This is a genomic window from Elusimicrobiota bacterium (assembly GCA_016706425.1).
In the GTDB taxonomy this organism is placed as follows: Bacteria; Elusimicrobiota; Elusimicrobia; order FEN-1173; family FEN-1173; genus JADJJR01.
Genome location: JADJJR010000001.1, coordinates 1553741 through 1611411, shown reverse-complemented (window position 1 = coordinate 1611411; position 57671 = coordinate 1553741). Strand labels below are relative to the sequence as shown.

The 57671-nt window shown below is 65.0% G+C and carries 54 protein-coding genes and 2 tRNA genes (2 of these 56 running past the window's edge); 33 read left to right on the top strand and 23 right to left on the bottom strand.

Annotated features, from left to right (window positions below):
* From IPI56_06665 to rfbA, 24 genes are all read left to right on the top strand, one after another.
* Positions 1 to 601, top strand: the 3' portion of a protein-coding gene (locus tag IPI56_06665; GenBank protein ID MBK7545410.1) for a VIT1/CCC1 transporter family protein. It extends 362 nt beyond the left edge of the window; the window shows 601 of its 963 coding nt (coding positions 363-963); the start codon falls outside the window, past its left edge; its stop codon occupies positions 599 to 601.
* Positions 598 to 2208 carry a tetratricopeptide repeat protein gene (locus tag IPI56_06660; GenBank protein MBK7545409.1) on the top strand — a complete coding sequence of 537 codons (1611 nt, stop codon included), beginning with the start codon at positions 598 to 600 and terminating at the stop codon, positions 2206 to 2208. Before IPI56_06665 ends, IPI56_06660 begins: the two co-directional genes overlap by 4 nt.
* Positions 2169 to 3107, top strand: a complete 939-nt coding sequence (locus IPI56_06655; protein ID MBK7545408.1) for a CCA tRNA nucleotidyltransferase — start codon at positions 2169 to 2171, stop codon at positions 3105 to 3107. The genes IPI56_06660 and IPI56_06655 overlap by 40 nt, the downstream gene beginning before the upstream one ends.
* Positions 3104 to 3508: a hemerythrin family protein gene (locus IPI56_06650; protein ID MBK7545407.1), complete on the top strand. Its 405-nt coding sequence runs from the start codon at positions 3104 to 3106 to the stop codon at positions 3506 to 3508. The genes IPI56_06655 and IPI56_06650 overlap by 4 nt, the downstream gene beginning before the upstream one ends.
* Before the next feature lie 31 nt (positions 3509 to 3539).
* Entirely contained in the window at positions 3540 to 4535 is a 996-nt protein-coding gene (gene trpS, locus IPI56_06645; GenBank protein MBK7545406.1) for a tryptophan--tRNA ligase, read from the top strand.
* A gap of 55 nt (positions 4536 to 4590) precedes the next feature.
* Complete coding sequence (locus tag IPI56_06640; protein MBK7545405.1) at positions 4591 to 5394, top strand: segregation/condensation protein A; 804 nt, start codon at positions 4591 to 4593, stop codon at positions 5392 to 5394.
* A 3-nt stretch (positions 5395 to 5397) separates the two neighbouring features.
* Positions 5398 to 6015: an SMC-Scp complex subunit ScpB gene (gene scpB, locus IPI56_06635; protein ID MBK7545404.1), complete on the top strand. Its 618-nt coding sequence runs from the start codon at positions 5398 to 5400 to the stop codon at positions 6013 to 6015.
* Positions 6008 to 7006 (top strand): galactose-1-phosphate uridylyltransferase, encoded by a 999-nt coding sequence (gene galT / locus IPI56_06630; protein MBK7545403.1) that lies wholly within the window; start codon positions 6008 to 6010, stop codon positions 7004 to 7006. The genes scpB and galT overlap by 8 nt, the downstream gene beginning before the upstream one ends.
* 7 nt (positions 7007 to 7013) lie before the next feature.
* On the top strand, positions 7014 to 8486 hold the full coding sequence (glgA, locus tag IPI56_06625) for a glycogen synthase GlgA (GenBank protein MBK7545402.1): 1473 nt from the start codon (positions 7014 to 7016) through the stop codon (positions 8484 to 8486).
* On the top strand, positions 8483 to 10063 hold the full coding sequence (locus IPI56_06620; GenBank protein ID MBK7545401.1) for a hypothetical protein: 1581 nt from the start codon (positions 8483 to 8485) through the stop codon (positions 10061 to 10063). Before glgA ends, IPI56_06620 begins: the two co-directional genes overlap by 4 nt.
* Positions 10045 to 11064, top strand: a complete 1020-nt coding sequence (locus IPI56_06615; protein ID MBK7545400.1) for a polysaccharide pyruvyl transferase family protein — start codon at positions 10045 to 10047, stop codon at positions 11062 to 11064. Before IPI56_06620 ends, IPI56_06615 begins: the two co-directional genes overlap by 19 nt.
* A gap of 31 nt (positions 11065 to 11095) precedes the next feature.
* Positions 11096 to 11869, top strand: a complete 774-nt coding sequence (locus tag IPI56_06610; GenBank protein ID MBK7545399.1) for a hypothetical protein — start codon at positions 11096 to 11098, stop codon at positions 11867 to 11869.
* Positions 11866 to 12990 (top strand): peptidoglycan DD-metalloendopeptidase family protein, encoded by a 1125-nt coding sequence (locus tag IPI56_06605; protein ID MBK7545398.1) that lies wholly within the window; start codon positions 11866 to 11868, stop codon positions 12988 to 12990. Before IPI56_06610 ends, IPI56_06605 begins: the two co-directional genes overlap by 4 nt.
* A gap of 10 nt (positions 12991 to 13000) precedes the next feature.
* Complete coding sequence (locus tag IPI56_06600; protein ID MBK7545397.1) at positions 13001 to 14257, top strand: S41 family peptidase; 1257 nt, start codon at positions 13001 to 13003, stop codon at positions 14255 to 14257.
* The gene (locus IPI56_06595; GenBank protein ID MBK7545396.1) at positions 14254 to 14739 is read left to right on the top strand and encodes a hypothetical protein; all 486 of its coding nucleotides are present in this window, start codon (positions 14254 to 14256) and stop codon (positions 14737 to 14739) included. Before IPI56_06600 ends, IPI56_06595 begins: the two co-directional genes overlap by 4 nt.
* Positions 14740 to 14754: 15 nt before the next feature.
* Complete coding sequence (gene tsaD / locus IPI56_06590) at positions 14755 to 15804, top strand: tRNA (adenosine(37)-N6)-threonylcarbamoyltransferase complex transferase subunit TsaD (protein MBK7545395.1); 1050 nt, start codon at positions 14755 to 14757, stop codon at positions 15802 to 15804.
* 53 nt (positions 15805 to 15857) lie between these two features.
* Positions 15858 to 16823, top strand: coding sequence for a tRNA dihydrouridine synthase DusB (dusB, locus tag IPI56_06585; protein MBK7545394.1), 966 nt, complete (start codon positions 15858 to 15860; stop codon positions 16821 to 16823).
* A 43-nt stretch (positions 16824 to 16866) separates the two neighbouring features.
* On the top strand, positions 16867 to 17718 hold the full coding sequence (locus IPI56_06580; protein MBK7545393.1) for a methyltransferase domain-containing protein: 852 nt from the start codon (positions 16867 to 16869) through the stop codon (positions 17716 to 17718).
* A 79-nt stretch (positions 17719 to 17797) separates the two neighbouring features.
* Positions 17798 to 19258, top strand: coding sequence for a phosphoglucomutase/phosphomannomutase family protein (locus tag IPI56_06575; protein ID MBK7545392.1), 1461 nt, complete (start codon positions 17798 to 17800; stop codon positions 19256 to 19258).
* Between the two features lie 27 nt (positions 19259 to 19285).
* On the top strand, positions 19286 to 20632 hold the full coding sequence (gene eno / locus IPI56_06570; GenBank protein MBK7545391.1) for a phosphopyruvate hydratase: 1347 nt from the start codon (positions 19286 to 19288) through the stop codon (positions 20630 to 20632).
* A 6-nt stretch (positions 20633 to 20638) separates the two neighbouring features.
* Positions 20639 to 20938 carry a septum formation initiator family protein gene (locus IPI56_06565; GenBank protein MBK7545390.1) on the top strand — a complete coding sequence of 100 codons (300 nt, stop codon included), beginning with the start codon at positions 20639 to 20641 and terminating at the stop codon, positions 20936 to 20938.
* Positions 20939 to 20940: 2 nt separating this feature from the next.
* Positions 20941 to 21102 carry a hypothetical protein gene (locus tag IPI56_06560; GenBank protein MBK7545389.1) on the top strand — a complete coding sequence of 54 codons (162 nt, stop codon included), beginning with the start codon at positions 20941 to 20943 and terminating at the stop codon, positions 21100 to 21102.
* Positions 21102 to 22580, top strand: coding sequence for a DUF4301 family protein (locus IPI56_06555; GenBank protein MBK7545388.1), 1479 nt, complete (start codon positions 21102 to 21104; stop codon positions 22578 to 22580). Before IPI56_06560 ends, IPI56_06555 begins: the two co-directional genes overlap by 1 nt.
* A 16-nt stretch (positions 22581 to 22596) precedes the next feature.
* Positions 22597 to 23472: a glucose-1-phosphate thymidylyltransferase RfbA gene (gene rfbA / locus IPI56_06550; GenBank protein ID MBK7545387.1), complete on the top strand. Its 876-nt coding sequence runs from the start codon at positions 22597 to 22599 to the stop codon at positions 23470 to 23472.
* Between the two features lie 18 nt (positions 23473 to 23490).
* On the opposite strand, the gene IPI56_06545 is transcribed toward rfbA, so the two are convergent.
* The 3 genes from IPI56_06545 to IPI56_06535 all read right to left on the bottom strand — a co-directional run bounded on the left by IPI56_06545 (position 23491) and on the right by IPI56_06535 (position 25352).
* Positions 23491 to 23676: a hypothetical protein gene (locus IPI56_06545; protein MBK7545386.1), complete on the bottom strand. Its 186-nt coding sequence runs from the start codon at positions 23674 to 23676 to the stop codon at positions 23491 to 23493.
* 422 nt (positions 23677 to 24098) lie between these two features.
* Positions 24099 to 24608 (bottom strand): hypothetical protein, encoded by a 510-nt coding sequence (locus IPI56_06540; GenBank protein ID MBK7545385.1) that lies wholly within the window; start codon positions 24606 to 24608, stop codon positions 24099 to 24101.
* 165 nt (positions 24609 to 24773) lie between these two features.
* The gene (locus IPI56_06535; GenBank protein ID MBK7545384.1) at positions 24774 to 25352 is read right to left on the bottom strand and encodes a hypothetical protein; all 579 of its coding nucleotides are present in this window, start codon (positions 25350 to 25352) and stop codon (positions 24774 to 24776) included.
* Between the two features lie 145 nt (positions 25353 to 25497).
* Here IPI56_06535 and IPI56_06530 point away from each other — a divergent pair, with 145 nt between their 5' ends.
* From IPI56_06530 to IPI56_06515, 4 genes are all read left to right on the top strand, one after another.
* Positions 25498 to 26544 (top strand): zinc-binding dehydrogenase, encoded by a 1047-nt coding sequence (locus IPI56_06530; GenBank protein MBK7545383.1) that lies wholly within the window; start codon positions 25498 to 25500, stop codon positions 26542 to 26544.
* Between the two features lie 77 nt (positions 26545 to 26621).
* On the top strand, positions 26622 to 33020 hold the full coding sequence (locus IPI56_06525; protein MBK7545382.1) for an alpha-2-macroglobulin family protein: 6399 nt from the start codon (positions 26622 to 26624) through the stop codon (positions 33018 to 33020).
* Positions 32995 to 35334, top strand: a complete 2340-nt coding sequence (pbpC, locus tag IPI56_06520) for a penicillin-binding protein 1C (GenBank protein MBK7545381.1) — start codon at positions 32995 to 32997, stop codon at positions 35332 to 35334. Before IPI56_06525 ends, pbpC begins: the two co-directional genes overlap by 26 nt.
* On the top strand, positions 35331 to 36473 hold the full coding sequence (locus tag IPI56_06515; protein MBK7545380.1) for a SpoIID/LytB domain-containing protein: 1143 nt from the start codon (positions 35331 to 35333) through the stop codon (positions 36471 to 36473). The genes pbpC and IPI56_06515 overlap by 4 nt, the downstream gene beginning before the upstream one ends.
* Here the strand turns inward: IPI56_06515 and IPI56_06510 are convergent.
* Entirely contained in the window at positions 36404 to 37180 is a 777-nt protein-coding gene (locus IPI56_06510; protein ID MBK7545379.1) for a zinc-dependent peptidase, read from the bottom strand. The two genes, IPI56_06515 and IPI56_06510, sit on opposite strands and share 70 nt — an antisense overlap.
* A gap of 95 nt (positions 37181 to 37275) precedes the next feature.
* Between IPI56_06510 and IPI56_06505 the strand changes: the two genes are divergently transcribed.
* The 4 genes from IPI56_06505 (at position 37276) to lexA (ending at position 41997) form a co-directional block, all read left to right on the top strand.
* The gene (locus IPI56_06505; GenBank protein MBK7545378.1) at positions 37276 to 37815 is read left to right on the top strand and encodes a hypothetical protein; all 540 of its coding nucleotides are present in this window, start codon (positions 37276 to 37278) and stop codon (positions 37813 to 37815) included.
* A complete protein-coding gene (locus IPI56_06500) occupies positions 37815 to 38075 on the top strand; it encodes a hypothetical protein (GenBank protein ID MBK7545377.1) in 261 nt (86 codons plus the stop codon). The genes IPI56_06505 and IPI56_06500 overlap by 1 nt, the downstream gene beginning before the upstream one ends.
* Positions 38050 to 40455 (top strand): hypothetical protein, encoded by a 2406-nt coding sequence (locus tag IPI56_06495; GenBank protein ID MBK7545376.1) that lies wholly within the window; start codon positions 38050 to 38052, stop codon positions 40453 to 40455. The genes IPI56_06500 and IPI56_06495 overlap by 26 nt, the downstream gene beginning before the upstream one ends.
* Positions 40456 to 41403: 948 nt before the next feature.
* Positions 41404 to 41997 (top strand): repressor LexA, encoded by a 594-nt coding sequence (gene lexA / locus IPI56_06490; protein ID MBK7545375.1) that lies wholly within the window; start codon positions 41404 to 41406, stop codon positions 41995 to 41997.
* Between the two features lie 3 nt (positions 41998 to 42000).
* Here the strand turns inward: lexA and IPI56_06485 are convergent, their stop codons facing one another.
* Genes IPI56_06485 through nth form a run of 3 tightly spaced genes read right to left on the bottom strand, consistent with a single transcriptional unit; the run spans position 42001 to position 43608 of the window.
* Complete coding sequence (locus IPI56_06485) at positions 42001 to 42525, bottom strand: NUDIX hydrolase (GenBank protein ID MBK7545374.1); 525 nt, start codon at positions 42523 to 42525, stop codon at positions 42001 to 42003.
* A gap of 55 nt (positions 42526 to 42580) precedes the next feature.
* Positions 42581 to 42970 (bottom strand): DUF309 domain-containing protein, encoded by a 390-nt coding sequence (locus IPI56_06480; protein MBK7545373.1) that lies wholly within the window; start codon positions 42968 to 42970, stop codon positions 42581 to 42583.
* Positions 42970 to 43608 (bottom strand): endonuclease III, encoded by a 639-nt coding sequence (nth, locus tag IPI56_06475; protein ID MBK7545372.1) that lies wholly within the window; start codon positions 43606 to 43608, stop codon positions 42970 to 42972. Before nth ends, IPI56_06480 begins: the two co-directional genes overlap by 1 nt.
* Positions 43609 to 43651: 43 nt before the next feature.
* On the opposite strand from nth, the gene IPI56_06470 reads away from it, so the two are divergent.
* On the top strand, positions 43652 to 44206 hold the full coding sequence (locus tag IPI56_06470; GenBank protein ID MBK7545371.1) for a cob(I)yrinic acid a,c-diamide adenosyltransferase: 555 nt from the start codon (positions 43652 to 43654) through the stop codon (positions 44204 to 44206).
* A 6-nt stretch (positions 44207 to 44212) separates the two neighbouring features.
* On the opposite strand, the gene IPI56_06465 is transcribed toward IPI56_06470, so the two are convergent.
* From IPI56_06465 to pgl, 16 genes are all read right to left on the bottom strand, one after another.
* On the bottom strand, positions 44213 to 45052 hold the full coding sequence (locus IPI56_06465) for a transglutaminase family protein (protein MBK7545370.1): 840 nt from the start codon (positions 45050 to 45052) through the stop codon (positions 44213 to 44215).
* Positions 45049 to 45729: an HAD family phosphatase gene (locus tag IPI56_06460; protein ID MBK7545369.1), complete on the bottom strand. Its 681-nt coding sequence runs from the start codon at positions 45727 to 45729 to the stop codon at positions 45049 to 45051. Before IPI56_06460 ends, IPI56_06465 begins: the two co-directional genes overlap by 4 nt.
* Positions 45722 to 47098: an FAD-dependent oxidoreductase gene (locus IPI56_06455; protein MBK7545368.1), complete on the bottom strand. Its 1377-nt coding sequence runs from the start codon at positions 47096 to 47098 to the stop codon at positions 45722 to 45724. Before IPI56_06455 ends, IPI56_06460 begins: the two co-directional genes overlap by 8 nt.
* A gap of 66 nt (positions 47099 to 47164) precedes the next feature.
* A complete protein-coding gene (locus IPI56_06450; protein MBK7545367.1) occupies positions 47165 to 47767 on the bottom strand; it encodes a peroxiredoxin in 603 nt (200 codons plus the stop codon).
* Positions 47768 to 47791: 24 nt separating this feature from the next.
* Entirely contained in the window at positions 47792 to 49546 is a 1755-nt protein-coding gene (locus IPI56_06445) for a threonine--tRNA ligase (GenBank protein ID MBK7545366.1), read from the bottom strand.
* A gap of 373 nt (positions 49547 to 49919) precedes the next feature.
* A tRNA-Val gene (locus IPI56_06440) sits at positions 49920 to 49993 on the bottom strand.
* Between the two features lie 22 nt (positions 49994 to 50015).
* Complete coding sequence (gene queF, locus IPI56_06435; protein ID MBK7545365.1) at positions 50016 to 50411, bottom strand: NADPH-dependent 7-cyano-7-deazaguanine reductase QueF; 396 nt, start codon at positions 50409 to 50411, stop codon at positions 50016 to 50018.
* Positions 50412 to 50440: 29 nt separating this feature from the next.
* Positions 50441 to 50517: transfer RNA gene (locus tag IPI56_06430), tRNA-Cys, on the bottom strand.
* Between the two features lie 59 nt (positions 50518 to 50576).
* Positions 50577 to 52412 (bottom strand): chromosomal replication initiator protein DnaA, encoded by a 1836-nt coding sequence (gene dnaA, locus IPI56_06425; GenBank protein MBK7545364.1) that lies wholly within the window; start codon positions 52410 to 52412, stop codon positions 50577 to 50579.
* A 34-nt stretch (positions 52413 to 52446) separates the two neighbouring features.
* On the bottom strand, positions 52447 to 54075 hold the full coding sequence (locus IPI56_06420) for a hypothetical protein (protein ID MBK7545363.1): 1629 nt from the start codon (positions 54073 to 54075) through the stop codon (positions 52447 to 52449).
* A gap of 41 nt (positions 54076 to 54116) precedes the next feature.
* On the bottom strand, positions 54117 to 55199 hold the full coding sequence (locus IPI56_06415; protein MBK7545362.1) for a PilT/PilU family type 4a pilus ATPase: 1083 nt from the start codon (positions 55197 to 55199) through the stop codon (positions 54117 to 54119).
* 150 nt (positions 55200 to 55349) lie between these two features.
* Positions 55350 to 55898, bottom strand: a complete 549-nt coding sequence (locus IPI56_06410) for a hypothetical protein (GenBank protein ID MBK7545361.1) — start codon at positions 55896 to 55898, stop codon at positions 55350 to 55352.
* The gene (locus tag IPI56_06405) at positions 55895 to 56302 is read right to left on the bottom strand and encodes a tetratricopeptide repeat protein (GenBank protein ID MBK7545360.1); all 408 of its coding nucleotides are present in this window, start codon (positions 56300 to 56302) and stop codon (positions 55895 to 55897) included. The genes IPI56_06410 and IPI56_06405 overlap by 4 nt, the downstream gene beginning before the upstream one ends.
* The gene (gene rpiB, locus IPI56_06400; protein ID MBK7545359.1) at positions 56299 to 56748 is read right to left on the bottom strand and encodes a ribose 5-phosphate isomerase B; all 450 of its coding nucleotides are present in this window, start codon (positions 56746 to 56748) and stop codon (positions 56299 to 56301) included. The genes IPI56_06405 and rpiB overlap by 4 nt, the downstream gene beginning before the upstream one ends.
* A complete protein-coding gene (locus tag IPI56_06395; protein MBK7545358.1) occupies positions 56745 to 57518 on the bottom strand; it encodes a triose-phosphate isomerase in 774 nt (257 codons plus the stop codon). Before IPI56_06395 ends, rpiB begins: the two co-directional genes overlap by 4 nt.
* Before the next feature lie 32 nt (positions 57519 to 57550).
* Positions 57551 to 57671 carry the final stretch of a 6-phosphogluconolactonase gene (gene pgl / locus IPI56_06390; protein MBK7545357.1) on the bottom strand. It continues 593 nt past the right edge of the window, so 121 of the gene's 714 nt are visible here — the last part of the coding sequence; the start codon falls outside the window, past its right edge; it ends in the stop codon at positions 57551 to 57553.

Below are 57671 nucleotides of genomic sequence, written 5' to 3'. Positions count from 1 at the left end.
GCAGGGCATCCTCCGCGATGAATTCGAGCACGAAGACGAAATCGTCTCGGCCTACACGGCCCGAAAGTTGAACCCGGAGCGGGTTCGGGGCATATTTCTCGGGTTCAACGACGGGTTGGTCGAAATCCTGGGCGCGGTGAGCGGTTTCTACGCCGCGCTGCGGGCCCCGGGGGCGGTGGTCGGGGCCAGCGTTGCCGTGGCGGTCGCCGGCGCGCTGTCCATGGCGGCGGGCGCCTACGCCGCCACCAGCTCGGAGCGGGAAATCCGGTTCGTCCAGAAGGGGAAAGCCCGCTTTTTGGGAAAGGATCACACCGCCGAAGACCCCGGGTCGGCCGGCGCCGCCGGGGCGATCGTGGGGGTGAGTTATTTCGTCGGTGCGACCGTCCCCGTGTTGCCCGTCCTTCTGGGGGCCAAGGGGCCGGCGGTTTCGATCGCGGCGGGCGCCGTCGCCGCGATCGTTGTGTCCTCGGTCCTCGCGTTTCTGTCGGGGATGGCCGTCCGTCGTCGCATCGCCTTGAATCTGTTCATCATCGCTTTGTCCGTGACCGTCACCGGCGCCATCGGCGCCCTGGTCCGGCGGGTGTTCGGCCTCGGATTGTGAAACGGTTTTTTGTTTTGGCCTCCTTGTTTGCGGGCGCGGCGTCCGTCCGGTCGGCTCCCTCGTTGGCCGACTGGGCCGATCCCGCCGCCGCCCTGGCCCGGTCGACGGTTCCCCTCTCCCTGGCCGAATCGTTTTTGGACGCCCAGGCGTTTTTGCCCGTGGCCGCCCACCGGGAGGCCCTCGTCGCCGCGGGCAAAACCGAAGGGGCGAACCGATTGCGCGTGTTGGAGGAAATTTACGCCGGCAACAACGTCGGCGCCCTTCAGGCCCTCGAACTCGTTGAAAAAAAAGACGCCTGGCTGCAGACGCGGCGCGCCCTGGTGGAGGGGCTCGTGGAGCGGGGACGCGCCTTCACGGAAATCCCCGACGATCGTTTCGTTTTTCGCACGCCCGAAGCCGACGCGTTCCTCGTTTCCTATGCCCGCCCGGCTTTGGACGGCGCCCACGGACGGGTGGAGGATTTTTTCGGGTCCACCCCGAGCGCTCCGGTGATCATCGAGATCTTGCCTTCGGTCGAGGCCTACGCCTGGGCCTCGGGAATCCCCAAAGAAAAAATATTGCGCACCGGCGCGGTCGCCACCGTCCGCTTCAACCGCGTGATGGCGCTTTCACCGTCCGTGCCGGCCCTGGGTTACCGATGGATCGATGCCCTGGTCCACGAGTACGCCCATTGGCACATCCGGCGGGTGTCGGGCGGGTTGTGTCCCGCCTGGTTGAGCGAAGGGGTGGCGCGTTACCTGGAAATCGCTTGGCGACGTCCGGAGGGATTTCGGCACACGCCCCACGCGAAGGCCTTGCTCACCCGGGCCGCGTTGGATGACGGTTTGATCCCGTTCTCCCGCATGGAAGGGTCGTTCCTGGGTTTGGAAAACGCCGAACGAACGGATCTTGCTTTTGCCCAGACATCGGACGCCGTCGCTTTCCTGGTCAAAGAATTCGGCGTGGAGAAAGTCGCGACCCTGCTGGCGTCTTTTCATCAACAACCCCGGGCCGAGGTTTTTTCCCACACGCTGGGCCTGGGGGAGGCCGAACTGGAGAAAGCCTGGCGGGATTCGCTGGCCGATCTGACTGAAAAACCGACGGACAACGCCCGGGGGGCCTTGGGCCCCGTGTGGGTCATCGGGGATTTCGATGAGGCGACCCTGGTCGGATCCGCTGCCCTCGAGGCCCTGCGCGCGGGGGACCGCTTGTTGAAGCAAAGCGGGGCCGCCGCCGCCGCGCAATACAAGAAAGTTGTCGAAGCGTCCCCCGATAACGGCGTCGCCCTGACCCGGCTGGCCCGCGCCCATTTGCGCTCGGAGCGCCCCGAGGCGGCCGAGGAATTGCTCAAGCGCGCCATCGAAAAAAATCCGGACTACGCCGAACCTCTCGTCGTTTTGGGGGAAATTTATTACGAGGACGGCCGCTACGAAGAGGGCCAGGACGTTCTTCAGCAGGCCCTGGAAATTCGGCCCTTTTACGCGGCCGTCCACGGGACGCTGGGCCGCATCGCGCTCGACGTCGGGAACTTCGCGGCCGCTCGTTCGTCGTTGCGGTTGGCCGTTCGGTTCGATCCGACGAACGAAGAGTGGCGGCGGGCCTTGAGCGGCATGCCCAAGAACCGGTGATGGACGCCGCGGCCCTCTGGCCCCGCGTTCCCGCCCTCTGGCGCGACCGTCTGCGTCGGTTGGGAGACCAGGCCGGCGATCGCCCCTCCGCCGTCGTCGGCGGATGGGTCCGCGATCTGATCCTGGGCCGCGCCTCGAAGGATTGGGACGTGGTGGTCGAAGGCGACACGGGGCCGGTGGTCCGGGCGTTGGCCACGGTGGAGGGCGCGCGCCTCAAAAGCCACGCGGCGTTCGGGACCCACACCCTCACCTACCCCGATGGAACGACTTTGGACGTGGCCACGGCGCGGACCGAGATTTACGCGTCCCCGGGGGCCCTGCCCCGCGTTCGTCCGGCGACTCTCTCGGAGGACGCGCGCCGCCGGGACTTCACCGTGAACACGCTTTATTTGCGGCTGCCGGTCGATTCGGGCGACCTGTGGGACCCCCTGGGGGGTTTGGTGGATTTGGAACGCGGTTGGATCCGCGCCCTTCATCCGCGCAGTTTTATCGATGACCCCACGCGCGTCTTTCGGGCGGCGCGTTACGCCGGCCGGTTCGGTTGGACCGTCGAACCGGCGACCCGGGCGTTGATCGAACAAGCGGGGAACGACGACCGGGTCGGCGCGATCAGTCCGGTCCGACGCCGCAACGAATTGTTTCATTTGCTTCGCGAGAAGGACCCCGCGCCCGCTTTGCGCTTGCTATGGGACTGGGGATTTTGGAAATATTGGGACCCGTCCTGGGCGTGGCCGGTGGATTTCCCCGTTTGCGGCCCGGAGACGATCGATCCGCTGCCGGAGCGGTTGGCCGCCTTGTTGTCCCGGCGACCGGGGGCGGCGGAGGCCTGGCTGAAACGTCACGACACGCCGGGCGCGCTTCAGAGAATAACCCTCTCGTTATTGAAAGGAACACCATGAACGATGTGAACGATCTGGCCTACCCCGCGCCCGCGGCGACGGGCGATCCCCGGATTGACCGGGAGCATCAGGAATTGATGGCGTGTTTTCACGAATTTGAACGCGTTCGGCGTGACGGGGATGGCCACGACGGCGCCGTGAAGGCCCTGCATTTTTTGCTCCACCACGTTTTGACTCATTTTCAGTCCGAGGAGGAGCGGATGGAATCGGCGGGTTATCCGGACTTGCCCGCGCATCGGGCGGAACACGCAAGCTTGGTAACCGATGTGCGCGGCATGGTCTCGCTGTTCCATGAAAACTTCGTTTCGGCCGAGGTCGTCGGTCGTTTCCTTTCGGAACGCGTTCTCCGGCACCTTAAAGCCCGCGATCGGAGGTTCGCCGAGTGGATGCAAACGCGTTAAATCCCGGCCCATTCCCTCAAAAGGTTTTCCTATGAGCCACCTCATTCCCGTACTTTCCGGCATGCGCCCCACGGGCAAATTGCACCTCGGCAACTATTGGGGCGCGTTGGTCCCGTGGATACAAATTCAAAACGGGGGACTACACCGGTGTTTTTTTATGGTCGCCGACCTGCACGCCCTCACGACCGGTTACGAAGACACAAGCGGCATCGCCGCCAGCACCGAGGACATGGTGCTGGACTGGTTGGCCGCCGGCCTGGACCCCGAGAAGTCCGTGATTTTCGTTCAATCCCGGGTGACGGAGCACTCGGAATTGGCCCTCTTGCTTTCCATGATCACGCCGCTGGGCTGGTTGGAGCGTATCCCCACCTATAAAGAGCAGTTGCGGGAAATCACCGGGCGGGAAATCACCACCCACGGATTTTTGGGGTACCCGGTGCTCCAGGCCGCCGACATCCTGCTTTACAAGGCCCAGGCCGTCCCCGTGGGCGAGGACCAGCTGTCCCATCTGGAACTCACCCAGGAAATCGCCCGACGGTTCAACCGCCTCTACGGCGCGGTGTTCCCCGAGCCCAAGGCCATCCTCGGCAAAGCCCCCAAGGTGCCCGGGTTGGACGGACGCAAAATGTCCAAGTCCTACGGCAACGCGGTCGAATTGAGCGACGCCCCCGATGTTTTGTGGAAAAAAATCCAACAGATGTACACCGATCCCCGGAAAACCAAGGCGGACAGCCCCGGCCATCCCGAGGGGTGCGTTGTGTTCGCCCTTCACAAGATCTATAATCCCGACGCGACGGCCCGGGAGCAAGAATGCCGGGACGGCCGCATCGGTTGCGTGGCCTGTAAAAAACATTTGCTCACCTTGCTGGAACCGCTTCAGGCCATTCAAGAACGCCGGGCCGCGCTGGCCCGGAAGCCCGGGTTGGTGCGGGACGTGCTGGAGGAAGGTTCCCGGCGCGCCCGCGCGGTGGCCCAGGCCACCCTCGCCGAAGCCCAGGCCGCCATGGGCCTGCGCCCGCGGTCGTAATCGTCACCAAAGGAGCGACCATCGCACACCGCGACGAGTCCGTCGCCGCGCCGCCATGACCATGTTCACCGCCCACGAAGTCAAGTTGGAGGTCTTTGAGGGTCCCCTCGACCTGCTTTTGTACCTCATCAAGAAGAACGACCTCAACATCCGCGACATCCCCATTTCCCGCATCACCGCCGATTACCTGGCCATTGTCGAGGTGTTGAAGGATTTGAACCTGAACGCCGCCGGGGAATTCCTCGTGACGGCCGCGACCCTCATGCAAATCAAGGCCCGGGCGCTCCTGCCCGCGCCCTCCAGCGAGGCCGAGGAGGAAATGGACCCGCGGGCCAACCTCGTTGAACGCCTTTTGGAATACCAGCGTTACAAAGAAGCCGCCAAGCATTTGGAACAAAAGTTGCAGTCGCACAAAGACGTCCACTACCGGGGCGCCCCGCTGTTGGCCGACGGGGACTACACCATGGAAGCGTCCCTGTTTGATTTGCTCGACGCCTTCCGCGAGGTGTTGGAGAATCTCAAGCCGCGCGTTCGGGAAATCGATTCGGAAGACGTCCCCCTCGAGGTCAAAATCAAGGACATCCTCGGTTATTTGGCCGACCGCCCCTACGCGACCTTCAAGGAAATTCTGACGCGTGAACGGACCCGGCGCGCGTTGATTTCGACTTTTTTGGCGGTGTTGGAATTGATCCGCCTGCGCCAGATTGTGGCGCGGCAGATGGAATCGTTCGGCGACATCCGGGTGTACCGGGCGGAAGCCTTGCCCCGGGAATTGACCGTCGAGTACGCGACCGCCGAGGCCGAACCGACGCCCGCGGCGCCCCTGCCGGACGAACCACCGCCCCCCACGGAGGGATGATTCATGGAACGTGACGAACGCCGCAAGGTGTTGGAATTGTTGCTTTGGATGACCGATCGGCCGCTCAAGCCGGCCGAGTTGCTCCGCGTGTTGGGCGACGACGCCCCCCTGGAAATGGAACTGCGGGACGATCTGGCCCAGCTCGGCCGGGAGCTCGATGAGCGCCAATCCCCGATGCAAGTGGTGGAAATCGCCCAGGGGTACCAATTGGCGTCGCGGCCCGCCTTCAGCCAATGGGTCCGGCGGCTTTACAAGGAAAAAACCGCGTTGCGGCTGTCGCCCTCCGCGCTCGAGACCCTGTCGATCATCGCCTACAAGCAACCCCTCACCCGGGGGGAAATCGAGGACATTCGCGGCGTCGACGTGACGGGCGTCGTCGAGACCCTGCTGGAGCGAAAACTCATTAAAATCGTGGGACGCAAGGAGGCCCTGGGGCGCCCGCTCCTTTACGGCACCACGACGGATTTTATGCGGCAGTTCGGGCTGAGGTCGTTGGACGAGCTGCCCCGCTTGGACGAATTGATCCCCTCGGAAGAGGCCGCCCCCGCGGCTCCCCCGGTGGACGCCGCGCCCGCGGCCGTGAACGCCGCGGGCGACAACCCGGAGGCCCCCCATGCCTGAGCTTCGCCGCGATCCAATCATCGGTCGTTGGGTCATCATTTCGACGGAGCGCTCCCGCCGGCCCGGGGGAGCGCCGTCCCCCCGGGAAACCCAGGGTTCGGTGCCCTGCCCCTTTTGCGCCGGCAACGAGGACAAGACGCCCGCGGAGATCATGGCGTTCGCGCCCAAGGGACGTCCCGCCAATGCCCCCGGCTGGTGGGTGCGGGTCGTGCCCAACAAATACCCGGCCCTGCAAATCGAAGGCGACCTCCACCGCACGGGCGAGGACTTGTTCGATAAAATGGACGGGCTGGGCGCTCACGAGGTCATTATCGAGACGGAAGACCACTCCCGCCGCCTGGAGGATCTGGACGAATCCCGGGTTCGGGACGTTCTGTGGGCTTACCGGGATCGCATTTTGGATTTAAAAAAAGACCCGCGGTTCGAATACATCCTTGTGTTTAAAAACAACGGCAGCGCCGCCGGCGCGAGCCTGGCCCACGCCCATTCCCAATTGATCGCCACCCCCATGGTGCCGATCCGCGTCAAACAGGAACTGCGCGGCGCCGAGGAGTATTTCGAGCAAAAAGGCCGGTGCATCTACTGCGACATTCTTCGCGCGGAGACCGAAAAGAAAGAACGCATCGTGGAAATGAACGAAGATTTCGTCGTGCTTGCACCGTTCGCGAGCCGGTTTCCCTTTGAAACCTGGATCCTGCCCCGCCACCACGGGTCCGATTACGCGTCGTTGAGCGAGGAAAAGTATCTGTCCCTCGCGCGGATCCTCAAAAGCGTGTTGGGGCGAATGAACGGGGTGTTGGACAACCCCGCCTACAATTTCGTCATCCACTCCGAGCCCCTCAAAAGTCACGGGGTTGCCCACTACCATTGGCACATTGAGCTCATGCCCAAGATCGTGCACACCGCGGGCTTTGAGTGGGGCGCGGGGTTTTACATCAACCCCACGCCCCCGGAACAGGCCGCCCTGTACTTGAGGGAAGCCAAACCCTGATCCGTCCATGAAAATCCTCTTCGCGGCCAGCGAAGCGGTTCCCTTCATAAAAACCGGCGGGTTGGGCGACGTGGTCGGCGCCCTCGCGGAGGCGTTGAAACGCCAACGCCACGACGTGCGCGTGGTCCTGCCGAAATACCGGGACATCCGGCAAACGCCCCACCCGTTGACGCCCCTGCCGTTCACCCTGCGCGTTCCCCTCGGGGGGACGGAAATCCCCGTGCGGGTCTGGGAAACCCGGTTCGGGCCCCGCGTGCCGGCCTACCTGATCGACAGCCCGCTCCATTTCGAACGCGACGGCGTTTACTGCGACGCCGAAGGCCGGGATTTCGCCGACAACGATGTGCGCTACATCGTTTTTTCGCGGGCGGTGCTTGAATTGTGCAAAGCCGTCGGGTTTCGCCCGGACGTGTTGCACACCCACGATTGGCAGAGCGGATTGGTGCCCGCGCTTTTGGCCGACGCTTACCGCCAAGACGCCTTTTTCATTCCCACGGCCTCGGTGTTCAGTATCCATAATTTGGCCTACCAGGGGGTGTTCCCCAAGGAAACCCTGGGGTTGGCCGGTTTGAGTTGGGATTCTTTCACCAAAGAGAAACTGGAATTTTACGATCGCATCAATTTCCTCAAAGCGGGGGTCGCCTTTTCCCAAATTATCACCACCGTCAGCCCCACGTACGCGCGGGAAGTTCAATCCGAAGAGTTCGGCCGCGGCGTGGACGGTTTTTTACGCCTTCGGACGGACCGCTTTTTCGGGGTCCTGAACGGATTGGACACCCGCGTTTGGAACCCCGCCCGGGACCCGCACTTGGCCAAGCGGTATTCGGCCAAAAGCCTGGGGGGGCGCGCGGCCTGCAAAGAGGACCTTCAAAAGTTCGCCGGTCTCAGCGTCGATCCGCGGGCTCCGATTTTTGGAATGGTGTCCCGCCTGGACCCCCAAAAAGGGTTCGATATTGTTTTGGACATTCTTAGCGAATTTATTGAAAACGGGTGCCAGGCGGTCTTCCTGGGCGCGGGGACGCCGTCTTATCAAGCCGGTCTCAAAACATTCGCCCGCAAGCACCCCCGGCGGGTGGCGTCGTTCCATGATTTCAACGAGCCCCTGGCGCACAAAATTTACGGCGGCATCGATGTTTTCCTCATGCCCTCCCGCTTCGAACCCTGTGGCTTGGGCCAGTTGATCGCCCTGCGTTACGGCGCCGTGCCGGTCGTCACGCCGACGGGCGGTTTGAAGGACACCGTTGAAAACGTGTCGGCCGATGGCCAGGCCGGCGTGGGGTTTGTCGCGGACCGGGTGGAGACGGTGTTTTTCCGGGACGCGTTGCGCCGGGCGGTGGCTTTCCACGGGGCGGACCCCCGCCGCTGGCGCGAGATTCAAAAGCGGGGCATGGCCTTGACCCTGGATTGGACGGCTTCGGTGGCCCGTTACCTGGAACTGTATGAAAAGGCGCGGGCGCTCAAAAAAGCGGAGGCGGCGTGAAAACCACACTGCGGTCTTGGATCGGGCGTTCCCGTTCGTGGACCGCCCGCGGCGCGGCCATCTTTTTGGTGGCGTTTTGGGCTTCGCTTTTTGTGGTCCACGGTCTCTTGTCGCGGGCCCTGTGGGAACGGGACGCGGGCGTCGAAATCTGCCTGGACGGGTCCGACGTTCTGCAAATGTTCGGCGAGGACGACGTGGACGGCACGCGGATTTTCTTGGAGAGACTGGCCGAAGCGGGGGTGTCGAGTGTCGGCGTCTATTGGGACCCCGGATATCGCTTGCGCGAGCGGCTCGAGGAGTGGGCCCCGCGGCTGCCCGACGGCCTGGCGGTGACTCTGCGGCCCGAGGCCGCCCCGTTCACCGACTGGCAATCCCGGTGGGATCGGACGTCCCGGCCCTGGTCCAAGGGGCCGGCGGTGCGGGGGGTTCTTTTCACGGGCGCGTCCGTTCTGGGGTATCCCGATCTCTCCCCCGTGGCGTCTTGGATTTCAACCAACGCTTTTTATCTGCCGTGGATGGAGTTCTCCCGTCAACGGGGCCTCGCCGAATTGGCGCGGCGGTTTCCGCACCGTTTGATACGGGGCCACGGCCTGACCGAGGAGGAGATCGCCAAATCCAACCCACGCGTCGTTCTCGCGCGTTTTCGCCGCGCCGTGCGGGAGCGCGGCGTCCGGTTTTTGTACGTGCGTTTGTTCCCCGGATTGTCCTCCCGCGCCAACGCCGCTTTTGTTGTGGATCTGGCGACGGCCCTGCGCGCCGACGGGTTCCGGACGGAAGCGGCCCAGCCCCGAAGCGGGGCCTGGCCGCGCGCCCTGGCGCCCCTGCCGACCGGTGTCCGCCAAGCGCTGGCGTTGTTGTTGGCCATCGGCGGGCCCTGGTTGGGATTTTTCCTGGCGGTGCGGCGCTGGTCCCCCGAAGAAGCGCCCCTGCGTTTGATGGGTGTCACTCTCCTCACGGCGCTCGTGCTGGGGGCCCTCCTGGCGACCCCCGATTTTCTCATGGGGGTGGCGGTGTTTCGCGGGGTCAAGGTGGCCCTCGTGGTTCCGCTTCTGGCGGGCCTTTTCCTCCTCTTCCAGGCCAAGGAGATCCGCCATTTCTTGCACGAGCCCATCACCGTCGGGCGCCTCGGTTTCGGGTTGATCGCCTTGGGCGTGCTGGGGGTGTACGTCGTGCGCAGCGGCAACGATTTCCTGTCCGCCTCGGGGATCGAATTGAACGTTCGCGGGGCGCTGGAATCGTTGTTCGGCGTGCGTCCGCGGTTTAAAGAATTCCTGATCGGCCATCCGTTGCTCCTTGTGGGGTTTTATTTAAAGGCCCGGGGGGGCGGGTTTCGCCTTCCGGAAGGGGCCGGTCCCGCCGCCCAAACTCTGCATTTTCTTTTCCACGACCATCGGCCGTTCCTGTTGGCCGGTTTGATCGGTCAACTGTCCGTGATCAACACGTTCTGCCACGCCCACACGCCTTTGTCGGTGTCTTTCCTGCGCGTCTATCATGGGTTGTGGATCGGCGCCCTGTTGGGGGGAACCCTGATTCACCTCCTTCGGTGGGCGGAACGGCGTTGGCAAAACCTCCCCTGATCCTGCTCGCCGGTTATTTTGGTTACGGCAACGCCGGCGATGAATTGATCCTTCGCCTGCTGCGCGAGGCGCTGCTCCCCGTCGCGGGGGCCGGCTTGCGGTATCTGGCCGGACCGCGCCCCGCCTTTCCCGGCGGAGTTTCCCGACACCATCCCGGCGCGGTTCTGTCCGCCCTGCGCGACGCCCGCGGGCTGGTTCTGGGCGGGGGGGAACTCTTTCAGATCCGCACCAGTCGGCGGAGCCTCGCGGCGTATCTGGCCCTGCCCGCGGCGATGGGGATTCTCGGCAAACCCTTCTGGGTGTTCGGCGTGGGGGTGGATCCCGATTTGCCGCCGCTCGCCTTGCGCGCCACCGCGGCGGCGCTGCGCCGGGCCCGCGGGGTTTGGGTGCGGGATGAAGCTTCCCGGACGGCCCTCGCCGGGCTCGGGGTCGCCAGCGTCGTGATGGCCGACACGGTTTGGGCTTTGCCCGTTTCCGCCCCGGCCGCGCCGGGGGGGAGATCCCGTCGGGTTTTGTGGATTCCGCGTTTTCCCGACGGCGCCACCACCGTGGAGCGATTGGCGGCGGTAATCAACGGTCTCACCGATTTCGAGCACGCGCTCCTGCCTTTGCACCCCCCCCAGGACGAGGAGCCCTTGCGGGCGTTGCGCGGGCGTTTGCGAGGGGAGGTCGAAACATGGGCCTGGGCCGCCCCCGAGGAAATCCCCCGACGGTTGATGGAGGCGGACGTCGTGGTTTCGATGCGTTACCACGGTTTGGTGTTGGCCGCCTTGGCGGAGAGACCGGTGGTCGCGCTGGCGGCCCACGGCAAGGTGGCCCTTTTGGGGGAGGAGATGGGGGCCCCCGTTCTCAGGCCGGGCGATTGGACCGCGGAGTCGCTGGCGACCGCCCTTCGACGGGCGTCGGCCCATCCCCCGGTGGACCCCGCGTCGCGCGCCGTGTCGGCCCGGGCGGCCTTGTCGGATCTGGCGCGGGGTTTATCGTCGTCGTTAATCTCTTAACCAAAAATTATAAAATAGGGGTGGTTTTCCAATGCCCTCGCCCCTTTTCACGCCTTCCGAGCGCCATCCTCTCAGCGCGCCGCGCCTTGTCGCGCGTCCGGCGCGCCGCGCGTTCTGGGCGGGCGTGGCCCTTTTGGGCGCGGCCGCCGGGTTTGGAGGCGGTCTTTTGCGTCAAACCCAAACGCTCACGGACGCGTTTCTGGCGCGCGAGGCCCGGGATTTCCGTTGGGTGGTTTTTTTAAACGAGCACGCCGACCGCCCGTTCCTCGAAGGGCGTTTGTTGGCCAACCCCGGGGTGCGATTGTCTCGCTTCGTCTCCAAAGAAGAAGCCCTGGAGCGCGCTCGACGGTGGCCGGCTCTGGCCGATGGATTGGACCTCACGGCGCGAAACCCGTTGCCCGATTCGTTTGAAATCGAGTGGGACGCCGCGATGCTCCGGCCCGACCTGTTGACCCCCTTGAGCGATCGGGTGGCCGGTTTGGACGGCGTGGCCGAAGTGGGGTACGATCGTTCCCGGCTCGAGCGGTTGGCCCTTTTGAGACGGCTGCGGGAACAATTCCGTTTCGGCGTTCAGTCCGCGCTCGCGGCGGCCGCGGGGGTCCTTCTCTTTTGGGCGGCCCGCCTCTTGTTTTGGACCTTGGCTCCGTTCCCATGGCGGGACCCTTTGTGGGGCGCCGGCATCGCCGCCTTGGGCGGGGTTTTGGGCGGGGGGGCGGCGTGGGCCTGGGTGGGGGGATTTGATCCCGCCGCGTTGATCGCCGCGCCGCTCGTGGGCGCGCTGGCGGCGCTGGGGCGCGCCGTTTGATCCACCGCTGGGCGTGGGCCTTGGTGGCCTTGATGATGTGGACCGGCCCCGGACGCGCCGCCGAGACGGTCGAGGAGCAACGCGAACGTTTGCGGCGCGTGCAATCGGAACTGGAGCGAAAAGGCCGTGAAAAAGACCAGGCGGACCGGCGGGCCCGCACATTGCGGGATGAGGCCGACCGCATCGGACGCGAATTGGACGGCGCGCGCCGCGCGCTCGAGTCGACCGAAGGCCAACTGCTGGAAACGGAACGCAAGCGCGCCGCGACGGAGGAACGCATGCGGGCCTCGCGCCGCAGTTTGGGGACGTGGGAGGACAAGCTGTCCGGGCTCCTCGCGGCGCATTATCGCGCGCGGACGGTGGGCGCCGAAGGCTTGTTCCCGGTGTGGGTGTACGAGGCCGCGGTCCTGAGCGACCGCGTCACGGGTTTGGCCTTCGCCGTCGAGAACCACGCCGGCGTGGTGGCGATCCGGGACCAACTGTTGGGGATCGAAGAGGAATTGCGCAACCTGCGCGTGACCAAGACCCGCGATGAGCGCCGCATTGAATCCGCGCGCGACCAAATGCGGAGTATGGCGCGGACCGAGGAGGGTCGCCGCGCGCTGCTCGCGCGGCAGATCGACGATTTGCGCGCCTCGGCCCAGCGCTTTGAGCGCATGATTCACGATTTGCTGGAGAAGGAGCGCCGGGACCGCGCGACGGCGCGTCCCAAGAGCGCGGCCGCCGCGGACCGCTGGCGGGGTCGCGTGGGATGGCCGGTGGCGGGGCCGGTGGTCGAGAGTTTTGGGCGGACGCACCACCCTGAATTGGACACCTTCGTGATTTCCAACGGCGTGCGGTTGCGCCCCGCCGCGACGAGCGCCGTGGTCGCCGTCGAGCCCGGCGAGGTGCTCTTCGCGGGTCCGTTCATGAATTACGGTTTGATGGCGCTGGTCAGCCACGCCGATGGGTTGCACACGATCTACGCGAACCTGGGCGAGTTGACGGTGGCGGCGGGCCAAAAAGTGGCCGAGGGGCAGGCCGTCGGGCGCGCGGGGCGCGACGACGCGGGGCGCCCCGTGGTGTATTTTGAAATGCGGGTGGACGGCGATCCCGTGGACCCGGAACGTTGGGTGAGATGAGGAGCGGAACATGAGCCGAAATAAAAAGTGGAGCGGGTTGGTTTTGGCGGCGGGGATCGTCGCGGGGGCGTGGATCGCCCCGGCGCGCTCCGCCGTGGAGGACGGGTTTCGTCAAATCGCTTTGTTGGTGGACATTCTTCAAACGATTCGGGAGCAATACGTCGACGACGTCGAGCAGAAGACGGTGGTCTACGGGGCCGCGGCGGGCATGGCCCGCGTGTTGGATCCCTTCAGCCAGTTCATGGAGCCCGCGGCGCTGAAAGAAATGCGCACCGAGACCCAGGGCCAGTTCGGCGGTCTCGGCATCCGCATCGCCGTGCGCGACAACTGGCTCACGGTGATCACCCCCATGCCCGACACCCCCGCCTACCGCCTCGGGGTGTTGCCGGGGGACAAAATCATTCAAATCGAAAACACCTCCACCCAGGGGATGGGGGTGGAGGACGCCGTCAACCTGCTGCGCGGAAAACCCGGCACGAAAGTGACGGTGCACATCGCCCGCGAGGGCGACAAGGAACCCCGCGTGTTCACCATCACCCGGGAGATCATCAAAATTCAAAGCGTTCGATCGGTTTTGGTGGAACCGGCCATCGGTTACATCCGTCTCAGCGAGTTCATTGAGACGAGCGCCGCGGACTTGGGCAAAGCGCTCAAGGAGTTGAAGGCGAAGGGCATGCGCTCCTTGGTGCTGGATCTTCGCAACAACCCCGGCGGTCTTTTGTCGTCGGCGGTGGACGTGTCCAAGTTGTTTCTGGCCGATGGGAAGTTGATCGTTTACACGCAGGGCCGCGTCCAGCCCCGGCAGGATTTCCTGGCCGACAGCCGGGCGCCGTTCGGGGACGTGCCCCTGGCCGTCTTGGTGAACGGCGGATCCGCCTCCGCCTCGGAAATCGTGACGGGGGCCGTGCAGGACCATCGGCGCGGGGTGATCATCGGCTCCGAGACTTTCGGCAAAGGCAGCGTGCAATCCGTCATCCCCCTGGAGGACGGCTCGGCTCTGCGTTTGACCGTGGCCAAGTACTACACGCCCGCCGGGCGTTCCATCCACCGGGACGAGAAAACCAAAGCCGGCGGCGTCACGCCCGACATCGTCATCGCCGTGAGCAAGGAAACCGAGGCCAAATTGTACGCCCAGGCCGACGAGATTTATTCCAAGGACAAAGCGCCCCGCTCCGTCGTGAAGGACGAAGACCGCGTCAAGGACGAGGTTTTGGAGCGCGCGGTGCAAATCCTGAAGGCCGAAGCGGTTTTCCACGCGGGGAAATGAAGGCGCCGCGCGCCTCCCGGGGCGGAATCCTTTTGGATTTGTTCCTCATCGCCGCCTTGTGCGCGGGGGGGATCGCCCTGTGGGTGTCCCGGGCGCGCTGGGCACCTTCGCTGAAGCGCGCCGTCCCGGGGGCGACCGCCCCCACCGTGCCGGGGGCGCCCGAGCGGGACTGGGGGGCGCGCGCGGCGGCGACCCAAGGGTGGGTGCGGGCGTTCCTGTCCGACGCCGGCGTGGGCGACGCGGACGTTCTCAAAGCCTACAACGCCGAGCGGCGGGAGGGGGATTCCGTTTGGGTGGAAAGCACCCTGGAGATCCGCGCGCGGCGGGGTTTTTCGTCGGGGCGATTTTTGGCGCGACTGGCTCCCCGCCTCCACCACGAACGCTTGGTCGTTTTGAACGACGCCCCGACAGCGGGCCGGTGGCTCTTGGAACTGGGCGAAGGGGCACGGATCTATCAGCGTCTGATTTTTATTTTGTCGTAATTTCCGGGAGGGACGATGTCCAAAGTGTTGCGCGTGTTGGGAGTGGAAACGTCGTGCGATGAAACGGCCGCGGCGGTGGTCGAAAACGGCCGGCACATTTTATCGAACGTGGTGACGAGCCAGGTGCCCGTGCACCAACCCTACGGCGGGGTGGTCCCGGAGTTGGCGAGCCGCGCCCACGTGGAGAACGCGCAAGCCGTCATCGAGGCCGCCCTGAAGGGGCAAACGGGGCGGGGTTTGCCTCCCTTCCCCAAAACGTTGCCGGTGGATGTGATCGCCGCCACCGTCGGCCCGGGGCTCATGGGCTCCTTGCTGGTTGGTAAAGTGGTCGCCGAAATGCTCGCTTGGGTTTATCAAAAGCCGCTCATCGGCGTGAACCATTTGGAGGGGCACCTGCTCTCCATCCTGCCGGGGCATCCGGACTTGGAGCCGCCCTATCTGGCGTTGGTCGTTTCGGGCGGCCACACGGAATTGATCCACGTCCAAGACTACGGCCGGTACCATATTCTCGGGCGCACGCGCGACGACGCGGCGGGCGAAGCCTTCGACAAGGTGTCGAAGCTGATGGGTTTGGGTTACCCCGGCGGGCCCGTGATCGACCGCATGGCCCACAAAGGCAGTTCGCGGGCGATCGCGTTTCCGCGGGCGCTCATGGACGGGGGGTTCGATTTCTCTTTCTCGGGGTTGAAAACCGCGGTCGTATATTATCTGCGCGACAACCCGGAAGTGATGGCGTCCAAGAAGAAAATGGCCGATGTGTGCGCGAGCTTCCAGGCCGCGGTCGTCGAAGTGTTGGTCAAAAAGACGCTCGCCGCCGCCGACAAGGTCGGGTTGAAACACATCGCCGTCTGCGGGGGGGTGGCCGCCAACAGCGCCCTGCGCGCGGCGTTCACCGCGCAACACAAAACCCACAAGATCCACATGGCCTCACCGCTCCTGTGCACCGACAACGGCGTGATGATCGCCGTGGCGGGGTATTACAAATACCTTCACCAGACGAAAAAGAAATTCGACGCCGAACCGTTGATCGTGAATTCCACGCTCGCGGTCGCGAATTGGCGCTGACCGCTCCCCTGCCCACCCCGGCCATTGGGCCGGTCCGGTTGGACAATCCCTTCGTGCTGTCGCCCATGGCGGGCATCGGCGACCCCCCTTACCGGCGGTTGTGCCGGCGGGGGGGCGCCGCGCTCGTCTGCGCGGAGATGGTCTCCGCCAACGCCCTCCATTTCGACGACGAGCGGTCCCGTCGCATGCTGCAAACCTACCCGGACGAACACCCCGTCAGCCTGCAAATCTTCGGCAACGACCCCGATCGCTTGGCCGCGGCGGCGCGGGCCGCGGAGGCGGCGGGGGCGGACATCGTCGATCTCAATTGCGGTTGCCCCGTGCCCAAAATCACAAAATCCGGCGGCGGGGTGAGCCTGATGCGCGACGAGTCGCTGTTCGCGCGCTGCGTGGCGGCCATGGCGCGGGCGGTGCGCGTGCCCGTCACGGTCAAAATGCGCCTGGGGTTCGCCCGGGGGGAAAACCACGCGCCCCGGTTCGCCCGGATCGCGGAGGAAGCGGGCGCCGCGGCGGTCGCCGTCCACGCGCGATCCCGCGAGGAGCGCCACGCCGGCGCGCCGGACTTGGAGGCACTGGCCGCGGTGACCCGCGCGGTGCGCCTCCCCGTGTTCGGCAACGGGGGGGTGCGTTCCATTGAAGACGCGCGCCGCATGTTGGACGCGGGGTGCGCCGGGGTTCTGGTGGGACAGGCCGCGGTGGGCAATCCCTTTTTTTTCCGCGAGCTCTTGAGCGCCGCGGCGGGCCACGCCGCGCCGCTCTCCTTGCGGGAGCGGTTCGACCTTTTGCGCGAGCACGCGCGCCTGATCGTGGAATACTACGGGGAATCGTTGGGCCTTCGGCGGTTGAGGAAATATTTACCGTCCTACGTGCACGGCCTGCCTCACGCGGCGGCCTTTCGCGGCGCGGCCAACCGCATCGAGCGGCACGCGGAGTTTTTGGAGTTCCTAGCCTCGTTCGAGGCCCGGGGCGGGTCGTTCTTGCCTTCCGTAGAGGGGAAAGATACGATGGGAACCTTATGAGCGCTCCCATGCGCGTGGCGGCCACTCCCGCCCGTTCCCGCCCGTGATCCCCCTCCTGCCCGTCTTGTGGTCGGAAAAGCGGACCACCGCCCGGCCCCTGCGGGTGCCCGAACCCCGGGAAACCATGGACGGCGAGGCCCAGGTGGCGGCCTACCTCAAGGGGTACGAATGGGGCGGCTCCACTTCGGCCATGACCCAACACCATCTGGAGCGGCTGAGCGCCTTGATCCGCCCGAACGACACGGTGGTGGACCTCGGGTGCGGCCCCGGCCCCCTGTTGTGGGAATTGGCGCGCCTGTATCCCTCCGCCCGGTTTCTGGCGGTGGATCGGTCGGCGCCCCTTCTGGATCAAATCAAGAAAAAAGCGCGGGAACTCCACCTCAAAAACGTGCACACGGTGGAGGAAGACCCGCGGGAGATGCCGGGTTTGCGCGCGGGCAGCGTGGGGTTGGTGCTGTCGACCCAGGCCCTCCACCACGCCGCCTCCGAGGCGGACCTGCGGCGCGTTTTCTGTCGGATCAACGACCTCCTTGCGCCGGAGGGGGGGGTGTATTTCTTCGATTTCGGCCTTCTCAAATCCGCCGTGACCCGGCGCCTCCTCGTCCAGGACCTCGCCCGCTGGGCCCCCCCCCTCACCCTGCGCGATTACGCGCTTTCCCTGGACGCGGCCTTCCCGATTTCGACGGTGGTTTCCCTGGCGCGGGAGGAAATCCATCGGCCCTTTGAGGCCGTGGCGAGCGCCTTCGTGGATTTTTTTTATTTTTTGTCGACGCCGCCGCGGGCCGCGCCGGACGCGGCCGTCGTGGCGCGCCTGCGCCAAAAAGAGCGGGCGTTGCCCTGGCGCCTGCGTTGGGAGCTCGCCCTGATCCGCCGGCTCCGTCGACACATTCCTTAGACCGTTACAAATTGACAGGCGGGGGGCCGTGTGCTACCATGCCCCCGCGTTCATTTATCGTCAAGAAAGCGTCCATTCCATGGCCATAAAATTCGGCACTTCCGGTTGGCGGGCCATCCTCGCCGACGAGTTCACGTTCCCTCGGGTCCGCATCGCCGTCCAGGCGATCGCCGACTATTTGAAGGAGGAGCGGCTCCACAACAAGCCCGTCGTGATCGGCTACGACACCCGGTTTTTGTCCGAGGATTTCGCGAAGACCGCGGCCGGGGTCCTGGCGGCCAACGGCATGGAGAGCTTGTTGTGCGTCCGCGACACGCCCACCCCCGTGGTGGCCTTTGAAGTGCTTCACAAAAAAGCCGCGGGCGGGATCATAATCACCGCGAGCCACAACCCCCCGACTTACAACGGTCTCAAATTCAACTCGGCCTGGGGCGGTCCGGCGCTCCCCCAGATCACCCAGCGTATCGAGGCGGGCTGCGAGCCCTATTTGTCGGGGGAGGCCCATCCCAAAACCGGCCGGGAGGCGGTCGGCATCAAAAAGCGACTGATCGTGCCCCACGACCCGCAGCCGGCCTACTTCAAACAATTGGAAAGCCTGATCGACCGCTCGATCCTCAAAAAGGGGAAACTGAAAGTGGCGGTGGACGGTCTCTGGGGCGCGGGCCGCGGCTACCTCGACGCCTTCTTGAAAGAATCGGGCGTGCAGGTGGTGGGGTTGCACATGAACCGCGACGTGTTGTTCGGCGGACACAGCCCCTCCCCCGAACCGGAGATCCTGGCGGAACTCAGAGCCGTGATGGCGAAAGAAAAAGCCCCCCTCGGCCTCGCCACGGACGGCGACGCCGACCGTTTCGGTATCGTCGACGCGGACGGCACGATGATTCAACCCAACGAGTTTTTGCCGCTCCTGCTTGACCACATGGTCAAGACGCGCGGTTGGAAAGGCGTGGTGGCGCGCAGCGTCATGACGTCCCATTTCCTCGACGCGGTGGCCAAGAAACACGGGCTGACCGTTCAGGAGACGCCCGTGGGCTTCAAATTTATCGGCGATGTCATGGCCCACGAAAACAGCGTCTATCCCTCGCGGGGGGGGCATTTCGTCCTCGGCGGCGAGGAGTCGGGCGGTCTCTCCATCCGGGGCCACGTGCCCGAAAAGGACGGCGTTTTGGGCTGTCTGCTCGCGGCGGAAATCGTCGCCATCACCAAACGCCCGCTGCGGAAATCCATCGAACTGTTGGCCAAAGAGGTCGGGACCTTCCACACGGAACGCTTGAATTTCCACCTGACCGCGGAAAAAATGAACGACCTGCGCAAAAAGCTGGCGCACAACCCGCCGACCCGCCTGGGCGAATTCCCCGTGCGCCGCATCGTCGAAACGGACGGCCACAAATTCATCCTGACGGACGGCAGTTGGATCGGCGTGCGCCTGTCCGGCACGGAACCCGTGGTGCGGGTCTACCTGGAAACCCAGGACACCGCCAAGCTTAAGGCGCTGGAAAAAGCCGGCCGGGTGTTGGCCGGCGTGAGCGCCGCGAAATAAATTTCATTCTTCTTGAGGAGATCCCCGATGGCCAAAAAGAAAACCGTCAGCAAGAAAACCGCGGCGTCCGCCGGCGCGCGCGTGAAGGGCGTGTTCGCCCGTGAAATTTTGGATTCCCGGGGAAACCCGACGGTGGAAGTCGATGTGGTCCTGACGGACGGCTCGACCGGCCGGGCGGCGGTCCCCTCGGGGGCCTCGACCGGCGCCCACGAGGCGCTGGAATTACGCGACGGGGACAAAAACCGTTATCTGGGGCGCGGCGTGCGCAAAGCCGTCGCGAACGTGAACACGGTGTTGGCCCCGGCGCTCAAGGGAAAAGCCGCGGCGGACCAACGCGCCCTCGACGGCGTGATGTTGGCGGCCGACGGCACCGAGACCAAATCCAAGCTCGGCGCCAACTCGATTTTGGGCGTTTCCATGGCGGTGGCGCGGGCGGCCGCGGTCGCGGCGCGGGTCCCGCTCCACACGCACCTCCGGCGGACGTTCGGCATCAAGTCGAAAGAGTACGTTTTCCCCGTGCCCCTCATGAACATTTTGAACGGCGGGGCCCACGCCGACAACAACGTGGATATGCAGGAGTTTATGATCATGCCCGTGGCGGGCGGATCGTTCCGGGAGGCCCTGCGCGCCGGCGCGGAGGTGTTTCACGCCCTGAAAAAGGTTCTCAAGGACAATAAATACAACACGGGCGTCGGCGACGAGGGCGGGTTCGCGCCGAACTTGAAATCGAACGAGGAGGCCATCCAGGTGATCCTGCAGGCCATCCAGAACGCCGGTTACAAGCCCGGCAAGGACATTTTCCTCGCCCTGGACTGCGCCTCGAACGAATTCTTCGCCAACGACCAGTACCGGTTGGAGGGGGAAGTGGCCATCCGCGACCGCTCCGCCGACGAAATGATCGCCTTCTACAAAGAGTGGGTGGACAAGTACCCCATCGTCTCCATCGAGGACGGCCTGGCGGAGGACGATTGGTCCGGCTGGAAGCGCCTGACCGAAAAGATCGGCGGCAAAGTCCAGTTGGTGGGCGACGATTTGTTCGTGACGAACACGAAGCGGTTGTCCGACGGCATCCAGCGGGGCGTGGCCAACGCCATCCTCGTCAAAGTCAACCAGATCGGCAGCCTGTCCGAGACCGTGGACGCCGTGCAAATGGCCCAAAAGGCCGGCTACGGCGTGATCATCTCGCACCGCTCCGGCGAAACGGAAGACGCCTTCATCGCCGATTTGGCCGTGGCGCTGAACGCCGGACAGATCAAGACGGGATCGGCTTCGCGTTCGGAGCGCATCGCGAAGTACAACCAATTGCTCCGCCTTGAGGAATCCCTCGGCGCGGCCGCCTCCTTTTCGGGCGTCGCCGCCTTCAAGCGGGGGTAAAACCCGGTGCGGCGCCGGCGAACGGTGTGGTGGGCCGCGGGCTTCGCCCTGTTGGCCATCGCCGTCTCCGGGGGCGCCGTGCGGAACTTTTGGACCCGGCAGCGGGAATTGGACCGGTTGTCCCTCCGCCTGACCGACGCGCGTCGCCGCGTGGCTGAGCTGGAAGCGCGGCGGGACCGCGCCGAGAACGACGCCGCTTTCATTGAGATGGCGGCGCGCCGTGAATTCGGTTTTGTGGCGCCGGACGAAATCGAATTCCGTTTCGTGAGCGACGACGGGGCCGCCCCGGCCCCGAAGGAGAACTGACCATGTCCGACACCCCCTGCCCCAAATGCAACGCCAAAGGCAACGTGAAAGTGAAACAATCCCGCAGTGACAAGGGCCGCGATGTGAAATATTTCGAATGCGGCGTCTGTCACACCCTTTGGACCAACTCCATCGACATCGCCGCCCTTCCCGTCGAAGCGTAGTGCTCCGCGCGCCCGCCCTCACCCCGCGGGATCGTCGTGACCTTCGCCGCCGGGGCCTCAGCCCCACGGAAGCGGTTCGTCAAGCCGCGCTTCTCCTGCGTCCCCCGTCCGCTTTACGGCTGGATCGCCCCTGCGCGGTCGGGGACGGCGTCGAGCGTTGGTCCCCGTCGGACCGCCGCCTTTGGGCCGCTCGCGCCGCGGGATGGCGCCTGGCTTTTTTTACGCCCGCTTCCGGCGCCTCCTCCCGTTTGTTCGCTCCCCTGGAAGCCCTGTTTCGGGATTCCCGACGGACCGGGGTTCCGCCCCATCGCCTCGCCCGGGGGGACGCCGCCCGTTTCTTTCGCGCGTTGCCCGCCTTGGCCCTTCACAAGGTTCTGGCCCGTCGGTTGCGTCGGCGGGGATTGGCCGTGTCCCGTTTGCTGCGCGCCCGGGAATGGGGGCCGATTTTGGAGGAATTGCTGGCGCCGGGCGGCCTGGCGCACCACCCCAAAGGTTTGTTGCCCTTTCACGGGCACCGCGGCGGAATTCGCACCGCCTTCGAAGAACACCTGCGCGACGCCGGGGCCACCGCCCCGCGCCGATCGCACGCGCATTTCACCGTGTCGCCCTCTCACCACGCGGCCTTCCGGCGGGCGGCCCGGTCGGTTCCGGGGGTCCCGGTCTCCTTTTCCATCCAAAACCCCGCCACCGACACGCTTTCGTTAACGGAAGCCGGGCGCTGGGCCCGCCGTTCCGACGGGGGTTTGTTGTTTCGTCCGGGGGGCCACGGCGCGCTTTTGGACAACCTCAACGCCCTGCGGGCGGACGCCATTTTCATCCGGAACATCGACAACGTCGGGCGGGGGGCCCACCGGGGCCGCGCTCGGCTCTGGCGGCGGGCCCTGGCCGGCCGCTTGATCTCCCTGGTGGAAGCGTCCCGCGCTTTGGATCGCGGCTTGGCCCGGGGGGAACCGGCCGCCGAGCGGGAAGCGGCTCTTTTTCTTGAGGCCACGCTGGGACGGCGCCCGCCCCGAGGGGCGAATCTTCGAAAGTGGTTGCGGCGGGAATTGCAGCGCCCCTGGCGTGTCTGCGGCGTGGTCCCCAACCGGGGCGAGCCGGGCGGCGGTCCCTTTTGGGTGAAAGGCGTCGAAGGGGCGACGCGGCAAATCGTCGAAGAGGCCCAGGTCGCGTCCTCGCCCGCCCAGCGGGCCATCTTTCAACGGTCGCGTTACTTCAATCCCGTCGACATGGCGGTTTCGACGCGGGGCCCCGACGGACGACCCCTTCCGCTGCGGCGGTACGTGGACGAATCGGCCGCCATCGTATCGGCCAAAAAGTACGAAGGGCGACCGATCCGCGTCCTGGAGCGGCCCGGTCTGTGGAACGGCTCCATGGCGGGCTGGAACACCGTTTTCGTCGAAATGCCGGCCGGGTTCTTCCACCCCGTCAAAACCATCACGGATTTGCTGCGTCCGGGGCACCGGACCCCGGTGAAATGATATCATCCCCCACGCTATGAAAGGCATTCTCCTGGCCGGAGGTTCCGGCACCCGCCTCTACCCCCTGACCCGCGGCATCAGCAAACAATTGGTGCCCGTTTACGATAAACCGATGATTTATTACCCCCTATCGGTCCTCATGTTGGCGGGAATACGAGATATCCTTATTATAACGACCCCCCACGAACAGGATGGGTTTGTTCGTCTCCTGGGGGATGGATCCTGGCTGGGGTTGAATATCCAATACGCCGTTCAGCCGCGCCCGGAGGGGCTGGCTCAGGCTTTTATCGTTGGCCGTAAATTTGTTGGAAATGATTGTGTTTCAATGATTTTAGGTGACAATATTTTTTATGGTCACGGTTTTGCGGGGCGGCTTCGTTTGGCGGCGGCTCTGGAGAATGGCGCCACGGTCTTTGCCTACCCGGTGCGCAATCCCGAAGCCTACGGGGTCGTTGAGTTTGACACCGCCGGCCGGGCGGTTTCAATCGAGGAAAAGCCGGCCAAACCGAAGTCATCCTTCGCCGTGACCGGTTTGTATTTCTACGACAATCGGGTTCTGGACATTGCCGCGGGTTTGCGGCCTTCCGCCCGGGGTGAATTGGAAATCACGGACGTCAACCGGTCCTATTTGGCCCAGGGGAAATTGAATGTGGAACGCCTGGGTCGCGGTGTCGCCTGGCTGGACACCGGGACCCACGAGTCGCTTTTGCAATCGGCGGTTTTTATCCAGACGATTCAGGAACGGCAGGGCCTCAAAGTGGCCTGCTTGGAGGAGATCGCCTTGGCTCAGGGGTATATTAACGCCGAGGATGTCCGCCGGCTGGCCGAACCCATGAAGAAAAACGAATACGGCCAGTACCTTCTTCGGTTGTTGGAGGGGGGGGCGGCTTAATTATCCTCCCGCCGCGCCTTAAGCGGCGGGTTTTGTGCGGCGCTGAATCTTTTCTTTGTTTTCCTCGTAGAACTTCCGAATGTCCTCGATGTGATCCAAAATCAATTTGGCCTTGGTGAGACCAAACGTCACGCCAAAGCGGTCGGATTCGTTTTGCTTTATGCTGATGACCATATTGCCTTTGAACTCGCCGATGGTGAACAAGGTAGCCTCCTAAGCTATGGTTGCAGCTATATCTAAATTTATTCCGCGACAGAAAGCCATGATCCAAATCATGTTGTTTCTAAAAAATATTGTCAAGTCGTAACCCGAGTTAAATCGAAAGATTTCGGAAAAATATCGATTTGAATTCGGGAAAAGACCGCCAATTTAAAAAAACTTCAATTAACATCAATTCATAAACAATATTTATTGATAATCAACAATTTACACTACAAACATACGTTTGATTGTTGGTCTCGTTTTGTGGTCGTTGGTCGATATAATTTAACATAATATATATTATCGGACACTATCGAATCGGCTCCAAATTGGCCCTGGCCCTTGACGAATCCCGATTTAGGCCCTAGGCTTTACCTCGTTGGTAGAACATCACCCCGTTTGGACTTCCTGAGACAATTGAAAAATTAAGAGGCGAGGGTATTGAGGATGGACTGGGCTTCTGCCAGTCCCGGGTTGGTCGCCCTGTACCGCGACCCCTTGCCCGCGCCGGCGCGAATCGCGAGCCCTTTTTGTTCGAGGGTCGCGAAGGCGCGGGAGAGGCGTCGTACGCCCGCGAAGCCCGACACGCGCAGATCCTCGGCCAGTCGAATGGCCGGAACTTCGTTTTGAGCGAGGAGGTCGCGATAGCCATGGAGCAACAACAGCAAAGCCTTGGAAAGCCTTTCCCCTCCCGGTCCGCCTGGGGGGAGGACCCGCAGGCGGACCGCGCCGCGCCCCGGGTCCACGTCAAAGAGAGTGTTTGGGAGCGGCTTTTCTTCCCTTGGCGGGGGGAGAGCGCTGCGGCCTTTTTCATTGGTTTCTTCCTTAAATAGCCAGGCGCGGGCCTCTTCCCAATGGGCGCGGACCGTGTCTTTTTCCCCTTCCGCTTCGAATTCCCGCTCGCCCGATCGGAACCGTATTTTAAGTCTATCCACAGTTATCCACCCTTTTTCTGTTCATAAATGAGCAGAAAACCAAATTAAAAACCACTTAATGCACTCAAATTGTACAGAAAATAAAGAAACGCGTCCAACGCGGGGGTCTGTGGATAAAAAAAACCCCCACCCCCGAAGGGGTGGGGGACTGAAAAACAATGCGAACTATTTCTTCTTCGATTCCCCCGTCATGGGGCAGCAGGAGCCGGCTTTCTTCGGCGGGCATTTCTTGCAGGCTTCCCCCTTCTTGGCGGCTTCGAGGCAGCAGGGTTTCAGGCCGACTTCAGCGCACATTTCACATTTCTCCCCTTTTTTGGCGGCTTCCAGACAGCAGGGTTTGGGGCCCTTCATGGCGCATTTCTCGCACTTCTCCCCTTTTCTGGCGGCTTCCAGACAACAAGGCATCACGCCTTTGCCGTGGATTTCATCCAGTTTCGCCTGTTGCTCGGGGGTGAGGACGGCCTTGATTTTGGCGCCGGCGTCCGCGTGGGTGTGGTCCATCTTTTTATGCATGGCTTTTTTGTGGTCGCATTTCTCGGCGACTTCGGCCTCGATGGCGGCTTTCACTTTCGCTTCCTGGTCGGCCGTGAGGTTCAATTGGCTCTTCAATTCGCCGACGCGGGTCGACACCATCTCGGCTTTCTTGCTTTCACAATCCTTTCCTTCGCATTTACCGCACATGGCTCGGACGGATACCCCGAGCGCCACAACGGCCGCGAAGGCCCAGACGAATGATTTTTTCATGATTCCTCCACCGGCTCGCCGGTCGTGAATGGCGGCCGAAATCGAATTATACTAAAACGAGTCATATATGACCTCTGATTTAGATACATACGCTTTTGGCCCCCAAAAGTTCCCGACAAAACTAAATTGTTAGAATGAGACACCGATGAAAGCCGTTGTTTTGACTAAATACGGGGATATCCACCGCCTGGTTTATAGCGATGTGCCCGATCCCGTTCCCCGTCCGGGGGAGTTGGGAATTCGCGTCCACGCCGCGGGGCTCAATTTCGGGGATGTCCTTATACGCCAGGGGCTGCACAAGGACTCACCCCGCCCCCCCGCCGTTCACGGCATGGAAGTCGCCGGCGTGGTGGAGACGGCGCCCGCCGGCGGTTTCTTCCCGCCGGGCGAGCGGGTGTGCGCCTTTTTGCCGGGCCACGGCGGTTTCGCTGAAAGAGTCGTTTGTCGGCCGGAACTCGTTCGGGCTTTGCCCGATGAGTTTTCCTTCGTGGAGGGCGCGGCGTTTCCCGTTAATTTCTTGACGGCCTATTTGCTCTTGCACGCCCAGGCCCACATCGCGTCGGGCGAAACGGTGTTGTTGCGCCCCGCCGGCGGCGGGGTGGGGTTGGCGCTTTTGCAGTTTTGCCGGCGCGCGGGGGCGCGGGTTTTTTGTGTTGCGGGGTCGGGCAAGCACGAGCGCCTGCGGGCCCTGGGGGCCGAGGCCTGTTTCACCCACACCGAGGATTGGGCGACCGCGGCGCGGCGGGCCGTTGGGGGCGACGGTTTTGATGTCGTCTTTGATTCCATCGGGGGCGGGGACCTGCGGCGGAGTTACCGTTTGCTGGCCCCCTTCGGGCGATTGGGGCTGTACGGCGCGAGCTCCTTTGTCGTCCACCGTAAATTTCACCTTTTAAAAAGCCTCATCAACCTGCTTCGCTTTCCCGTGTTCTGGCCCTTGGAGATGATGAACGCCTCCCGCGTGGTGTTCGGGCTCGGCCTGCTCCGGTTGGATCCGGTGAACCTCCGGGTCGCCCACGCCTTGGCCGAGGCCGCGCGCCTCTGGCGCGAGGGGCACGTTCATCCGGTGATCGACAGCGTATTCCCTCTCGCGGACCTGGGCGCGGCCCAACGGCGTCTTGAGGAGCGCCGCAATTTCGGCAAGATCGTTTTGGCGGTCGATCCCGCCGTTCCCGTCTCGATCCCCGCGTTTTGATCCCGGTCTTCGGCGGGACCGGGTTTTTGTTATGATTCCCCCGTCGTTCACTGTTCATTCCAATCACGAGGCGATTTATGAAAAAAGGATTCGGCGCGGCGGGGACGTTGTTCGGGGCCCTCTACGGCGGGGCTTTGGCCTGGGCGCGGTGGGGCGACGGCGTGGCGCTGTTGCGTTTTTTCCTGGCCCACGGGTGGATGGTCGCCGCGGGAGCCGGCCTGCTCGCCGCGGTCGCGCGACGGTTCCTCGCGGGCGCGACCGCGCGGCCCGTGTCGTCGGTTCTGTTCGTCCTCCTGTTGAAGGCGCTGGTGTTCGATTCCCGTCTCTTCCCCGGGGGCGCCGCCCCCACGCTCCTTTTCGTCCTCACCTTCCTGTTCGTGGCGTCTCTTCTGGTCCTGTTTGCCCTGGATCCGTTATTGGCGCTGGTCAAGCACGGGGTGGAACGCGCCAAAACCACGGGGCGTTGGCGGCCGGTTCTGGGGTACGTTCTGGCCGCGACTCTCGGATTTTTGGCGTTTCGTTTTTTGTTCCCCCGCGCGGCCGCGCAGAACCGCGCCTGGATCGCCGGTCATTTTTATTGGCTGACCCTGCTCCTTCCCCTCGCCGCCGGACTTCTCCGTCGACGTTTTTTCGCCCGGCCGTTGCGCTATGTCGTCGGCCTGGCGCTTCTCGCGACGGGGTGGGTGCTCCTTCGCCCCTTCCTTGACGGCGCGCGCCACGGCGCGCTCTTTTTCTTTTTCACCGTTCCCTGGGTTCATGTTTATTGGGAAGAATTGATCGGGTTTTTCAAAGGCGGTTGGGAGGCCTGGAAAAGGGCCGAGGTCGAGGGCGGACGCGAACCCTGGGCCCGGGCCGCCCGCTGGACGGCCCTCGCGCGCGACCGGTTCGGGTCGGCGGCGAAGGCCCGCGAGGCCCTGGCGGGAACGGGCCGTGCGCTTGATCGTTGGGGCGGCGCTCTGTGGGCGCGGGGCGCCGGGGCCCTGGCGGGGCATCGAACGGGGGTTCGCCGCGCGCTGGTGACCCTCGGGGCCCTCGCGGTCCTGATCCCGGCGGGGCGTTTCCTTTACCGATGGACGCACGTGACCGTCGTCGAGTTCACGCCGAAAGGGCAGGTCGCCGACCGGGTCGCGATCCGCGTGGCTTTTTCCGGCGAGGTGAAACCCCGCCTGGGCGACGCCCGCCGCTTGGACTGCTTTAAGATCACCCCCCCGCTCGAAGGCTCGTACCGGCAGGATTCCCCCACCTCCGTCGTGTTCGTGCCCGCGGGGCCTCTCAAGCCCTCCACCCGTTACCGGGTCGAGTTCGATGGAACGGGCCTGGTGTCGACGGCGAAACGGGTCCAGGGGAGCGCGTCGACGGAATTCCACACAGAATTTTTCAACGTGACGGGCGCGCGGGTCTATTACAACGTCGACGCCATCACCGCCCAGGACATGGAGGTCGTCGGCGAGGTGACCTTCAACCACCCCGTGGCCCTGGACATCCTGCGGCGCGACGCCAAGGTGACCAAGGACGACCTCCCGTTGCCCGTTTTTTGGGAGCGGGCCCTCGAACCCACGCGCTTTTATTTCCGAAGCGAAGGCGTCAAACCCGCGGCGCGGCCGCAAAAAATCCGCCTTTTCCTGCCCGCCGGCCTGCCCTGCGTGGACGGCACCGAGCCCTTGGAAAAAGATTACGAAACCTTGATGGCCCTTCCCGAAAAACCCAAACCCCAGGTCACGGAAGTCCGCCTCTGGCACGAGCCCGGGAACACGCTGGTGAGCGTGCTTTTCAACACCCCGATCTCCAAAGAGCAGGTGGCCCGGCATTTGTTCGTCGACCCGCCCCTGCCCCTGGACATCCAGACCGAGTACGCCATGGCGCTCCTGCGGGGGCCCTTCAAGCCGAACGTCAACTACAGGGTGTATGTGTCCTCCGGCCTCGTGGCCAAGAGCGGCGAAAGGATGCCGTTGCCCCACACCGCCCAGGTCCGCATCGCGGACCTGCCGCCGTCCATCGCCTTCGCGCGGCGCGGCAACATTCTTTCCTTGTCCGGACCGCAAGTTTTGGCCGTCAAGACCGTCAACCTCGACACGGTGGGGGTGCGGATCTCCAAGATTTTCCGCAACAATCTGCTGCCGTTCTTGAACAACGAGTACGGCGCCCCCTTCGCCAAACAGGTGTACGACGGCGTTTACCGGGTGGAGAGCGGCGAGATCAACGAAGAGGTGAGCCAACGCATCGGCCTCGCGGCGTTCCAGAAAGAACCCTACAAAGGGTTGTTCCAGGTGGAGGTCTACGATCCCAAGGAGTATTACCGTCGGGAAACGGGCTGGTTCCTCTGCACCGACTTGGGGTTGGTGGCCAAACAGTCCGGCGACGACCTGTGGGTGTGGGCGGTGACGGTGAAAGACGTGCGCGCGGCCGAAGGCGTGAAAGTGGACCTGATGAGCGACACGAACCAAGCGATGGACAGCCAGGTCACGGACGCGGCGGGACGGGCCGTGTTCGAAAACTGGCGCAAGCACCCCTACAAGTTCAACCCCTATTTCCTCGTGGCGCGGCGCGAGGACGACTTTTCCTTCCTATTTTTCCAGCGGACCGAAAAGAACGCCTACCAGTTCCCCATCGGCGGCGACCCGTTCCAGCGGACGGGCCTGGAGGCCTTTTTGACGCCGGAACGCGGGGTTTACCGGCCCGGCGAGACGGCTTTCCTGACGACCGTGGTGCGCACGGCCGACCGGCAATTGCCGCCGGACGTGCCCGTGCAATTGGTCGTGACCGACCCGCGCGGAACGGAGTACGCGCGGACCGACGCCCGGCTCAACGCGAACGGCATGTACGTTTTCAACGTCGCGTTTCCCTTGGACGCCCTCACGGGCGCCTACGACGTCCGTTTGGAGCAGCCGGGTGTGCCGCGCCCCCTGGGATCGACGTCCCTTAAAGTGGAGGAATTCATTCCGGATAAATTGAAGGTCGCCGTGGCCCCCCCCGCCGAGGACGTGGCGCCGGGACAGCCGCTGACCTTCACCGTCCGCGCCCGGCAAATGTTCGGCCCCCCGGCGGTCAACCACCGGGTGGTGAGCACGGTGCGTTTTTATTCGCGGATCTTTTCCGCCCCGGCCTACCCGGATTACGTGTTCCAGGACGCGAACCGATCGTTTTCCGACGAATCCGTGGATCTGGGCGACGCCGCGACCGATGAAAAGGGCGAAAAGGTTTACGCGCTTCCCATTCCGGAAATGAAACCGCCCTCGGCCCTGCGGGCGTACATTTACAGCGAAGTTTTTGACTCGGGCGGTCGGCCCGTGAGCGCCGCGGGAACGGTGGATGTCCATGTGTACCCCCACTATCTGGGGCTCAAGCTGGACGCCGCGGGTCCCCGCCGCGTGGGGCAGGACGTGAAATTCAATCTGCTCGCGGTGGACCCGGCCGGGCGGCCGGTGACGGTCGAAAAAGCGCGCGTGGTCATTCGCCGGAAATCCTGGTACTCCATCTTCCGGGCCGGGTCCTGGGGACGGAACTATTACCAGTCCGCCAGCTACGAAGAGGTCGTTTTGAACGAGATGAAGGACCTGCCCGCGAAACCGACGGCTTCCGTCTTTAAGCCCACGCAGGAAGGCGAGTACACCGTCCTCCTCGTGGGCCCCAGCGGCGTGCGTTCCAGCGTGACGGTGAACATCTTGGGTTCCGGATCGGAACCCGCGAACCTCCAGACGCCCCAAAATCTCCAGATCGTTCTTGATAAAGAGGATTACAAAGTGGGCGAGGAGGTCACGGCGTTGGTGCGCGCGCCCTTCCCCGGCAAGCTGTTCCTCACGATTGAGCGGGAGCGGGTCTACGAAACCCGCGTGATCGAAATGACCGGCCGCGAAACGACGGTGCGCCTGCCCGTGAAGCCGGATTACATTCCCAACATGTACGTGGTGGGGCTCATCGTCCGGCCGCCGGACGACCGGCTCGACACCCTGCCCATGGAGTCCTTCGGCGTCGTGCCGCTCAGCGTCGAGACGAAGGCCCGGGCCATCCCCGTGGCCTGGGACACGCCGACGGTCGCCACCTCCGCCGACGGCATCGACGTGGCGCTTTCCGTTGACGGCGATCCCGCGCGCACGAACGTGGTCTTGGCGGCGGTCGACGAAGGGGTGTTGCAGGTGACCGGTTTCGAAACGCCGGACCCGCTCGCTTTCTTCTACCGCAAGAACGGGCTGACGACGCAAACGTACAGCCTGATGGACCTGTTGCTGCCCGACCTCGAGGCCCGCAAGCTCGCCCTGGGCGGCGGCGACGGCGGCGAGTTCACACGGCGGCACTTGAACCCGGTGCAGGCCAAGAAGAAGAAATCCATGGCGGTGGTGTCGGGCCTCCTGTCCCCCGACGCGGCCGGGCGCGTGCGCTGGCACGTGGACACGCCGGGCTTCAACGGCGAGGTGCGCGTCATGGCCCTGGTGGTGCGCGGCGACCGCTTCGGTTCCGCCGCCCGTTCGGTGGAAGTGGCCGACCCCATCGTTCTCCAGCCGTCTTTCCCGCGTTTCGCGGCCCCGGGCGACGAGTTCCAAGTCCCGGTGGACGTGTTCAACAAGACGGGCCGGGCCGGGACCTTCACCGTGACCCTCAAAACCGAAGGCCCCGTGGCGACGACCGCGTCCACGCAAAAGGTCGATCTTGCGAAGGACGGCCAGACGCGGATCGCCTTCCCCCTCCGGGCGGCGGCCGACGCCGGGGTCGCCAAAATCACGATCATCGCCCAGGGCAACGACAAGACCGCGCGCACCGTTGAGGAATTGAGCGTCCGGCCGGCGGCGTCCCTCCAGACCGTGATGAAGCAGGGCGCCCTCCAACCCGGGGCCTCGGTGGAGTTGGACGTGCCGGGGGGCTTTATCCCCTTCGGCCAGCGGCTGCGGCTCAACCTCTCCGCCAACCCGATGTTCCGTTACCTGGGGGCCTTGGATCAATTGATCGCCTACCCCTACGGTTGCGCCGAACAGACGACGAGCCAGGCCTTTCCGCTTTTGTACTTGAAAGACCTGGGCTTTTCCACCGGGCGTTTCGGGGAACGGGCCAACGCCATCGACACCCATGTGCAGGGCGCCGTGGACCGCTTGCAGAAATTGCAGTTGCCCAACGGTGAGTTTTCCTTTTGGCCGGGCGGACGCTCGGGCGGTCGCTGGCTCACCTACTACGTGTCGCATTTCCTGATTGAGGCCCAGAGCCAGGGGTACCGGGTGAACCCGGTCGTGATGTCCCGCCTGCGGACGCTGTTGACCAAGGGCGTGGTGGAAATCCCCTGGGAAGATATTCAAGAGATGGCCGAGGGGCGGGACGATCAGGTCGAGGGGGAGTACGAAGGCGACGGCGCGTACGAAAGCGAAGGCGAGGAGGCGCCGCCCGCCCCCTTGTCCGCCCCGTTGGCGGCCGATATGGCGGAGAGCCGTTTGGACCGCCGCGGCCGGGAAGACCAAAGCCGGTTGGCGTTGGACCCGTACTTGCTTTACCTGAAAGCGTTGCTGGGCCAGCCGGACCGTGAATCCATGACCGTCGTCGCGGGCCGCAAGCCCGACCAGATCAGCGAAACGGAGCGGACCCTGTTGTCCCTGGCGTACAGCCGCCTGGGCGACAAGGGTACGGCCTTGAAATTGCTGACGCCCGATTTCAAAAGCCGTTGGCTCTACCGACAGCAGTTCGGGGATTTCAACTCCCCCGCACGCAACACGGCGCTTTATCTCGCCGCCTTGGCCGAGGCCGATCCCGCCTCGCCGCGGGTGACGCAAATCGTCGATTACCTCGGGGGCCTTATGAAGAACGGCCATTTTGGATCGACGCAGGAGAACGCCTGGGCCCTGATGGCCCTGGGGCGGGCCTTCGCGGCGTCCAACGCCGCCGTGAAGGTGGCGGTGACCGCCAACGGCCAGCCTTACCGAACGCTGGAGGGGCGGGACCTCTCCGTGGCGGACGTCGGATTGACCGGCAAAAAATTGAAGCTGACGAACACGGGCGCGGCCACGGCCTATTATCACCTGATGGCGGAGGGCACGCCCTTGGCCAAGGCGACGAAACCCCGCGCGGCGGGCCTCTCGGTGACCCGCGTTTACCGCGACGTCCAGGGACGCGAGGTGAACCTGTCCAACGTGCCCCAGGGCGAGTTGGTGGTCGTGTCCCTGCTCGTGACGGCGGCGAAGGAAGCCCGCAACGTGGTCGTGGTGGACCTCCTGCCCGGCGGCTTTGAAATTGAAAACCCCCGCCTGCGGTCGCGCGGGGATTTGGGGTTCGATCCGCCCGGCGGATTTAACGCGGCCTACCAGGACATCCGCGACGACCGGATCCTGCTCTTCACCGAGGGGTTCACGGGCGAACGCGCCTTTTCCTACGCCGTGCGCGCCGTGACGCCGGGCCGCTACGTCGTGCCCAACCCCTTCGCCGAGGCCATGTACGACCCGGACGTCCGCGGCGAAGGATCGGAAGACAAGCCCCTTGTGGTGGCCGACGTCAAACCGTAACCGCCGTCGTTGGGCCTGGGCGGCGGCGCCGCTGCTCGCCGGGAGTCTGTGGGCGTTGTTCTGGACCCTCGCGAACGTCGTTTTCCCCCTGCCCCGGGAGTTCCTGGAGACGGATTACTCCACGCTCCACCTGGACCGCGACGGCGGCCTCGCGCGGCTGGACCTTTCCCCCGGCGAAAAATACCGTCTGCGCCTTCGCCTGTCCGACATGTCCCCCTTTCTCGTGCGGGGCTTCCTCCTCTACGAAGACCGGCATTTTTACCGCCACCCCGGCGTCAACCCCGTGGCCCTGGGGCGCGCCGCCCTGTCGAACCTCCGTCGCGGGCGCGTCCTGATGGGCGGATCGACGATTTCCATGCAGGTCGCCAAGCTGATGGAGCCCAAGCGGCGCACCCTGGGCGGCAAATGCGTGGAAATCTTTCGGGCTTTTCAATTGGAGCGCGCCTTCGGCAAGGACGAACTTCTCGAGGTTTACCTGAACAGCGTCCCCCTGGGCGGGAACATCGAAGGGGTCGGCGCGGCGGCCTACCTCTATTTCGGCAAACCCCCGGCGGCCCTGAGCCCGGCCGAGAGCGCGCTGTTGGTGGGCCTGCCCAAGTCCCCCGCGTTGTTCCGCCCGGACCGGCGGCCCGAGGCGGCGCGCGCCCAGCGCGAGAAAGTGCTGGCGCGCGTGGGCGAACGGCTGGGCCTCTCGGCCGCGGACCGCGCCGCCGCGCTCACCGCGCCGCTTCCGACGAAGCGCTTTCCCAACCCGCGCCGTTTGCCCCATCTGGTGGAGCGCGCCCGCCGGGAAACGACCGCGGGGGTCCGCCGTTACACCGTGGACCCCCAACTCCAGGCGTTCTGCGAAGACCGCCTGGCCCGGGCCGCGCGCCGCCTGCGGCGGCACGGCGTTCACAACGGCGCGGTGATCGTGGTGGAGAACGCCACCCGCCGCGTGCTGGCCTATGTCGGGTCCCCGGATTTCGAGGACGCCGGGCACGGCGGGCAGGTGAACGGCGCGGCGATCCCGCGATCCCCGGGTTCGTTGTTGAAGCCCTTCCTTTACGCCCGCGCGGTGGAGGAGGGGCTGATCACCCCCCGGCGGCTGGTTCACGACGTGGAACGCCAGTACGACGGCTACGAGCCGGCCAATTTCGAACGGCGCGCCTGGGGGCCGATCCCCGCCGAGGAGGCACTGGCCCTGTCCCTCAACACCCCCGCCGTGGATATGGAGTGGCGCTTGGGGGCGCGGGGGCTCGCCGGGTTTTTGGAAGAGACCCGCCTTTTCGGCGCGCGGTTGCGCCGGGCGGACCCGGGCCTGTCGGTGGTCCTGGGCGCGTTTCCCGTGAGCCTGGAGGAAGCCGTCTCCCTCTACGCCGCCCTGGCGGACGGCGGCCGGCTGCGGCCCCTGCAATTTTTCGCGGGCGCGACCGACCCGGTGGGGCGGCCGGTTCTCTCCCCCGAGGCGGCGCACATCACGGCCTCCATGTTGTCGACCCTCCTTCGGCCCGATTTGCCCCAATCCTGGGAGTTCACGGCCAACCGCGGCCGGTTCGCCTACAAAACCGGCACGTCCTTCGGACTGCGCGACGCCTGGAGCGTGGGTTTCACACCGGAGGTGACCGTGGGCGTGTGGTTCGGAAACGTCGACGCGCGGGGCTCGAGCCAATTGGTCGGGTCCAAGGCCGCGGCGCCCCTTTTGACCGAAATCCTGAACGAGTGGACGCGCCACCGCGACGTGTGGTTCGCGCGACCCGCCGGCGTCGCCGCGCGGAAAGTTTGCGCCGAAAGCGGCGAGCCGTGGGGGCCGGGGTGCGGGAATTCCCGCGAGGACGTTTACATTCCGGGCCGGAGCGACCCGTCCCCCTGCGGGCTCCACCGGGTGGTGACGGTGGAGAAACGCACGGGCCGCGAAGTGTGCCGGGTATGCATGACGGGACGGCGTTCGGATTACGCCGAGCGGGTCGTGCGTTATTGGCCGCCGGAAGTGGCGGCGTTCTTGCGCGGGCAGGGCCGGTCGGGGTCGGCGCCGCCGCGGCACAACCCGCGCTGTTCCGCCGTGGACGACGCGGCGGAGCTGAAAATCCAAAGCCCGCGCGCGGGCGGCGGTTACCGCGTGACGGAGGCGCTCTCGTCCGCGCGGCAAAAGATTTCCCTGAAGGCGGTGTCCCGCCGGGACGAGCCGGTGTACTGGTACCTCGACGGCTTTTTGTTGGGCCGCGCCCGGCCCGATGAGCCGCTCGCCATCGACCCCCGGCCGGGCCGACACCGCGTCGTCGTGACGGATTCGCGCGGACGGCTGGACCAGGTGGAATTCGTGGTGCGGCCGTGAAGCGGTGGTTGTTTCTTTTGGCGTTCGCCGCCGGGGCGCTTCGCGCCGAAGTGCGCGTCCTTTTGTTTCAAAAAGAATTGCCGAACGCGGTGGAGATCACCGCCCCGCTGGTCTTGGAAATCGACGGCAAAGAGGGGCGCCGCGCCCAGCGACTGTCCTTGCAAAGCACGGCGGCGGGCGTGTCCTGGACCGACGGGACCGCGCGCGGCGTCGCGGCGAAGCTGGTGTTGCGGCCGGTGGGGAGCGCCCTTCGCCTGCGCACGCCCCGGGGGTTCGAGGCCGACTACGAAGGCCGCGTGACCGTGGATCGCGCGGCGGGGCGTCTGCGCGTGGTCAACACCCTCGGGGAGGAGCCGCTCTTGTTTTCCGTCACCGCCCAGGAAGTCCCGAGCGACTGGCCCACGGAGGCGATCAAAGCCCAGTTGGTGGTCGGGCGGACGTTCGTCGCGCGGAACCGGGGCCGCCATTGGCGCGATGAGGCCGACTACTGCGATTTGGCCCACTGCCAAGTGTACCGGGGACGGGGCGTGCGCGGGAACGTCGAGCGGGCCGCGCCGGAGACGGCGGGCCTCGTGCTCACGGGCGGCGGTCGCCCGGCGGAGGTGTTTTTTCACGCGGACTGCGGCGGCCACACCGCCTGGGCCGAGGACGTGTGGCCCCGGGGCGGGGCGGGCCAGAGCGGCGTGCGGGACGACAACGGCGGGCGGGATTTCTGCGAGGCGTCCCCCCACCACCGGTGGCGGACGGAGATCCGCGCGGACGAATTGGCGCGCCTGCTTGACGGAAAAGGCGCCAAGGACCGGGGCTTGAGCGTCGCCGCCCGGGACCGCTCGAGCCGCGTGAAGCAATTGCGCTGGGGAAGCCGCGTTTTAAGCGGGGAGGCTCTTTATTTGCGCTGGGGCCGCCGGCGTGGGTGGCACGAACTCAAGAGCACGCGGTTCAATATGCGGCGGTGGGGCGATCGTTACGTTTTCGCGGGGCGCGGCCTGGGCCACGGGGTGGGCCTGTGTCAGCACGGCGCGGCCGGGCGCGCCCGGGCGGGGTTCGGGTTCCGGGAAATTCTCGGGGCCTATTTCCCCGGTCTGACGCTGGAAACGTTGGCGCTCCCCCCCGATCCGGCGAGCGGGTCGAACCGGTAGACGTCGCGCAACAGGGCGTGGAGGCGCGGGAACCGCCGCGCCCATCGCCGCGGCGCCGTAAAAAAATCTTCCGTCGCCACCGCGAAGAACTCCGCCGGGTCCTCGGCGGCGTAGGGGTCGAGGCCGGGCCGCCCGCCCCGCGCGACCGACGCGCGGAACGCGCGGTAGGCCCGCCGCCAGGCCCGCTGCCAGGGCGTGAGGTCCGCCGCCGTGCGGTCCAGCAGATGCTCCGTCAGTCCGAAATGGAAATCCACCTGGTGCGCCGTTTCGTGCAGCACCAGCCGCCCCTCGTCCGCGACCGCGTCGCTCCAGGAAAGCACGATCACGTCCCGCGTTGCCTCGCCCGCGCGTTCTTCCGCCTCTTCCCCCACGACGCCCGCGCCGAGGTGCCGCGCGCCCCGCGCGCGGTAACCGGCGGGGTAGACCAGGGTCGTTCGCCAGCCGGGCAACCCGTCCATGTCGCGGCCCAACAGCAAGAGGGCCGCGTGGCCGGCGATGGTCCAGCGCGCCCGCTCCGTCACGCGAAACCCGCCGCAACCTTGGACGTGCTTTTCCCGTCGCAGGCGGGCGGCGGCGCGCTCCAAGGCTTCCCGTCCCGCCGCGTCGAGGCGGCGGTAGGGGGCCACGTGGGCGCGCAACAACGCGCGGGCGCGCGCGGGAATCGGTTCGGGCGCGCGCGCCTTTCGGAACGGGAACGCGAAAGTCACGCGTCCCGCGCGGGGGCGGGCGGTGTCGGCACGTGGCTATTATACGATGTCGTCGCTGGCTTGTCTTTTATAGTGTACAAATGTATAGTTAAAGAATGAGCCGCCTTCCCGCGCCGATCCGATGGATTTCCGAGCGGCTGGAGGCCCCGGGCGGTCTGCACGCGCTCACCGGGCCCCGGGGCGTCTGCACCTGGGCGCTGGAGGCCATCGCCCCGTGGCTGGCGGACGCCGCGACCGTTTACTGGATCGACGCGGCCAACACTTTCGACGCGCCGGCCCTGGCCAAGGCGGCCCAGCGGCAACGCCTGGACCCCCGCGCCGTTCTCCCCAAAATTCAGATCGCCCGAACTTTCAACGCGTTTCAATTGACCTCGCTCGTGGTCGGCCGGTTGCCGGGGATGCCCGCCGGGCCGGCCGTGCTGGCCGACCCCCTGGCCCCTTTTTACGATGACGATTTGCCGCTGGAGGACGCGCGGCGCGCCTTCACGCGCTGGCGCGACGCCCTGGCGGCGACGGCGCGGCCGGTCCTAGCGCTGTTGGTCGAGCGCCGGGCCCCGCCGGGGCGCGGGGATTTCGCGCCGCGCCTGCTGGCCGGGGCGCGGAGCGTCGCGCGGGCGTCGGCGGGGAGCCACTGATGGGCCGCACGTTGCCGACCATCGTCCAAACGCTCCACGCGGAGGAGGACCTGTGGCGGGATTTCCGCCGCGCCCTGCGCAAGGAAGACCGCGCCGCCTGGGACCGTCTGTGGCGCTACGCCCGGCGGCACGCGGCGCCTCTGTCCATGGCGAGCCGGCCGGTGCCCATGGAGGGCATTTTTATGGCGATGCTGTTGGGCGTGGCCGCGCGGGTCGCGGACGGGGAGGCCCCCGGTGACGCGGCGCGGGTGGATCTTTGACGTTTATCCCGTCGAGGACGGGATGCGCCTGTGGGCGATCATGGCCGACGGCGCGCGCGCGTGTTTCTTCGACCCCTGGCGCGCCCCCTTCGCGGTGGACGCGGCCGATTGGCCGCGGGCGCAAAAAGCGCTGGCGGGGTTTCCGGCGCCGCTGGACGCCGCGCCCGGCGAAGGCAGCGATCTTTATTCCGAGCGGGTCCGCCCGGTCGTGGTCGCGCGGGTTTCCCCCCCGCGTCACGCCGCCGTTGTTCACCGGCTGAAGCGCGCGGGGCTCACGCTTTACAACGCCGATTTCCCTCCCGAACAGCACCACCACTATGAGCGGGGCCATTTCCCCCTGGCCTTCGGCGATTTCGACGTCGACGGCGACCGACTCCGCGGTTTTCGCCTCCGGGACGACCCCTGGGCGCGCGATTACGCGCTGCCGCCGCTGCGCTTCGTTCACCTGGCCTTGGCCGGGTCGGAGTTCGCCGGCGCGATCAACCCCGCCCACGCCGCGCGGGGCGGGCTGGTGCTGCGGCACGAGGGGCTGACCCACGCCCTGGAGGGCGACCCCGCCGAACAACTGGAGAGCCTTGATCGCCGCCTCCGCGAATGGGACCCGGACGTGCTGACCACCGATTGGGGCGACGATTATTTGATCCCCCGTCTCCTGGCGTGGGCCCGCCGCGCGGGGCGGCCGCTGCGCCTGTCGCGGGACCCGGACCGCAACGCCCTGGGGCGCGGCGGACGCAGTTACGTCGCCTACGGGCAGACCGTGTTCCGCGCCGGGGCGCAACGCCTGTTCGGCCGCTGGCACCTGGATTTGAAGAACAGTTTTTTTTTCAAAGAGTCGGGTTTCGCCGGCCTCTTTGAAATCGCCCGCATCGCCAAAATCCCCGTTCAGCGGACGGCGCGCGTGAGCATCGGCACCGCGCTCTCCTCGATGCAATTGGACGTCGCGCTCCGGCGGGGGCTCCTGGTGCCCCTCGACAAGGCCCAGACGGAGGACTTCCGCCCGGCGTCGGATCTGGTGCGGGCCGACAAGGGCGGGCTGGTGTACGAGCCGGACGTGGGTTGGTTCGAGGGGGTCGCGGAGTACGATTTCGTGTCCATGTACCCCACGCTCATGGTGCGCCGCAACATTTCCCCCGAGACGGTCAACTGTTCCTGTTGCGACCCGGCCGACGCGGACGTCGTGCCGGAGATCGGCCACCGCCTGTGCCGCCGCCGGCGCGGGCTGGTCCCCGAGGTGCTCGCGCCGATTCTTGAGAAACGCGCCGCCTACAAGCGTCTCGCCAAAACGGACCACCCCCGGGCCGCCCTCTACAAGGCCCGCGCCGACGCGCACAAATGGACCCTCGTGACCTGTTTCGGCTACCTCGGTTACAAGAACGCCCGCTTCGGCAAGATCGAAGCCCACGAGTCCGTGACGGCCTGGGGGCGCGAGTCGCTCCTGCGCGCGAAAGATTTCGTGGAGGCGCGGGGGTTCCGCGTGCTGCACGCCAACGTCGACTGCGTGTGGGTCCGCGGGCCCGCGGAACTCGATCGCGAAACGGTGCGGCGCGACCTGGAGTCCTTTGTCGGCGCCCCGGTGGGCCTTGAGGGCGTCTACAAGTGGTTGCGGTTCTGTCCGTCCAAGACGGACCCGCTGTCGGGTGTTCCGAACCGCTATTTCGGGGCTTTTGCCGATGGGACGCTGAAGGTCCGGGGTCTGGCGTTGCGGCGGCGGGACACGCCGGCGATATTCAAAGCCATGCAAAACGAGATGCTGGCGGCGCTGGCCGAGGCCGACGATTTGGCGGGTTGCCGCGCCCGGGCGGGGCGCCTGACCGCGATTGCCGAGGCCGTGCGCGAACGCCTCGCCGCGGGCCGCGCGTCGGCCGACGAGTTGGCGGTGACGTTTTCCCTCTCGCGGGACCCCGCCGATTACCGGGGCGCCGGTCCGTCGGCGGTGGCCGCGCGCCGCCTGGCGGCGTCGGGCGTGCGCCTGCGGCCGGGCGAGACCGTGCGTTACTTGATCGCCGCCGCCGGCGACAAGATCGCCGAGGCCCGGGCCACGCCCCTGGCCTTCGTCGCCGACGAGGCGGCGGAATGGGACGTCAAGAAATATTTGGAATTGTGGAGGCGCTGCCGGGACGAAATTCTAAACGGGTTAGAAAGCCCAGAAACCCAGGCCGAAGAACTGCGTGAAATAACGGGCGGCGCCGTCGACGGCGTAGTTGAAGGCCACGTGGTGCTCGCCGAGGAAACGAAACCGGAACAGGCGCAGTTGAAAGCCCCCCGTGCCGTGCAACCGCCCCGGCACGCCCGCGAAGCGGCTCGCCTCAAAGTACGTGCCCGCGCGCAGGCGCAGGCGGCGGGGCCGGAACTCCCATTCGGCCCCGGCCCGGGGGTTTAACGTGACGCGCCGGCCCGTGGGCTGGCGCTTTTGTTCGAGGAAAGATTCGATGCCCACGGTGTCCCGGGTTTTCCCCGTCACGTCGATCTGCGCGGTGAGGAGCAGGGGGCGGTTTTCCCAATAGGGCCCGTTTCGCCGCGTGTGGGACACGCCCAGGGCGGCGGTGACGGGAATCGTGATTTCCCGCGGGACGACGAGCCCTTCCACCACGACGGTGCTCGTGGCGTCGGCGGGAAAGCGGCCGTCGTCCTTGACCGAGCCGGCGTAGGAGAACCCCACGCGCCAGGGGCCACGCCGGGGGTTCCAAAGGACGCCCGCCGTGGCCGCCGAGCCGGACAACCGCAAAAAGCGCGATCCCCCGCCCCGCGGGCGCGCCTCGAGGCTGAAGGGGCGGATCCCCAGTCCGTAGAAAAATTCCTGGCTCCGGGTGCGCCAAGCGAAATCGATGGCGGAGACGTTGAAGTGGAAGCGCTGAAGCCCGCCGGGGGTTTCGACGTCGTATTGCTGGGCCACGGTGAAAAAACCGAAGCCGAACCCCTTGTGGCGGAGCAGGCCGCCGACGTTGAGGACGGCGTTGCGTTTTTGAACGTCGGAGAGGCTGCCGTTGTTGTCGATGTCGTCGCCGTCGACGAGGAAGGACCCGAGCGTGGCGTCGTAGCCCCAGCGGCCGGTTTGGCGGGGGCGGCGGTAGGCGGCGCCGGCCGGGTTTTCCCAAAGGCTTTCGACCCCTTCGGCCACGGCCACGTAGGCGCCGCCCAGCGCGACCTTGCGGGCCGAGCCGACGGTGACCGTCGGCAAGATGGCCAGGCGGTAGTCGTTGTCCGAGATCGGCGGTCCGTCGATGGCGGCGTGGAGCGTCGCCGCTCCCAGGGCGCCGAGCGCGAGGGCGAGCATAAGGCCACACAAAAGGGGCTTGCAAATCATGTGTTCTTTTGTATAGTGGTTGATATGGAACCTTTAACCGAACGTCAAAACCAAATCTATCAGTTCGTCCAGCAACAAATCCAGTCCCGGGGCTTTCCCCCCACCGTGCGCGAGATCGCCCGTCATTTCCGCGTGTTCCCCAAGGCGGTGCAGGACCACCTGGCCGCCCTGGAGCGAAAAGGCGTGTTGCGGCGGGTGCAGGAGCGCGCGCGGGGCCTGGTGCTCGAAGCCCGGGGGTTGGTCACGGCCAGCCTGAGGCTGCCCATTTTGGGACGCGTGCCCGCGGGCGTGCCGCTCGAGGCCATCGCCGACGTTGAGGACTACCTCGCGGTGGACGAAGCCATGGCCAAACGCGCCAATTTCGTCCTGCGGGTCAAAGGCGACAGCATGGCGCCGATGCTCTTGGACAGCGACATGGTGCTGGTGCAACACACGCCGGTGGCCGACAACGGCGACATCGTGGTCGCCACCGTGGACGACGGCGAATCCACCGTCAAACGCCTCCGGCGCGGCGGGCGCGAATACTTTTTGGAACCCATCAACCCCGCCTACCCGATCCTGCGCGGGAACATCGCGGTGGTCGGAAAAGTCACCAGCCTGATTCGAACTTTTTTCTAATTTTCAAAGGCCCCGCGCCCAGTCGCGCAGGGCGTGAAAAGTGCTGCGGAAGGCGAGCTGTTCCCAGGGGATGTCCCGGGGGGCGAAGGCGCGGACCTCCAGCGATTCCACCCCCGGCCGGGGCGCCCGCCCCTCCACCCGGGCCCGGTGGACAATGGTCACGACCGCGGCGTCCTCGTAGGAGTAAACGCGGGGCGCGTCGAAAAGCCGCACGCGGCAGCAAATTTCCTCGCGGGTCTCCCTTCGGGCGGCCTCTTCCACGGTTTCCGCCAGCTCCATGAACCCGGCCGGGAAGGTCCACAGGCCCCGCGCCGGTTCGATGGCGCGGCGCAGCAGGAAAATTTTTCCCTTCCGTTCGGGCAGGGTGGCCGCCACGATCTTGGGGTTTTGGTAAGAGACGCGATCGCAACGCTCGCAAACGTAGCGCCGCCGCCCTTCCGCCCGCACCGGTTTCCAAAACAACTTTCCCCCGCAACGCCGGCAGTGGCGGATGTCGTCCGCCCAGGCGCGCCACCAGGTTTTGGGCAGCCCCCCCACCGTGAAAGACTCTTCGATTTTCTTTTCCAACCGCGGGGGCAAAATGTCAACGAAGCTCAATGTGGAACCGCCTTTCCGCCGTGAGCGGGATTTTAAAAAGATCCGGCCGGCCGCGACCGGCCAGGGACTCCAACGGTCGTTTGAGGATTTCGCCCAGGGCGGCGTCGAACCGGGCGCGCAGGGTTTTGAGATCCACCCCCCCGTGGAAATCGCCGTAGGGCGAAAGGAGCTCGTGGGCCGATCCGTGCAGGAGTTTGGCCCCCCGCATGTTGCCGAGGGTCATGTGGTGGAGCGCCGTGGTCACCTGGATGAGGCCCTGGTAAAACCCCCGCTCCGCCTCCGGGGCTTCGTTCCAAATTTCTTCCCAGGCGTCGTGGGCCTCGAAATAGTCGCCGCGGTTGAAGCGCGCGACGGCTTCGCGGTGGCGCGGGTCCACTACACGTTCCCCGCCGAGGGGCAGAGGGCCCGCAACGGGCAGTCCCCGCAGCGGGGCCGCCGGGCGAGGCAGAGCGCTCGCCCGTGCGTGATGAGGGCGTGCGAAAACCAGATCCAGTCCGCCGTCGGGATTTTCTTTGTCAAATCTTTTTCGATTTTGACGGGGTCGGTGTGTCGGGTCAGCCCCAGGCGGCGTGACAACCGTCCCACGTGGGTGTCGACCACCACGCCGGAGGCGATGCCGTAAGCGTTCCCCAGGACCACGTTGGCCGTCTTGCGGGCGACGCCCCGCAGCGCCAGCAGGGCCTCCAGGGTGCGGGGCACTTCCCCACGGTGGTCCGTCGCAAGGCGCTGGGCCGTGACCGAAAGGGATTTGGCTTTTTGTCGGAAAAACCCCGTGGAGCGGATGAGCTCCTCCAGGTCATTCAGCGGCGCTCTCGCCATTTTTGCGGGGGTTGGGTATCGGCGGAAGAGGGCGGGAGTCACCTTGTTCACGCGCTCGTCCGTGCATTGGGCCGAGAGGATCGTGGCGACGAGCAGTTCGAAGGCGTTCCGGTGTCGGAGGGCGCAGTCCGCCCCGTCGTAGAGGCGGTGCAGCGCGGCCAGCAGGCGGGGAACGTCGGGGGCCATGGACGGCATTTTACCGCTTTCCGCCGGACGGCGGAACGGTTAAAATGGCCCCATGAAAATCTACACCAAGGTGGGCGACGGCGGCAACACGTTTTTGCTCGATGGGGTCCGGGTCCGGAAAAACCATCCCCGGGTCAAGGCCTACGGGGACGTGGACGAACTGAACGGCGTGTTGGGTTTGACCGCGGCCTTGGGGACCGACGCGACTCTGCGCGCGATCCTGTTGGACGTCCAGCGGGAACTGTTCGTTTTGGGCGCGGACCTCTCGGCGCCGCGCCGGGGCGGTCACGCCCCCCGAAACGTGCCGCGGATCACCGCCGACAACATCGCCCGGCTCGAACGGGAAATCGACCGCCTTTCCGAAGACCTCCCCCCCCTGCGTCATTTTATCCTGCCGGGCGGATCGCCCGCGGGGGCGTCCCTTCACGTGGCGCGCACCGTGGCCCGACGGGCGGAACGGTCGCTCACCCCCCTTTTGCAAAGCGACCCCACCCTGCGGGAGGCCCAGATCTACATCAACCGCCTGTCGGATTACCTGTTTGTGTTGGCGCGGTGGGTCAACCGCCGCGCGCGACGCGCGGAACGGGAATGGAAAGGGCCGGAATAAAGAGAGTCAGCCTTTTTTTTCGATGGTGCGGGCGATGGATTTGGAGAGCTTGAGAATGGCGGAACGGTCGGGCGCTTCGGCGGTGTTGTTGAGGTAGGACTCCAAGTCCGCCAGGGCGCTCTTGAACTGTTTCATGTTGAAGCGGACGAGCCCGCGGTCGCGGACGATGGCCCAATCGTCGGGCGTCAACAGGACCAATTTGTCGATCACCGCGTGGGCCTTGGCGTGGGAGCGCGATTCCACGTAGATGTTTTTGAGGTTGTTCAAAAGGCGCACCAGGACCGACTGGGGCGACACCGGCTCCAGGTGTTCCGGCCGCAGGGCCATCCGCCCCCCGAAAATCTTCGCCACACGCCCGGCGCAATCTTTCTCCGTCAACACCGCGCCCTCGTGGAACGGGTCCACGAACACCGTGCGGGCCGGCGTTTTCACGCCCACGATGAAATGCCCCGGCAGGCCCACCCCCGCCACCGGCAGGTCCGCGCGCCGGGCCACTTCCAAATAAACCAGCGACAGCGAAATCGGGATGCCCAGGCGGCGGTCCATCACCTCGTTGACGAAACTGTTGCGGGGGTCGTAGTAATCCTTGATGTTGCCGCGGAGGCGCTCCTCGTCGAAAAGGACATGGTTCAAGGCCGCCACGGTGGCGAGGGGATCGCCCCGGCCGCCGCCCAGGGTTTCCACGACGCGGTAAGCCCATTTGTCCAGGCGGTCGAGGTAAGGCCGGGGGTCGAGGAGCGGGTATTCCTCCGCGGCGACAAGCAGGGCCGCCCGGGCCAAATCAAGCCGGTCCGCGTTGAGGCGGATGAGGCGCGCGAATTCTTGGCGGGAGCCGGCGGGGTTCACGCGAAGAGGGCCTCCAAATCCTTCACCCGCACGGCCGTGAGCACGGGCACCACTTTGTCGGCGGCCGACAACTCCTCGGCGGCGTAGGTGGTCGTCACGGCCACGCACTTCATGCCGGCGGCGCGCGCCGACAACAGGCCGTGTTTGGAATCTTCCACCACCAGGCATTCCCCGGGCTGAATGCGCCGGTCGGGGTGTTTGGCGTTGAGCCCCGCGAGCGCTTTGAGATAGGCGTCGGGAGCGGGTTTGCCGTTCACGACGTCCTCCGCGGCGACGACCACGTCGAAAAAGGAGTCGATGCCGGCGGCCCCGATCATGAGCTTGACCTCGTCGCGCAGGGCGCCCGAGGCCATGGCCAACGGGTATTTTTGGGAGACCGCCATGACGAACTCCACCACGCCCGGCAGGATCACCAGGCTCTGGGCGGCGGTCTTTTTGTAAAGGTCGGTTTTGCGGGCGATGAGGCGGTGCATTTCCGAGTCGGTCAGCGGTTTGTTGTGGGCGGCGAAGAGGGCGCGGTAACAGCCCTTGTCGTCCATGGCGAGGTAGTGGTCCACGTATTCTTTTTGGGTGAGCGGCACGCCCACTTCGGCCAACACTTTTTGAAACAGGGAAAAATGCAGGTGTTCCGAATCGGCGATGACGCCGTCGCAGTCGAAGATAATCGCTTTAAGCACGGGCGGCTTCCGGGGTGTGTTGGACGGTGCGGAGCAACTCTTCCGCCGCCCGGTGACCGCTGCGACAGGCGGCTTCGATGGTCGGCGGCAGGCCGACGTCGGTCCAGTCCCCCGCCAAAACCAAGTTGGTCAGCGGTGTGGCGATGGGCGGCCGCGCGGCCCAAAAGGCCGGCGTGGGCGACGGTGTGGCGCGACGCTCCCAAAGCACGGTGGCGTGTCGCGGGTCTTCGGTGAAACGGGGGAAGGCGCGCCGCAGGTCGGCCAGGGCCAGGGCGATCAACTCCTCGTTGGGGCGTTGTTCGTGCGCTCGCGCCGCGCTAAGAACGGCGCTGATTTGTCCCCGGCCGGCCGGTCCCCACAGGGCCTCGCGGTTAAAAAGCCATTGGAGGTCCATGTCCAAAAGCGCCACGAAGGGGGCTTCGAAGGGCGACCGGGAGAACCAGAGGTTGATGGCCAAAATGGGCGAGGCTTCGGCCTGGGCCAAAAGGGGGTGTCGGTTTTTGAGGGAGTCCGGCAACAGGTCCCAGCTTTCCCGGACCGGGGTGGCCAGGACCACGGCGTCGACCCGCACGGGCGGTTCGCCTTCCACGTCGACGGCCGTGACACGATCGCCTTCGATGTGCAAGCGCGTGGCTTTTAGACGGGCGGCCACGCGGCCCCCCCGGCGTTTCAAATACTCCGCCAGTTCCACCGTCCACAATCGCCCCAAAGGCAGGGTGCTGTGGCCCAAGCCGCTGGCGCTTCCGGAGGCGAGAAAGCCTTCCTTGAGGGCCGCGGCGAAGGCGGCGGCGGAGGCCCGGTCGGGGCGTTCGTTGAGCGCGGCGTAGCACAAGGGATCCCAAAAAGCGCGGCGGGCCCCCGGCGTTTGGTGGAGTGCCGACAGCCAACGGGAAACGGTTTGACTCGAGGCGGCCTCCCCCCGGGGCGGACGGGCCCGCAACAGGCCCCAGAGGAGGGAAAGCTTGTCTATTAAACGCAGTTCGCGGAAAAGGAACACACCCAAGAGAAGGCCCAGGCGGCCGGGCAAAAGGCGCGGCGCGAGCCGCGAACGACGGCCGGCGCGGTTGATGAACGTCACGGCGATGTTTTTTTCGAACCGCAGGCGGTCCAGGACCCCCAAGCGTTTCAAAAACGCCTGCGTGTCGCGGTAGGCCCCGAGAAAGAGGTGTTGGCCGTTGTCGACGTCCTGTTTGGTTACCCCGTCTTTGAACGAGGTGGCGCGACCGCCGAGAATGGGCCGCTCCTCGAGGAGCGTCACCGCGAGACCGCCTTCCGCCAGGCGGGCCGCCGCGGCCGCGCCGGCGAAGCCCCCCCCGATCACGAGGACCTGGGGACGTTCGGTTCCGATGTCTTCAATTTCCGTTGGCATGGTCGATGAAAAAACACCCTCCCCCGGGTCACACCGGGGGAGGGTGGGTTTGAATTTTCGCTCTCCTTACTTCAAGGCTTCCGCGACGCGGCCGACCATGGCGGCGCCGGGGTTCTTGAGCGTTTTCCCGCCCTTGGACCAGTTCGCCGGGCAGACTTCGTTGGGGTTCTTGGCGAGGTGGGCGTTGGCCTGGGTTTTGCGGAGGAGTTCCGCCGCGCTGCGGCCGACGTTGTAAAAGTTTACCTCGCTCGACGCCAACTTACCGTCGGGATTGATGATGAAGGTGCCGCGCAGGGCGAGGCCCGAGGCTTCGTCGTACACGCCGAAGAGGCGGGAGACCTTGCCGGTGGTGTCCGCGCCCATGGGGTATTTCACGTCTTTCAGGAGTTTCTCCTCGCGCTGCCAGGCGAGGTGCACGAACTTGGTGTCGGTGGACACCGAGATCACTTCCGCCCCGGCGGCCTGCAATTCGGCGTACTGGTCGGCCACGTCGGCCAATTCGGTCGGGCAGACGAAGGTGTAGTCGGCGGGGTAGAACACCAAGACGGTCCACTTGCCTTGTTTTTTCAGATCCGCCAAGGCCATTTTCCCGAACTCGTTTTTCTTGGGATCGAAAATCTCCAACTCGAAATCCGGAACCGTTTGACCCACTCGAACGACGTCGCTCATGTGTATTCTCCTCTTGTCGGTGCGTTAGGCGCGGCGCTGAACTTCGTCGCGCAAAAAGGGGATGGCTTCGGCCAGGGGCCGGGGGCCGAGGTCCTTGCCGTCGCGGGTGCGCAGGGACACGGCGCGCGTTTCGGCCTCGCGGCCGCCGACGACGAGCATGTAAGGGATTTTTTGAACCGTGGCTTCGCGGATCTTGGCGCCGATTTTGTCGGCCGCGTCGTTGACCGTCGCGCGCAGACCGGCCTTTTTTAATTCGGCCAAGACCTCGTCGGCGTAGCCCTGGAACTTTTCGGAGATGGGCAGCACCGTCGCTTGCACGGGGGCGAGCCACAGCGGGAAGGCCCCGGCGTAATGCTCGATCAGGACCCCGAAAAAACGCTCCAGGGAGCCCAACAGCGCCCGGTGGATCATGAAGACCTGGGTTTCCCCGCCTTTTTCATCGCGGTAGGTGATGTTGAACCGCTGCGGGTTGTTGAAATCGACTTGGACGGTGGAGCATTGCCACTGGCGGCCAAGAGAATCCTTGATCTTTAAATCGATTTTGGGGCCGTAGAACACCCCTTCGCCCGGGTCGATGGTGTAAGCGAGCCCCACGGTCTCGAGCGCCTTGCGCAGGGCCCCCTCGGCCTGGGCCCAGCCTTCGAGGGTGCCGGAGTATTTTTCGGGCCGGGTGGACAATTTGATGTCGTAATCCTTAAAGCCGAACATCGCCAGGATGTCGGTGATGATTTTAAGGATTTCGACCACTTCCCCCTCCACCTGGTCGGGGCGGCAAAAGATGTGCGCGTCGTCTTGCGTGAACCCGCGCACGCGCATGAGGCCGTGCAGAACGCCACTGCGTTCGAACCGGTAGACGGTGCCGAATTCGGCGTAGCGGAGCGGCAGTTCCCGGTAGGAGTGGAGGGTGGATTTGTAAATCAGGATGTGGCCCGGGCAGTTCATGGGTTTGAGGAGGAACTCCTGGTTCTCCAAATCCATGGCGGGGTACATGTTGTCCCGGTAATAATCCAGATGGCCCGAGGTTTTCCAAAGGGTCGATCGCGCCACGTGCGGGGTGCAAACGAAGTCGTAGCCGTGGGCGGTGAGGTAGTCCTTGAGCGTGTCTTCGATGATGCGTCGGGTGGCGGTGCCCTTGGGGAGCCAGTAAATCAAACCGGACCCGCCTTCGTCGTGTTCGATGGAGAAGAGACCGAGGCGGGGGCCCAATTCCCGGTGGTCCCGTTTTTTGGCTTCTTCGAGACGAGTGAGGTAATCCTTCAATTCCTGTTCGGACGGCCAGGCGGTGCCGTAGATGCGCTGGAGACGTTCGCGTTTTTCATCCCCCCGCCAGTAGGCGCCGGCGATTTTGGTCAGTTTGAAGTGGCGGATGTCCCGGGTGGTGTCGACGTGGTGCCCGCGGCAAAGATCGACGAAAGCGTCGTGGGAACAATGGGTGACGGTGGGTTCTTTGAGGTCGTCGATGATTTCGACTTTGTATTTCTCCCCCCGCTTTTCCCAGAAGGCCCGGGATTCGCCGGCGTTGTGGGTGCTCATGGCGAACGGGTGGTTGCCCTCGACAATGGCGCGCATGCGTTTTTCGATTTTTTCGAGGTCCTCGGGGGTGAAGCGGTGTTCCGAGTCGAAATCGTAATAGAACCCGTCGTCCACCGGCGGGCCGATGGTCAATTTGGTGCCGGGAAACAAGTCCTGGACCGCCTGGGCCATGACGTGGGTCGTGGAATGGCGGAGCTTGTAAAGGTAATCTTCCCGATTGAGCGTGCCGGTCGTTTGTTGGGACATGGGTGCCGTTTTCCTGAAAATTGAAAAAGAGATTGCGCCTTTAAGGCGGTTTACAGGACTTCGCCCCCCGCGGACGCGGGGAGGAAACCCCCTGATGGACGCGGCCGACACGGTCGGCCGGACCGCCCGAACCGCCCGAACCTCGCCCCACACCGCCGGAGGTCCGATGCCAGGGACCCATCCGATTTACAAATTCCCCTTCAGGGAATTTGGGTCCAGGACTTCGCTCCCCCGCGACGCCGGGAGGAATCCCCCCTGATGGATGCGGCCGACACGGTCGGCCGTACCGCCCGAACCTCGGCGCAAACCGCCGGAGGTCCGATGCCAGGGACCCTTCAGATTTACAAATTCCCCTTCAGGGAATTTGTAAATCTGCTCGGTACAGGACTCGAACCTGTGACCCCCTCCATGTCAAGGAGGTACTCTAACCAACTGAGCTAACCGAGCGTAAAGAGTAAAGAGAACGAAATCAACGAACGCGGCCGTGCCGGGCGGTGATGCGGGCTTCAATGCCGCCCCGTGAAGCGAACCGGCCTTCCACCTCCGTCCAAACGGGCCGGGCGTCTTTGACCACGGACGCCAAAACCCGGTTCACCACATTCTCCGTGAAGATGCCCAGATTCCGAAACGCGTTCAAATAGAGTTTCAAGGACTTCGTCTCAAGGCACCAACGGTTCGGTTGGTATCGAATCGTGATGGTACCGAAATCGGGTAAACCCGTTTTCGGGCACACGGAGGTGAATTCCGGGAAGGCCAGCGCGATGCTGTAGCCGGGGTACTGATTTTCAAACACATCGATCGTCGGCAAGGCGGCGTCGACGCCGGACCGGGCGTGGGTTTGCGTGTACGCGCGCGGTCGTTGAATCTTTTTTTTCACCGTGTGTCCCTGCGAATTGGAGGTGCGGGCCGGATTTGAACCGGCGAATAGAAGTTTTGCAGACTTCCCCCTTAGGCCACTTGGGTACCGCACCAGGGAAGCCTAACCCAGAAACGTATTTTAGGAGATTTGAGCGACCCTGACAAGATTGGATTATGGTTTCTTTTGTTTGATGCGCAGCAGGGTGATGTCGAGGGCGAGGTTTAAAAACCGGTAATCCTTCCCCAATTCGTCCCAGGGCACCATTTGAAGGGAGACCCGGTTCTTGTCCAGAGCCTCCTGCAGTTGGTTGAAAAAGACGGTTTCTTGAATGGCGCTTTCCGGTGGTGGGCCGAGAACGATGGCGATGGACACCTGGGCCTCGGTGCATTTGGAAAGGAAGTCGTCGTAGTTCAAGGAGGCGTCCAGGGGGTAAGGCGACTCCACGGCGGAATGAAGGGTGAATTTGAGTTTGTGTTTCTTAATTATTTCCTCAAATTTTTTGCGCATGCGGTCGAGTTCTTTTTCCTGGCTTTGGGGAAAGAAAAAGGCGACGGGGATGGCCGCCGCGTTTGGCGACAGCGCGCCCGGGACGGAAACGCCGGGGCCCATCGGCGGGGGGGCCGCGCCCGGCGGTGAGGGCGGTTTGACGGGCGGCATGGGCTGTCGCGGGGCCATGGGGGGGGGGCCCCCGCTCAGGCCGCCGGGGCGCAGTGAAGGCACAGCGGACGGCATCGGGCCCGACGATCCGGGCAAGGGCGTGGGCTTGCCCGGCATCATCGTTGGAAGAGTCGGTTTGGGTGTCGGACCGCTTTCCACGCGCGGCGGTTGTGCCGGTCTTACAATGGGCGCCGGGGTGAACGGCGCCCTGGCCGGATGGACAATCTTGGGCGTTTGGGGGGGCGGGGCTTCTTCCCCGAGACCATCGGGCAATTCCGGAATGGCCATGGGTTCCGCCGGCACCTCCGGGGGCGGGGGCGCTTTGATCTCCAGGGGCGGCGGAGGCGGGGGGCCCCCCCCCGGGGGGGGGGGGCCCCCCCCCCCCCCCGGGGGGGGGGGGGGTGGAACGCGGACCTGTTCCGCGGGGGGCGGGGAGGCGGGGTTCTTTTCCTCCGTGGCCTCTTCAATGTCCTGCGAAAACGAGGCGGGGGGCGGCGACGCGATCTCGGCCGGGGCCGGTGTTTTTCCCCCTTCGTCGGTCCAATCCTCCGGAGGCAACAGTTCCTTGAGGATTTCCTGGACCAGAGGCAAGGTGATTTCCTGGGCGTTCAATTGGGTGTAGGCCTGTATGCGCCGAAGAAAACCCTCCAATTCGCGCACGTTCGATTTGAGGCGGGTGGCGATGTACAAAATGATTTCGTCCGGAAGGTGAAGACCTTTCAGATGAAGCTCTTTTTTCCGCAGAATGGCCATGCGGGTTTCCAAATTGGTGGGTTTCACGTCCGCGATAAGACCCCATTCAAAACGGCTGCGCAGGCGGTCCTCCAGCGTGGTGAGCATTTTGGGAGGGCGGTCCGACGTCATGATGATCTGTTTGCCGCTGGCGTGCAGATCGTTGAAGGTGTGAAAGAACTCCTCCTGGGTGGCCTCGGAAGTGGCCAGGAATTGGATGTCGTCCACCAACAGCAGATCGAGGGCGCGGTAGCGTTCGCGCAGGGTTTGAAGTTTCCCCGCCTGAAGGAGTTCGATGACTTCGGTCATGAATTGTTGGGCGGTGACGTAGAGAACGCGGGTGTTGGGGGCCCGCTGGAGGACGCGGTGGCCCACCGCTTGCATCAGGTGGGTTTTGCCGATTCCGACGGGGCCGTAGATGAACAGGGGGTTGTAGGCCTTTCCGAGGTTTTCCGAGACGGCCAGGGCCGCCGCGTGCGGGAAACGGTTGTGGGCGCCGACGACGAATTCCTCGAACAGGTACGCCGGCACCAAACGGGCGTCGCCCGCCCCGGCCGCCGGCGCGGCTTCATCGGCGGAGCTCATCGGGTTCGTGGACGTGGGCTTGGGTTCGACCAAGGGATCCCTCCCCGCTCGGGGCGCGCCATCGACGTCAACGGCCTTTCTTCTTGACCAACATCAATTCCACCATCAGGTTCATGTAAAGCAACTTGGATCCGATTTCGGACATCGGAACCAGGAAGCATTTCATGCCCGCGTGTTGGGCCTCGACAACGACACCTTCCATTTCCTCGGGCGGTACGTTGGAAGGCAGGATCACGAAGAAACACTCCGCGCCGTTCGCTTTGGCCGTCCAAATCCATTCCACGGCGTGGTCCAGGGCGATTTCCACCGCCTGGGTGTTCACCCACCGGAAATTGATGGGCTTCTTCGCTTTTTTTTGGGCGATGTCCGCCAATATTTGCACGAACTTGTCGCGGCTTGTTTCAGTGCCCTCCGGATAAAAGATGGCCGAGGCCAGGGCCGTGTCCTCCGGGGTGGGCGCGACGGGCGCCGGTTTGGCGGGGGCGCTGTCGCCGGCCAAGATGGCGGCGGGTCCGAAGGGGGTCACCACCGGTTTCACGGGTTCGACAGGGGCCGCGTTCGGGCCGCTGGCCAAGGGTTCCACGCCCGGCGTACGGGGGGGCGCCGGGGATTTTGCGGCGGGCGGATGGGTCGCCCCCATGGGTTCGCCATAATCGTTGGTAATTTCGATTTGAAAACCCCCCGAGTCGATGGCCTGTTCTATCGCAGGAGTCGAGGCCTCCGATGGGTCAACGGGGGGTGTGGGCGATGTGTTGTAACCAAAATCGATTTGAAACCGTCCGCTGGCGTTCGGGTTCTCGACCGCCGGCGCCTTGGGGGCCGGTGGCGGCGGCGTTTCGCGAACGGGAGGCGGAGGCGCCTCCCGAGCGGGCGGAGGGGGCGGCGACTTGGCCACCGGCGGCGGAGCGAAGGTTGGGGCGGGAGAGGGCATGTCCCGAGGAGGCGGAGCCGCGACGGGCGCGACCGGTGGTGGAGGGGGCGGTATCCGCATTGGCGGGGGCGGTATCTGAGTCGCCGACGGGGGCGGGGGCGCTGCGTGGGCGGCCGGTGCCGGCGTTCCCTTGGGAGAGAAAGGAGGCGGCGCCTTGGGGATGGAAGACGGCGCCTGAACCGGGCGCACAATCGATGGCGGCGGGGGAGCGGCCGGCGGCATGGGAGGAGTGGTTCGGGCCGGCCCCGGCGTTTCGGAACGGGGCATGGACGGGGGCGGTGTCGGCGGTTTGGCCGCCGCCGGTTTCTCCACCGGTTTCAACGGGGGCACCACGGCCTTGGAAGCGCCACCACCGATTTTTATCCCGGGTGGAATTAAGGGGCCCGGGGAGATTGCCCCCTCCTGCATTTGAGCCACCTTCTTCATGACGAAGGATTGCTCGTCTTCGGTTAAATTGGTGAGGCCTTCCAGAGCGCCGCTTAACCCGTCCAACAAATTCCCCAATTCGTGGGATGCCGTCGGCCCCGCGCCGGGGTCACGTGTCATGGACATGACAACGTTTTGAATGGCCAAACGTTCCTTCAGGGGCGCGTCCACCACAAAAACGGCCCATTGAAAGGTGTCGTCGGTGATTTCCTGAATTTCCCCACAGACGTCGGGGTGCGCTTGCACGATTTTCTCGACGTCTTCCCGCGGTCCGCGAATCTTCAGAAGATAACTGTCCGCCCGCGTGGAGAGAAGCATTTCCCAGCGTTCAATGCTCATGGACCGGTCTCCGCCCGCATTCCGTGATGTCGCGTGAAATCCTACACGTCTCCGATGCGGAGCGTGTTCATTTTGACCATGAGATCGTCCGGATTGGTGGATGCGTCGAGGGCCTCTTCTTTGGTGATCTTGTGTTCGTTGAACAACCGGATGATGTCCTGATCGAAAGAGTGCATGCCGTAATATTGCCCCTGCTCAATGGCCTTGTTGACCTCGACGGATTTGTCCTCCATCAAAAGCTTGCGGATGAGGGACGTGACCACGAGGATCTCGGTGGCCGGGAACCTCTCGCGGCCGTCGGCCGACTCCAAAAGGCGCTGGGCGACGATGCCGCGGAGGACGTTGGCGATGCGTGTTTTGGCGCCCGCCTGTTCGGCCGCGTGGTACGATTCCAAAAGGCGTCCCATGGTTTGGGCCGCGTCCATGGTGTGGATGGTGCCCAGGACCAGGTGGCCCGTCTCGGCGGCGGTGATGCCGGCTTGGATGGATTCGACGTCGCGCATTTCCCCCAGGACGACAACGTCGGGGTCCTGCCGCAACAGGTGTTTGACCGCCGAGGAGAAGGACGGCGTGTCGTGGTTGACCTCCCGCTGGGCGATGGAGGATTTGTCGTTCGTGTGGTAATACTCGATGGGATCTTCGATGGTGATCATGTTGTAGGCGAAATTTTTGTTGATGTAGTCCACCATCGAGTTGAGCGTTGTGGTTTTGCCGGCGCCCGTGATGCCCGCCACGAGGATCATGCCGCGGGTGTTTTGGCAAAGTTTGCGCAGGGTGTCGCCCGGAAGGTTGAGTTCCTCGAAGGTTTGGACTTGGAGGGGCACCACCCGCAAGGAGAGGGCCACGCTGCCTTTTTGGCGGTAGATGTTGACGCGGAACCGCGATAGTTCGGGAACGTGGTAGGACATGTCCAGCTCGTTTTCCGCGTGGAACTGTTCGCGTTGGCTGTCGGACATGAGCAGGTTCGCCAGCTCCTCAATGTGCTCCGCGCCCATTTTGTTGAACCCGGAGGACATGAGTTTCCCGTGGATACGGACCATCGGGGGCGTGCCCGCCTTGAAATGGATGTCCGAGATTCCGCTTCGGATCATGGTTTGAAACAGCTTGTTGATGTCAACGGCCAAGGTGGCCTCCTTGTGTGTGATGTTTCAACCACGTTCCCCGTGGTGTTTCCGGACCCGGGGACGCCGCGGCCGCTCGGGCGGTGGGGCATCCTCCTCTTCGAGTATGTATGAAGTTTTTCCCCGTTTCAACCTTAATAATAGGGAAGCGGCTTACGGCGCCCCCTTTAAGGGAAACCGCTTGAGAAGGCTGGCGACCGAACCCTCCACCGCGGCGTCCATGTCCAGGCCCTCGTAGGTGACCGCTCCGGTCCAAAGCAAGTCCCCGGTGCGCGGTTCCAGAAGGCGGACCGAGAGCGAAACGGCGGCGTTGGAAATCACCACCTGGGCGTCCGGCAAGCTGGCGGCGGTGGGCGATGGGTAAAGGCTGCGTCCCGAAATTTCCTGAACCGGGTACAGCACGATCCCTCCGTTCCCCTGCAGCGGCACCAGGTATTTCCGGTCGGGGGTAAATTGGGTGACGGCCGCCTCCATCCAAAGATCGGCGGACCCGTTGTCGGGACCGCCGACGCGCACGCGGTACCCCTTGTCGAGAAGGGCGCGGGCGAAGGCGTCGGTCACGGCCCGGCTGGCCGTGGCGGAATCGAGTAGGAGGACGGTTTGGACGCGGCTGAAATCGGTTCCGGCCCGGGTCGCCACCCGCGTCGGGGCGACGCAAGCGCTTGTCAGCGCGAGGAGCAGGGAGAGCGCGAGACGCTTCACTCGAGCCGTTCCAAATGGCGCTGGGCCATTTCCCTTAAATCGGAGGACTGGGTGAGGGCCGCCAAGCGTTGCCAGGCCGAGCGCGCGGCGCCGGGTTGGCGTTGCTTTTCAAAAAGCAGACCGAGGGCAAAAAGCGCGGTTTCGGATCGGGGGTCCAGGGAGAGCGCCCGCTCGAGGGCGGCTTGCGCCTCGGCGTACTGTTGACGTTGCAGGGCCACGAGGCCCAGGGCCGTTTGGGCGGCGGCGTCGCCTTTGTCCGCGGAGGCGGCCTGACGCAGGGTGGCCAGGGCCTGGTCGGTCTGGCCCGCGTTGGCCTGACGGAGCCCCTCCTTCAGCAAATCCGAAGAGGCCGCGTTCAGAGCCGTCGCGGCGACAATAGCGATGCACGAGATAAGTCGTTTCATCGGTCCCCCCCTTTTTCCATTCGAGCGATTTTCCGTAAGCGGCGCGCGTGGCGGCCTTCGCCAAAAGGGGTCGCCAACCAGACGGCCACCATCCGCGCGATGGCGGCCTTGGAATGCACGCGGCCGCCCAAGCAAAGGACGTTGGCCCCGTTGTGCTCGGCGGCGAGGGCCGCTGTTTTGTCGTTCCAGACCACCGCCGCCCGAACCCCCGGCACTTTGTTCGCCGCGATGCTCATGCCGATGCCGGTGCCGCAGATCAGAACGCCGCGGTCCACCCGGCCGCGGGCCACGGCGCGCCCCACGGCGCGGGCGTAGTCGGGGTAATCGGTGGAGGCTTCGCTGTCGGTGCCGAAATCCACGACCGCGTGACCGGCCCGGATCAAACGACGCGCCAGGGCGTCCTTGGCCGGGAAACCCCCGTGGTCCGCCCCGAGGGCGATTCTCATCGCGCGGGGGTCGGGGCCGCTTGGAAAAGGACGATGCGGGCGAAATCCTCGGCTTTGAGGCTCGCGCCGCCGACCAGGCCGCCGTCGATGTCGGGCTGGGCCATGAGAGCGTCGACGTTGTCGGGTTTGACGCTGCCGCCGTAGAGCACGCGGACTTTTTCCGCCGCGCTGCCAAAAAGCGCTTCGAGTTTGCGGCGAATGAAACCGTGGATTTCCTGGGCTTGTTCGGGGGTCGCGGTTTTCCCCGTCCCGATGGCCCAGACGGGTTCATAGGCGATCACGACGCGGGCGACGTCGGAGGCCGACAGCCCTTTGAGGCCTTCCGTCAAGTGGCGTTCCACGACGGCGAAAGTTTTGGCGGATTCCCGCTCGGAGAGGGTTTCGCCCACGCAAAGAATCGGGGTGAGGGCCTGCTCCAGCGCCAAACGGACTTTCTTGTTGATGAGCGCGTCCGTCTCCCCGTAAAACTGGCGGCGTTCCGAGTGGCCCAGGATGACGTGGGTCGCCCCGGCGTCTTTGACCATGCCGGGAGCCACTTCGCCGGTGAAGGCGCCCTGGAGATTGTCGTTCATGTTTTGGCCGCCGACTTGAACGGCCGTGCCCTTGGCGGCCTGGGCGGCGGCGGCGAGCGCCGTGAAGGGCGGGCAGACCAGAATTTCGCGGTCGGTCGGCGCGCCGGTCAAGGACGCCAATTTCTTAACAAGGTCAACGGACTCGGCGATGGTTTTGTGCATTTTCCAATTGCCGGCCATAAGGGGTTTGCGTGACATGGGGTTTCCTTTCGATGAAATCTGACGAAATTTTAGGATTTATTGACGACCGAAGGAAGGTTTTCCGAGCCCCAGGCGGCGCGGTCGACAAACAGACGCGTGCCCGGGAGATCCAAGAACGGAGCCACGGGGATTCCCTTTTCCCCGTTCCTC

What these genes read in the sequence shown, in the direction of transcription:
- IPI56_06650 (MBK7545407.1), top strand. Translation starts at nt 3,104, where the DNA reads ATGAACGATGTGAACGATCTGGCCTACCCCGCGCCCGCGGCGACGGGC.
- IPI56_06405 (MBK7545360.1), bottom strand. Translation starts at nt 56,302, where the DNA reads ATGAAACGACTTATCTCGTGCATCGCTATTGTCGCCGCGACGGCTCTG.
- nth (MBK7545372.1), bottom strand. Translation starts at nt 43,608, where the DNA reads ATGCCGTCCATGGCCCCCGACGTTCCCCGCCTGCTGGCCGCGCTGCAC.
- IPI56_06450 (MBK7545367.1), bottom strand. Translation starts at nt 47,767, where the DNA reads ATGAGCGACGTCGTTCGAGTGGGTCAAACGGTTCCGGATTTCGAGTTG.
- rfbA (MBK7545387.1), top strand. Translation starts at nt 22,597, where the DNA reads ATGAAAGGCATTCTCCTGGCCGGAGGTTCCGGCACCCGCCTCTACCCC.
- IPI56_06530 (MBK7545383.1), top strand. Translation starts at nt 25,498, where the DNA reads ATGAAAGCCGTTGTTTTGACTAAATACGGGGATATCCACCGCCTGGTT.
- scpB (MBK7545404.1), top strand. Translation starts at nt 5,398, where the DNA reads ATGGAACGTGACGAACGCCGCAAGGTGTTGGAATTGTTGCTTTGGATG.
- IPI56_06640 (MBK7545405.1), top strand. Translation starts at nt 4,591, where the DNA reads ATGACCATGTTCACCGCCCACGAAGTCAAGTTGGAGGTCTTTGAGGGT.
- IPI56_06420 (MBK7545363.1), bottom strand. Translation starts at nt 54,075, where the DNA reads ATGAGCATTGAACGCTGGGAAATGCTTCTCTCCACGCGGGCGGACAGT.
- IPI56_06505 (MBK7545378.1), top strand. Translation starts at nt 37,276, where the DNA reads ATGAGCCGCCTTCCCGCGCCGATCCGATGGATTTCCGAGCGGCTGGAG.
- IPI56_06595 (MBK7545396.1), top strand. Translation starts at nt 14,254, where the DNA reads ATGAAGGCGCCGCGCGCCTCCCGGGGCGGAATCCTTTTGGATTTGTTC.
- galT (MBK7545403.1), top strand. Translation starts at nt 6,008, where the DNA reads ATGCCTGAGCTTCGCCGCGATCCAATCATCGGTCGTTGGGTCATCATT.
- IPI56_06600 (MBK7545397.1), top strand. Translation starts at nt 13,001, where the DNA reads ATGAGCCGAAATAAAAAGTGGAGCGGGTTGGTTTTGGCGGCGGGGATC.
- IPI56_06500 (MBK7545377.1), top strand. Translation starts at nt 37,815, where the DNA reads ATGGGCCGCACGTTGCCGACCATCGTCCAAACGCTCCACGCGGAGGAG.
- IPI56_06455 (MBK7545368.1), bottom strand. Translation starts at nt 47,098, where the DNA reads ATGCCAACGGAAATTGAAGACATCGGAACCGAACGTCCCCAGGTCCTC.
- IPI56_06535 (MBK7545384.1), bottom strand. Translation starts at nt 25,352, where the DNA reads ATGAAAAAATCATTCGTCTGGGCCTTCGCGGCCGTTGTGGCGCTCGGG.
- IPI56_06470 (MBK7545371.1), top strand. Translation starts at nt 43,652, where the DNA reads ATGAAAATCTACACCAAGGTGGGCGACGGCGGCAACACGTTTTTGCTC.
- IPI56_06575 (MBK7545392.1), top strand. Translation starts at nt 17,798, where the DNA reads ATGGCCATAAAATTCGGCACTTCCGGTTGGCGGGCCATCCTCGCCGAC.
- IPI56_06560 (MBK7545389.1), top strand. Translation starts at nt 20,941, where the DNA reads ATGTCCGACACCCCCTGCCCCAAATGCAACGCCAAAGGCAACGTGAAA.
- eno (MBK7545391.1), top strand. Translation starts at nt 19,286, where the DNA reads ATGGCCAAAAAGAAAACCGTCAGCAAGAAAACCGCGGCGTCCGCCGGC.
- lexA (MBK7545375.1), top strand. Translation starts at nt 41,404, where the DNA reads ATGGAACCTTTAACCGAACGTCAAAACCAAATCTATCAGTTCGTCCAG.
- IPI56_06445 (MBK7545366.1), bottom strand. Translation starts at nt 49,546, where the DNA reads ATGTCCCAACAAACGACCGGCACGCTCAATCGGGAAGATTACCTTTAC.
- IPI56_06395 (MBK7545358.1), bottom strand. Translation starts at nt 57,518, where the DNA reads ATGTCACGCAAACCCCTTATGGCCGGCAATTGGAAAATGCACAAAACC.
- tsaD (MBK7545395.1), top strand. Translation starts at nt 14,755, where the DNA reads ATGTCCAAAGTGTTGCGCGTGTTGGGAGTGGAAACGTCGTGCGATGAA.
- IPI56_06610 (MBK7545399.1), top strand. Translation starts at nt 11,096, where the DNA reads ATGCCCTCGCCCCTTTTCACGCCTTCCGAGCGCCATCCTCTCAGCGCG.
- IPI56_06525 (MBK7545382.1), top strand. Translation starts at nt 26,622, where the DNA reads ATGAAAAAAGGATTCGGCGCGGCGGGGACGTTGTTCGGGGCCCTCTAC.
- trpS (MBK7545406.1), top strand. Translation starts at nt 3,540, where the DNA reads ATGAGCCACCTCATTCCCGTACTTTCCGGCATGCGCCCCACGGGCAAA.
- glgA (MBK7545402.1), top strand. Translation starts at nt 7,014, where the DNA reads ATGAAAATCCTCTTCGCGGCCAGCGAAGCGGTTCCCTTCATAAAAACC.
- rpiB (MBK7545359.1), bottom strand. Translation starts at nt 56,748, where the DNA reads ATGAGAATCGCCCTCGGGGCGGACCACGGGGGTTTCCCGGCCAAGGAC.